The following is a 57,671-nucleotide window of genomic DNA, read 5'->3' on the forward strand; positions in this document are numbered from 1 at the left end:
AAGAACTTACCATAGAGAAGTTATTCCACTTAGTACCGTCAAAACTATAAATGGCGCCACCAGTCTTCAAAGGACCGCCGTCAAATACCAATGCACTAACCTTATCACCACATATCAAATGATAAACAAGGGTCAAATCTTTTTCGGCTGAAATAGTGACCGGAGCGTCAAAGGAAACAATAGTCATTTCCTGAACAGGAAGGGTAGCCAAATCTACCACCTTCTTTGCCAGTACTGTTTTCTTATTTTCCAATAAAAGTACTTCCAAAGACTTAACTTCAGCACCGATCATAATGTTAGCTCCCGTAATCTGGCGACCTACATAAGGTGCCAATTCTTCGGCTGCAAAATTTGTACCATAATAAATATCCACATCATCACCTGTATTATCCAGTCCCAATACAAATTGGGCTTCATCATAATGTTTCAATTCAACAGCATCCTGACTCCATGCAAAAGAAGCAACTCCATCCTTGAACGACTTTTCAAGAAGCATAGGTGCAACGTATTCATCAGGCAGACTAAATGTAGCAGTTGTTCCAACTCTCGGTGATTTTTTACCGTCTTTATAGTTAGCAACAACAGAATAAGTATAAGTACCCGGAGCCGGAGATTCATCCGTATAGGTTTTCTCTGTGATACCAGTTGCTATCTGTTCATCATTACGATATACATCATAGCTACTCAATTCAATCGTTTTAGCATCCGAATCAAGAGCCTTAATATCTGCACTCAACATCCAGTTGCTGGCAACCTTCGCAGTAGAAAGCAACGACCACGAAGGACTGCTTTCATTAAATGCAGACTTAGGAGTTGAAGTAGAGTAATAATTACCACGTTTATCTACTGCAGGTCCTTTATCCACACCTGCCGGATGACCTGACTTCACGTGAGTAATATAGTAGCCCATTCTATAATCGCTACCCAACTGAATCTTTATAGGAGTAGCCAAAGAGAATTTAACCCATTCTTTTAGTTTTACGGAAGCTACCGTTTCGGCAGGAACATCTTCCGAATAAATAATCGTACCATCTTGCATCACAAATAATTTCATGGTAATGACAGCCTCATTAAACATCACGTTTAAGGCCGTAATCTCATGATTACTATATGAAGCCAGTTCTTCAGCTGTAAAAGCATTCGCTACCCAAATCTTCGGGCTGGAAGTTGAAGTTCCACCAATACCAGTTCCGAGTTCGCCTGTAGACCAGGTCAAAGGATTCTGCAGAATGATAGGATCATTCCATGTCAACGTAGCTTTCATTCCCTCAACAGAAGAAGTCAAGTTAGTAATAGCCGGACGAACATCATTTGCGTCTTCATTGGTCAGAAGCAAAGGATAGGATTTTAGCTCTTCTGTTCCATAACATGCCGCCGCCGTATAAGTATATTCACCTCCCGGTTCATGTTGCAAAACACAAGACGTCTCAGTCAGCAACTCTGCATTTACCTTCACATCGTTACGATATATATTATATCCATCCGGTTTTGTAACTTTTTCTTTCTCAATATGTGCCGTAACCAGGAAATTTCCTCTTCCGTTATTTTTCCAATTCTTGCCGTCATAAGAGTACAAGTCACCTTTACCAGAAATTGCCGGTCCACGGTCCATAATGGCTACAAAATCGATATTTGTTCCATGCTCAATCTTTGCAACTACCATCAGGTCAACATCAGCATGAATCGTATAAGGTTTATCAAGCTTTACATGAGCCATGGTATTCAGTTTCTGAGTACTGATATCAACAGGCTGTTCATTAACCAATTTACCATTCTCATACAGCTGTACTGTTACAGCAAATACCGGACGATAGTGAAAATAAAAAATAGAATCAATAATCTGTTTATCGAATTCTTTCAGATCAGTAGCCGTGAATTTGTTCGCCATATAAATAACGGCCAGCCCCCCATCTGTACTAATTCCACTTTCACCATCATAGTCATCGTCACTGTGCCATTGTAATGTGGTTGCTTCAACGGGGCTTTTCCACTGCAAAGAGACCGTAGATAGCAAGCTCTCTCCTCTCAAAGTATGAGGAGCTCCTTTTTGGGCAGACACATAGCTACATGTCAGCAAGATGCCCAACAAAAAAAACAATTTAAGAGTAATATTTCTCATAAGCAATAAAATTGTTCTCAAGAAGTATATACTTCTATGAGATAGTTAAACTTCAAAAGCAAAACTATGAAAACCATCGCTTCCATCGGTAGAAAACAATATAGATAAATGATAGACAAAACCTTTTTTTTTCTATATTTGTCGCATGAAAAAGGCACTTACACTATACTTTTTATTATTTCTCTTTCAAATTCCGATACAAAGCAATGAGCTTTATAAATGGAAACCTATCCATAAGGAGTTTGACGAACTGGTTTTGCAATTAGAGAATCTGACAAAACAATATTACGATTGTATGGCTTATTATCCGATTGTGGAACGTATGTATCAGATTGCAGAGAAAGAAAAGAACTCGAACCTCATAGTCCGAGCTCAATATTGGGATGCCTCATTGTTGTTTGACACCAATATAGATAGGTCTGATTCGCTAGTAAAACAGGCGCTACGGAATGTCAATGCTACGCTTTACAAATATGATGAAAAGCGGCTTCTATATCTGACAGGACAAATCTTATCAAAGCGAAACCAGTATCCGCAAGCATACCGGATACTTAAAGAACAAGAGAAGTATTTTACTGAAATAGATGATAAACTTTATGCAGGTAATGCTATGACTTCAATAGGTTCTATCTTAAGAAGAATCGGCGAGTACAATGATGCACAAAAGTATTATCTTAAAGCAGATGAATGGTTTAAAAGGGGCCATTTAATTGAGAAAGAAATAAAAAACCGAAGTAATACGGGGATTACTAAATATCATTTAGGCTATCCACAAGAAGCTGTCCGAGACCTAAGTGCACTATTAGAGGACACAATTGCCCAAAGAGATACTGTTTTCTTGGTGAATGCCCTTACTTCCTTATATTTTGTGTCTGATTCTTTATATAAAAAGGAGAAATATGCTCACCGGGCCTATGAATTGTCAAAGCATATATCGAACAAAACAGCCCAGACTTACAGTCTCATTAATGTTGGTGCCTGCTATATATATAAAGGTAAGAACGACTCTGCACTAATCTATTACCACAAGGCGTTACAACTGGCCGAAAAGAATAAAGATACTTACTCCATTACTCATTCTTATTACGGATTATCTGCCATTTATGCGCGGTTACAAATGCCAGACAGCGCATATTATTATCTAAAAACTTACAATAAAGCTAAGGAAGAAGCTACAGGATACGATAAAACCAATGAGATCAACCGATATGAAATGAAAATAGCTATCAAACAATATGAAGATGAATTGCAAGAAGCATCGGAACGTATTGAAGCCCATAAAAGATTGATTATCACTATAATTTTGATTGGTATCATAATCTGTAGCGTAATTGGCTACATATTCTGGCTTTTACAAAAAAAAGAGAAGATTGCTAAATTACTGAAAGAGTCCGAAAACCGTGAACTAAACGAGCGGCTGCAACGGCAGCAACTCCAAAATGAAAAATATCAAATGGAAATAAACCTTAAGAACAGAGAATTGACTTCTAATTCAATGATTGCAATTGAGAAGAATCAGATGTTAAGGGGATTATTGAAACAAATAGAAGAACTGGAAGAAAAGAAAAAACTACCGGCAAAGGAAAGCAGGACATTGAAACAACATATAAAATCACATCTGGATACAGAGGACGAATGGATGTCCTTTAAACACCATTTTGAAGAAGTACACCCCAATTTCTTTAAAAAGTTATGCACTGCCCATCCTAATTTATCAGAGAACGAACTTCGCCTGTGTGCATATGTACGTATTGGCATGGAAGCCAAACAAATAGCCCAGATGCTTTCCGTCTTGCCCGAAACCATCAATACAAGCCGCTATAGGATACGTAAAAAGATGCAACTGGCACAAGACGTTGTTCTGGAAAACTACTTGCGGGATATCTAATTTTTATTTTATTTGTTTTCCACATTCTGCTTACCACCAATTTCTGAAGGCTGGTAGTAAGCAGATTAATAAAATATGTATCTATTCTTTTTCGCCATATGCCAAATCTCCTGCATCCCCCAGTCCCGGAACGATATACGAATGGTCATTAATCTCCGGATCGATGGCTGCACACCATATTGTAGTCTTGTCTGCGGGAAGTGTGCCAGCAATGTGTTCCACAGCCTGACGACTGGCAATGATGGAAGCGACATGTATTTCCGCCGGATGTCCTTTCGTCAACATAGCCTGATAACTCAGCTCCATACTACTGCCGGTTGCCAGCATAGGGTCTGTAATTATCAATGTTTTCCCGTCAATGCGGGGTGAAGCAATGTACTCGATATGAATATCAAACTTTAGCGTATCCTTATACTTTCGGTAAGCGGAAACGAAAGCATTCTCCGCACCATCAAAGTAACTTAGGAAGCCTTGATGAAAAGGCAATCCGGCACGCAAAATGGTGCTCAACACCAACTCGTTATCCGGGGTCTGCACAGGTGCTATCCCCAGCGGAGTCTGGATATTCTTCTGAGAATAGGCAAATTCCTTACTCATTTCATACGCCATAATCTCCCCGATACGTTCTATGTTTCGGCGGAAGCGAAGGCGGTCGCTCTGTACTTGCACATCCCGTATCTCGGCAACATACTGGTTCAGGATGGAATTTGTCTCGGCAAAATTGATTATCTTCATGATAGTTTATTGAATTATTATGCGCAAAGTAAACGATTTCTTGCGCAATTTGCAACATTCAGTTTGCAGATATTGTTATGGAGTTATAAAAGACTTCTCATTAAAGAAAAATTTCTCTAATCGGACGTTTGTTTCGAAAGAAAATACTACTTTTGTACGCGAAAAACAAGGGGCTGTTTGGAAGACAACCTGATTCACATTGATTTCCCCTTGAAAAGACTAAGGTAAAAAGAAATTAGCAAGAGATTAATAAACCAAATACCAAATTTTAAATCATTAAAAGAAATGGCAAATTTAGATTTAAGCAAGTACGGTATCAAAGACGTGAAGGAAATCATCCACAACCCGTCTTATGATGTACTTTTCGCAGAAGAAACCAAACCGAGTTTGGAAGGTTTTGAAAAAGGTCAGGTAACTGAACTGGGTGCTGTAAATGTTATGACAGGTATTTATACCGGTCGTTCTCCTAAAGATAAATTCTTCGTTAAGAATGAAGCCAGCGAAAACACTGTATGGTGGACTTCTGACGAATACAAAAACGACAACAAACCTTGCTCTGAAGAAGCATGGGCTGACTTGAAAGCTAAGGCAGTAAAAGAATTGAGCGGCAAACGTCTGTTCGTTGTTGATACTTTCTGCGGTGCTAACCCTGCTACTCGTTTGAAAGTACGTTTCATCATGGAAGTTGCATGGCAAGCTCACTTCGTAACTAACATGTTCATCCGCCCGACAGCTGAAGAACTTGCTAACTACGGTGAACCTGACTTCGTATCTTTCAACGCTTCTAAAGCTAAGGTTGACAACTACAAGGAACTGGGTCTGAACTCTGAAACAGCTACTGTATTCAACCTGAAGACTAACGAACAAGTTATCCTGAATACTTGGTATGGCGGTGAAATGAAAAAAGGTATGTTCTCTATCATGAACTATCTGAACCCGTTGCGTGGTATCGCTTCTATGCACTGTTCTGCCAACACTAACATGGAAGGTACTGACTCTGCTATCTTCTTCGGTCTGTCCGGTACAGGTAAGACTACTTTGTCTACCGACCCGAAACGTCTGTTGATCGGTGACGATGAACACGGATGGGACGACGAAGGTGTATTCAACTACGAAGGTGGTTGCTACGCTAAGGTTATCAACCTGGATAAAGACAGCGAGCCCGATATTTACAACGCTATCAAACGTGACGCTCTGTTAGAGAACGTAACTGTTGCTGCTGATGGTAAGATTGACTTCACTGATAAGAGCGTTACAGAAAACACTCGCGTTTCTTATCCTATCTATCACATCAACAATATCGTTAAGCCGGTTTCTAAAGGTCCTCACGCTCACCAGGTAATCTTCCTGTCAGCTGATGCCTTCGGTGTATTGCCTCCGGTATCTATCCTGAACCCGGAACAAGCTCAGTACTACTTCCTGTCTGGATTTACAGCTAAATTGGCTGGTACAGAACGTGGTATTACTGAAACGACTCCGACATTCTCTGCTTGCTTCGGTGCTGCTTTCTTGTCACTGCACCCGACTAAATATGCAGAAGAACTGGTTAAGAAGATGAATAAAGTTGGTGCTAAAGCATACTTGGTTAACACAGGTTGGAACGGTAGCGGCAAACGTATCTCTATCAAAGATACCCGTGGTATTATCGATGCTATCCTTGACGGTTCTATCGACAAGGCTCCGACTAAGGTTATTCCGTTCTTCGACTTCGTTGTTCCGACTGAATTGCCTAACGTAGATCCGAAGATCCTTGATCCTCGCGACACTTACGAATGTGCTTGTCAGTGGGAAGAAAAAGCAAAAGACCTGGCTGGTCGTTTCATCAAGAACTTCGCTAAGTTCACTGGTAACGAAGCTGGTAAAGCACTGGTTGCTGCTGGTCCGAAGCTCTAATCTGCATAACAACAGTTTAGATATATACGCGAAAGCGGCTCTTGACAATCAAGAGCCGCTTTTCTTTTTTTAAGAAACCTATATCATTGATAATCCGAAAGTTTTAGTAGCTTTGTCCAAACCAATAATCAAGCGAAGCAATATGAAAAGTATCAAATTGATGTTAGTAGGCGCCAGCCTGTTGTTGTTCTGTGGTTGCGGTGCGCAAGTGCAGAAAGAGAATGAAGCCACGAGTGCAAATGAAAGTAAAGAAAATGCGGTAATTGAAAACATGATGTCACGCCGCAGTATCCGTAAATACAAACCACAGCCTGTGAACCGGGACACCATGCAGATTATTCTGACCTGCGGTATTAATGCCCCCAATGGGCAAAACAAGCAGTCGTGGGAAATACGCGTAGTGGATAATCCGGAATTCATCAACGGGATAACCGAAGTTTATAAAAAACAGAATCCCAAAGCTGCGGAAGATCCTAATTTCAAGAACATGTTCCGCAATGCCCCTACGGTGGTATTCATTGCCAATGATAAGTCTTATGACATGTCACAAATAGACTGCGGCTTGCTGGGTGAAAACATGATTCTCTCAGCCTGGTCTATGGGCATAGGTTCTTGTTGTTTAGGAGGACCGACACGATTCATGACATCAACGCCGGAAGCAGCCGACTATCTAAAGAAGCTGGATATTCCCGAAGGATATCAATTGCTCTATTGCATCGCATTCGGTTATCCGGATGAAACACCGGCGGCTAAACCGAGAAATGCAGAGAAGATTAAATTCATAGATTAAAAGAGAATATAAAACTAAAAAAGGAGTGCCCTACCGATTACAGCAGAGTACTCCTTTTCTTTATATATCAGCTATTTTTAGCTCTTATTTGCACGTTTACGCTCTATCTCATCCAGGATAACCTTACGCATACGCATCGCCTTCGGGGTCACTTCCACATATTCATCCTCCTTGATATATTCCAGCGCCTCTTCCAAAGAGAACTGCACGGGTGGAATCAGACGAACTTTATCATCCGAACCGGAAGCACGCATATTCGTCAGTTTCTTGGATTTCGTTACATTAATCACCAAGTCATTGTCGTGAGAATGTTCACCCACTACCTGTCCGGCATAAACATCTTCTTGCGGGAAAATGAAGAATTTGCCACGATCCTGTAACTTATCAATGGCATAAGCAAAAGCCGTTCCTGCCTCCATAGCAATCATGGAGCCATTGGTACGACGTTCGATTTCACCCTTATGCGGCTGATATTCTTTAAAGCGGTGTGCCATGATAGCCTCACCGGCAGAAGCGGTCAGTACATTTGTACGCAAACCGATGATACCACGTGAAGGCATATTAAATTCCAGATTTACACGTTCGCCTGCACTTTCCATTTTCACCATTTCACCTTTACGGCGGGTTACCATATCAATAATCTTGCTGGCATATTCTTCAGGAACATTCACGGTCAATTCTTCAATCGGCTCACATTTCACACCGTCAATCTCCTTAAAGATAACCTGTGGCTGGCCAACCTGAAGTTCATAACCTTCGCGACGCATGGTCTCAATCAATACAGAAAGATGGAGTACACCACGACCGGAAACAATCCATTTCCCGTCCTCTTCACTCTTACGCACGCGCAAGGCAAGGTTCTTATCCAATTCCTTCGTCAAGCGGTCGTGGATATGGCGTGAAGTAACAAACTTACCGTCACGACCAAAGAAAGGAGAATCGTTGATGGCAAACAACATACTCATGGTCGGTTCATCTATAGCGATAGGCTCCAGTGCTTCCGGCTTTTCATAATCGCAGACCGTATCTCCGATTTCAAATCCTTCGATGCCTACCAACGCACAGATATCACCTGAAGAAACTTCAGACGTCTTTGCGCGTCCCAGACCTTCAAATGTATGCAGTTCTTTAATTTTCGACTTAACAATGCTACCGTCACGTTTTGCCAGAGATACATTCATACCCTCTTTAAGTGTACCACGATGCACACGGCCTACGGCAATACGTCCGGTATAAGAAGAATAATCCAAAGAAGTAATCAACATCTGCGGAGTACCTTCCAACTGCGTGGGAGCCGGAATATTATCGACGATGCAATCCAGTAGCGCGAAAATATTATCGGTAGGCGTCTTCCAATCCGTACTCATCCATCCGTTCTTTGCAGAACCATAAATAACGGGGAAGTCCAATTGATTTTCTGTAGCCTCCAGACTGAACATCAGGTCGAACACCATTTCATATACTTCTTCCGGACGGCAGTTTGGCTTATCCACCTTATTCACTACAACGATAGGTTTCAGACCAATCTGTAAAGCCTTTTGCAACACGAAACGTGTCTGGGGCATCGGACCTTCGAAAGCATCCACCAACAGGATACATCCATCCGCCATGTTCAATACACGTTCCACTTCACCTCCGAAGTCACTGTGTCCCGGAGTATCAATGATATTGATTTTAGTTCCTTTGTAATTGATAGAAACGTTTTTGGAGAGAATCGTTATTCCTCGTTCACGTTCCAAGTCGTTGTTATCCAGCATTAATTCACCTGTGCTCTGGTTGCTGCGGAACAGATTTCCCGCCAAGAGCATCTTATCGACAAGCGTCGTTTTCCCATGGTCAACATGGGCAATGATTGCAATGTTTCTAATATTTTGCATACAATACCTATATATTTGGCTGCAAAGGTACGAATTTTGCATTAGATATGAGTGTAGCAAGAGAAAAATTTCATTGAATATCATTGTAGTATAAAAGTTTATCCCTATCTTTGCACCCTCTTAAAAGAACATTTATATATCAATTTAATTAAAAGTTATGTATTTAGACGCTGCTAAAAAGCAAGAGATCTTTGGCAAGTACGGAAAGTCTAACACTGATACTGGCTCAGCTGAGGCCCAGATAGCTTTGTTTTCATACCGTATTTCCCACCTGACTGAGCACCTGAAGCTCAACAGAAAAGATTATAGTACTGAAAGAGCCTTGACAATGTTGGTAGGAAAACGCCGTGCGTTGCTGAACTACCTGAAGGATCGCGACATCGCAAGATATCGTGCCATCGTTAAAGAGCTCGGTCTGCGTAAGTAATCCGTTACTTGCAGCAAAAGCATTAAGAAGGGAAGCCATTAAAAAGCTTCCCTTTTTGTTTTTAGAAATACGACATACTTAATCAATACATAGAAAACAAAAACTATAGAAGTCACTTTCACCGCGAATTATGCCTTCTATAGAAGAGCATTCCGTAATGAAAGCAGTATATCTCAGATTCATACAATATGAGCGATTAATACAACACACGTCTTTTTATAAAAATGCATTCCAGGATATTTGATGAATAAATAAAGGATAGAAATACCCTATCCCCGCATATTCTTCCGCATTTCCGGGCAGTTTATGCAAAAAAGGGTTACTACTTACGGATGAAAAGGTTACTACTTACGGTCAAAAGAGTTACTACTTACTGGTAACACACTTATTTGTATCATGGCTTAGACTTATCGGTATACTTTTCAGGGTATATTTCAATCTAAAAAGAATGTAATCATTTCGATATTGCACTATCAATCTGCCCTTTGCCATTTTTTAGTTGCTTGCTTCTGCATTTATGGGTTGCCGGACGAATATAACACATTCTCAGCCAACAAAAAATACAATTTGTCAGAATGGTAAATTCAGCAATATCAATTCTGTGAAAGCTTATACCCAACTTTGGGAATAGTGATTAGATCCAGCGATTCATCTTCCGATAAATACTTGCGGAGTTTAGCAACGTAATTATTCAGGCTTTGCTCATTACCATAACCGCCTTCCCACAATTCCTGCTCTATCTGTTCGCGGGTTACGGCCCTATCCATGTTCAACATCAGAAGTTTCAATAGTTTACCCTCAAAAACACTAAGTTTCCTTACCACTTCTTCTCCTTTCATCAACAGATTATCTTCAGCGTTCAAAGTAAACCTCCCGACTTGCATAGGCTTTGTATGGAAAGTAGACGTATGCCTGCTTATATAAGCTATCAATTCTTCAATTTCAAAAGGCTTTTTCAGATAGGCCACTCCACCGGCATTCAATGCTCTGACAACCTCAGAGGCATCTATGTGAGAAGAAACAAACAGAATTGGGATTTCCGGTGCGATTATCTTTAATTCGGGAGTAATATCAATCCCGTTTTTATTCCCTATTTCCACATCGAGTACAATAATATCAGGAGTCAGTTCCTGAATAACAGGCTTAATAGCAGTCAAAGAGGTTTGATAATGTACCTCATATCCAGAATCCTCCAGAGCCATTGTGACTATATTTCCTAATGCCACATCATCATCTACAAACAACACCTTAATTTTATCCATAGTTACGTTATTTTATTTTGGTCAAAGGAATAGTAAACGTAAATATGCTGCCTTCCTTCTCAGCACTCTTTACCTTTATATTTCCTCCATGTTCGTTAATTATATATTTTGCCTGCGTTAGTCCTATACCATAACCTTTCTGAACGCACTCCTTGCTCCGGGGAACCTGATAGAACTGCTTGAACAAATCTTTCTGATAGCAGGGTGCAATACCCCAGCCATTATCCTCTACGGAAACCTGTAACACCCCTTCCTTAATTGACAATGATACCTCAACCGCCACTCCTTCATCAGAATATTTCAGAGAATTCTCTATCAGATTCCTGGTTACATTCTCTATGTACATTCCGTCAGCCGATATACGGAAACCTTCCGGCAGTTCATTAACAATCTCAATAGTGTGAGACTTTCCACGGTAAAGCATATCCAGTTCCTTCTTTACCCGTTCAACTAAGGCCAGAACGTCAATTTCCGTTTTATTCAATACAATTTTTTTCCGATCTCTTCTTGCCACCACCAGCATAGATTCGATATTATATACCAGATGTTTAATTCCCGACTGACTAACTTCTATATTTCCCTTTTTCTTTAAGTCTGTCTCATTCATCTTAAGCCAACTAAGCATAGCTACAACGCTATTCAAAGGAGCCTTCAAATCATGTATCGTACCGTTTATACTTTCCTCACGCTTACGCAGTAGTTCCTCCTTGCGACGTATCACTACCAATTGGTATATCAGAGAGAACAATGCCACCAGCATAAAACAAGCAGAGAAAGCAAGCGTCCAAATATGTAGTTTGACAAAAGAGGCCATCAAGATATCTGCCTTCACTTGCAAATATTGTAAACCTTTAGTTCCTATCGGATAAAGCCCCGAAGCATAATTAGATTTTCCATTATTCAAGCTTCCAATAGAATCGATTACGAGCTTATGCTTATCATATAAAAGGATTGTATGACAAGGAGAGTCTTCCAAAGCATTGACAAATATACTATCTAAAACTTGCAGTTCTAAAGGGAAACCTCTTTTTTGTGCTATATCTTGCCTTAATTGGGAAATTATTTCCCCCGTTGTTTTTCCAATCCCATTTTCCCTCGCAACATCAACATTTATAGTATCACCAGCTATCGATCGCCTTCTTAAGCTGTCAGTTTCTTCCGGCAACATATCCGAAACTGGTTTTGCATATAAATACTGATGAGCTTTGGGAGACTTCCCTTCTTCTTTTAGCGAACGCAAATGTAATTCCTTATCCAATGCTATATGTACAGCATCATTTACCTTAATTATATACTCATCAAAGTAACGGTTATATAAGTTTTTCAAGTAAACAGCTTGTAAACAAACAATTGCCAATGCAGCAACAATAGTTATATAATAATATTTTTTCATTATTCAATACAGAGTTCGATGCAAATATAATCAAAGCATACGAAAGTTATTATACAATGATTATTTTTTTGTTATAAACCCTCCGAGAAAAAGGCATTTACTTTGCAACATCAAAAAAAACAAATATGAAAACAATAGAATTAGAAAAGTTATCAGAAAATGAAATGTTACAAATAAAAGGTGGCGAACAGTCAACCGGAAAGTGGATTTATATTGATGGAGAGTGGATTTATATCAGTACTTTCGGTTTAGGAGAAGAAGATAACTAATAAACGGGTCTTATATCCACCCATATCAATGATTATTCTTTCGGACGAATCGCGATAGTCCGGCTAAATAGTACAGGCCTCAACTGTATAAAATATGAGGAGTGAATGTCGAAAAGCTTACGAGTAGACAAAAATCACTAATTTTTCATTATCATGGAACAATTTGTATCTGGTATCGAAATTCTTAAAGAAGACGAAATGTCATTGGTAAAAGGCGGAAAAGTCAGTACAACGACCACTACCACCACAACAACAGTAACCGACAGTAAGGGTAATACGTCTACAACGACTACCACTACTACAACGACTACTGTTACTAATGACTAAAATCTCCCAACAGATTTTAGACAAAGTGCAGGGAGAATTATAACTCCCTGCACACTTTAGTTTATAAAATATACAACAGTATGAAATTATACAATATTATTTCCCTTTTCTTATTCCTTTTATATAATGCTCAATCACTAAGTGCACAATCACTAAAAGGAAGAATTATAGACGAAAACCAAGAAGTTTTGTCATACATAAACATTGCAGTATATCAAATGGAAGATTCTGTCCTGATTGCCGGAACGATAAGTGATGAAAGCGGGCTGTTCAACTTCAGCGACATTAGACAAGGAAATTACAGGCTTAAAGTTTCTGCAGTTGGATATCAAACACATCAAATGAACCTGCAAGTACATGAGAAGGAGAGTATAAACTTAGAGGACATAATGCTGAAGCAAGATAATATTACATTGAATGAAATCATTATCAAAGCGAAGCAAAACCCACTATCGGTAAACAAGGGAAAATATATATTGAATGTAAATAAGTCAGAGCTAAAAAAGCAGGCAACAATATTCGATGTACTTTCATTTCTTCCGGGCGTAATATCATCAGAAAACGGTGTTTCTGTCATTGGGAAAGGTTCTCCATTGATTATACTGAATGGTCGTGAAGTACGCTCGCTCGCCGAACTGGAAGTCCTGCAGCCCGACCAGATTAAAGAAGTCAGCGTAGACAATCACCCCTCTGCAGAATACAGCTCACAATACAACAGCGTCATTCTTATCACCACAGTCGGTAAACTTAAAGACTATGTGTCTTCCCAACTTTTCCATACTTCAACATTTGCCCGCAAATATAATGACAGAGAAGGAGCTAATATCAACATTCTGCATGGGAGATGGTCACATTTCCTTTCTTACCAGATAAAGGATTACCGCTCCAAAGACAAAGCAAAAAACAGATATGAACTCTATGACTCCTCTACAAATAATTTGATTAGCAATAATAGTTCGGACAATCGTGCTACCGGACATTCTGATACCCACAATTTAATTATGAGTACCAGCTATAAATTTAATACTCAAAACAACCTTAACATCCAATATTCATTGGACTATGACAATAATCGCAATCATGCAAATACAGATGAAGAGACATCATTGAATAAAGAAACGATTCTCCATGCCACTGACCAAAATATAAAAAACAAGAGTCAGTTACACAATATCGAAGCGATGTTTGTCCACAAAGGGGCAGAAGGAGAATCCCTTTCACTGACTGGTGGATATATTTATTCCAAAGATGACCTTAGCAATTTGATAAATACGGATAAGACACAACTAAACCGGATTGACGGAAACAACGACTACAAGGTAGCAACCCTGAAAGCAGACTATAAAAGAAATATATTTGCCGATTATGAATTACAGGTAGGCGGGAAATTTGTCAATACCCACAATTCCGGTAGCTCCGAATCCTATAATCCAATCAATGAAAGCTACTTCTACAAGAACAAGACAATATTGAAAGATGGCATGCTTGCCGGTTATGTCACACTCAACCATCAGTTCAAAAGATTTTATGTATCAGCAGGAGTTCGTGCTGAATATATCAATTCCGACTATAGCCAAGACGGAGAAAAGTTATACAACAAAAAAGATTTCAATTTATATCCGACAATAGATTGTGAATACACAATCAATCCCAATGTTATTATAACAGGAGGGTATGAAAATAAAAGTAGCCGCCCGAGTTTCAGCCAACTATCTCCAATCATCCGCTACATCAATGCCATGCTATATGAGAAAGGAAACCCTGAGTTGAAGTTGATGAATTCACATAACGCATATTTAGCCCTTATTCTACACCGCAAATTCTCCATTGAAGCAAGTTATACCTACAAAAAGAATCTTTCAATGTATGTATTTCAGACCAATCCACAGGTAGAAGGCAGTCTTGTAAATAGTCCGGTAAATATAAACGCTTCCTATTATTTATTGACAACCAGCTATTCGGACAAATGGGGTATATATCGTTTTTCCTACAATGGTGCTATAATGTACGATGTGACTAAACTTCCATATCTGGGAAAGAAAGATAGCAACCTCCACCCCCGCTTCACTCTTTCCACAGTCAATCAGTTTGATGTATGTAAACAAACCATGCTCTTTTGCAATTTCAATGTATCTTCAAAGTATCAATCACTCGGTACTCAAATGAAGCCCGCTTACGACCTTACATTAGGAATATTGAAAACATTCTTCAAGGATAACAGACTTCAGGTAATCATTTCAGCCAATGATATTTTGCACAAGGCTCTGCCCAACTCAACCACTAACATCAATCACGTCTGGTCGCAAAAGATATTAGATCCGGACAGCCGGAACATTACAATCTCTATCAAATATAATCTGAATAGTTTCAGAAACATGTTCCAGAAGAATAAAGCTAATGCTGAAGAGCTCAATAGAATTGTAAACTGATAAAGCCCATAAAAAGTGTCTAAATTCCCTCTATCCATACAGCATGACTCCATGCAATGTGGCATTACCTGCCTGCAAATGGTATGCAAATACTATGGCAAAGAGTATACCTTCACGCAACTATCCGAACTATGCTTTGCCACCAACGAAGGAGTTTCCCTACTCGGTATCAGCCAAGCTGCATTGAAGTTGGGACTACAAGCCCTTTGCGGACGTGCTACGACGGAGCAATTACAAAAAGTACAACTCCCTTGCATCCTACACTGGAAACAAAACCATTTCGTCGTACTCTATAAAGTAAAAAGTCGGAGAAAAGGTTCCTTATACTATGTCGCCGATCCCGGAAAAGGAAAGATAGTCTATGCCGAGAAAGAATTCAAAGACAACTGGCTCAGCACCCAATCCAAAGGTGAAGAAAAAGGTGTAGCTATGTTCTTGAATCCTACACCGGCATTCAAAGAGTACAGCATGGCAGGAGAACAGCATGAAGGGAAACGCTCTTTCAGTTTCCTTTTCGGCTACATCCGGCAATACAAACGATACTTCGGACAAATTATCCTTGGCCTATTAGTAGGGTGTCTGCTACAGCTCATCCTACCTTTCCTCACACAAGCCATTGTCGATGTAGGTATCACCCACCAGAACCTCAAATTCATCTGGCTAATACTGCTGGGACAGTTGGTATTGACCATCAGCCGCACCACAGTCGATTTCATCCGCCGCTGGATATTGCTGCACATCAGCATGCGCATCAATATCTCGCTGGTGAGCGATTTCTTCATCAAACTGCTAAAGCTCCCCATGTCCTTTTTTGACACCAAACTGATAGGTGACCTCTTGCAGCGCATGGGCGACCACAAACGCGTGGAACAGTTTCTCACCACGCAGACGCTCTCCGTGATGTTCTCATTGCTGAGTTTTGTAATTTTCGGTATCGTACTGCTATGCTACAACACGATAATCTTTGCCGTCTTTTTATTAGGCAGCATCCTTTATGGAGTCTGGATTGCCACTTTCCTCCGCCGCCGCAAAGTGCTGGACTACGAATTATTTGAAAAACAAGCCATAAATAACAACAAAACCTACCAGTTCATCACCTCCATGCAGGAAATAAAACTGCAAGACTGCGAACAACGCCGCCGCTGGGAATGGGAGGATGTGCAGGCCGACCTCTTCGGCGTACAGATGAAAAGTCTGAAACTGCAACAAACACAAGAGGCGGGCAGCATCTTCATCAATGAAGTGAAGAACATTGTTATTACTGTTGTAGCCGCCACAGCCGTCATACATGGAAGCATGACACTGGGTATGATGCTTGCCGTGCAATACATCATCGGGCAACTCAACAGCCCCGTAGAACAGTTGATGAAGTTCCTCTATTCACTGCAAGATGTCAAGATAAGCCTGGAACGCATCAACGAAATCCACGAAATGAAGAATGAAGAAAACAACGGCAGGCAACTGACTGCGTTAGCGGATAAAACCGGAGACCTGAAATTTGAAAACGTTGACTTCAAATACGACCCCCATAATCTGCAGAAAACAATTGATAACATAAATCTGACAATCCCCCAAGGAAAAACAACAGCCATCGTCGGAGCATCAGGAAGCGGTAAAACAACACTCATCAAGTTGTTATTAGGCTACTATCCTGCTTTGAGCGGGGATATAAAAATAGGAGATACAAACATCAATGACACCAACCTCAAATGGTGGCGTCGCCAATGTGGCGTAGTGATGCAGGACGGAATCATCTTCTCCGAATCCATTGCCCGGAACATAGCGGTAGATGACGAAGAGATAGACGGAAACAGATTGTTGCGTGCCGTTGAACTTGCCAATATAAAAGGCTACATCATGGGCTTGCCCTTAAGATACAGTACGTTGATAGGGCAAGACGGCATAGGACTAAGCCAAGGACAGAAACAACGCATCCTGATAGCCAGGGCCATCTATAAAAATCCGGAATACATCTTCCTGGATGAAGCCACAAATGCACTCGATGCAGAGAATGAACGGGTCATCGTTGAAAACCTGTACGACTTCTACCAAGGAAGAACCGTAATAGTCGTGGCGCATCGCCTCAGCACAGTGAAGCATGCCGACCAGATTATTGTACTGGATAAAGGAAGAATCATAGAAACAGGAAATCATAATTCATTGATAGAAAAACGTGGAGCCTACTACAACTTAGTGAAGAACCAGCTTGAATTAGGCAATTAAAACAACAGGAGGATTTACCATGACAGATTATGAGAATATAGAACTGCGTAGCGAAAAAGTACGGAACATCATCGGAAAGGTTCCCCCTGAATTAGTAAGAGGAGGAACAGGCTTTATAGCCGCCATTCTTCTTTTATTAGTATTAGCCGCCTCTTTCATTCCGTATCCGGAGAGTATAAAAGCCAGTGTGAACGTAACATCCGTAGATGGCGACGATGTTATCGCAGAAGCGTTTATCCCCTACCACTACATCACAAAAATAAAAAAAGACATGCAGATGCAGATAGAAATGGATGGCTACAGAGCCAATACATTCGGCTACAGGGATGGAAAAATCACGCAAACCGTAGACAGCGTAATCATCCTGAACGGCAAACACTATTTCCGTGCTGCATTGAGGATAAGATCTCCTTTTCGTTATGCCATAAAAAAAGACATGGACGGATTTGCTTTCATTCTGATCTCCGATAAGAGCATCCTGCAATATATATTAAACAAATAAAAGCAATTTCCTAATTATCCGACAAACAGGACAATTACACCCGCTTCGTACCTTCTTCGCATCTCCTTCGTACCCTCCTCGTACCCCCTTCGCTCTTTTCGTCCCTCTATAGAAGCGAAGAAGACGCAAAGAAGGTACAGCCCAAAAGAGAAATGGAACAGAATACAAACAGGAGATATGTATAATCTCTTTTTATCCGGACGCTAAACTTTTCTCCGTGTATTGTTGCATCAAGTAAAAGTTTGTTTTATTTTTGCAGTTTAACAATACAATTTATAACCTAATAGGCGAAAAACATTATCAATTATGGATACAAGCAAGATTGTCGGAGAAAAAATCAAGTCGCTCCGTGAAAGCCAGTCAATCAGTATTGAGCAACTGGCCGAACGTTCCGGTTTAGCCGTAGAACAGATTGAACGCATTGAAAACAACATCGACCTGCCTTCATTGGCCCCGCTCATCAAAATAGCCCGCGTGCTGGGTGTACGCTTGGGAACTTTCCTTGACGACCAGGACGAAACAGGACCTGCTATCTGCCGTAAAACAGAATCCAAGGACACCATTAGCTTCTCTAACAATGCTATCCAGAGCCGCAAGCACATGGAATACCATTCCCTGTCCAAGTCGAAAGCAGACCGCCATATGGAACCTTTCATCATCGACGTAGCCGCTACGGAAGACAGCGACTTCGTACTTTCCTCACACGAAGGTGAAGAGTTTATTATGGTTATGGAAGGTATTATGGAAATCAGTTATGGCAAAAGCACATATTTGCTTGAAGAAGGAGACAGCATCTATTATGACTCCATCGTTCCGCACCACGTGCATGCTTACGAAGGCAAAGCAGCAAAAATTCTTGCAGTAATCTATACGCCCATTTAATAAATTGAAAATTGAAAATTAAAAATTGAGAAATAACTATGCTGTCATGCTGCATGGTATCTTTCATTTTTTAATTTTCAATTCTCAAGTTTCAATTTAATAACTATGTTATACGAAAGAACACTCGGCCAATGGCTGGAACACTGGGCAGAGACTACGCCCGATAAAGAATATATTGTTTATTCCGACCGTAACCTGCGCTTCACCTGGAGCCAATTCAACCGACGGGTAGACGACATGGCGAAAGGACTAATCTCTATTGGCGTAGGACGCGGAACCCATGTAGGCATATGGGCTGCCAATGTGCCCGACTGGCTTACACTGCTGTATGCCTGCGCTAAAATCGGCGCCGTCTATGTTACTGTAAATACCAACTATAAGCAAGCCGAACTGGAATATCTATGCGAAAACTCGGATATGCACACCCTTTGCATTGTGAATGGTGAAAAAGACAGCGACTTCGTACAGATGACTTACACCATGTTACCGGAACTGAAAACCTGCGAACGCGGACATCTGAAGAGCCAACGTTTCCCACACATGCGCAATGTTGTTTACGTAGGACAGGAGAAACATCGCGGTATGTACAATACGGCTGAAATCCTCCTACTGGGTAACAATGTGGAAGATGAATGTCTGAATAATCTGAAAAGTCAGGTAACCTGCCATGATGTGGTGAATATGCAATACACATCCGGCACCACCGGTTTCCCGAAAGGCGTTATGCTCACCCACTATAACATAACTAACAATGGTTATCTGACGGGAGAGCACATGAAGTTCACCAGCGACGATAAGTTATGCGTTTGTGTACCCCTCTTCCACTGCTTCGGTGTAGTACTTGCCACCATGAACTGTCTGACACATGGCTGTACGGAAGTAATGGTGGAACGCTTCAATCCGCTGGTAGTGCTTGCCTCCATTCATAAAGAACGCTGTACGGCTCTGTACGGTGTCCCCACAATGTTCATTGCCGAGTTGCATCATCCGATGTTCGACATGTTCGATATGTCCAGCCTGCGCACCGGCATCATGGCTGGCTCACTCTGCCCAGTGGAACTGATGAAGCAGGTGGAAGAAAAGATGTATATGAAAGTTACGAGTGTATATGGTCTGACAGAAACATCGCCGGGTATGACAGCCTCACGCATTGACGACCCGTTCGATGTCCGTTGCAATACCGTAGGACATGATTTTGAACATACCGAAGTCAGGGTTATCGATCCCGAAACCGGAGAAGAATGTCCGGTAGGTGTGCAAGGCGAAATGTGCAACCGGGGCTATAACAACATGAAGGGTTACTATAAGAATCCGCAAGCCACAGCCGAAGTAATCGACAAGAATGGCTTCCTTCACTCCGGTGACCTTGGTGTGAAAGACGAAGACGGCAATTACCGCATCACCGGACGCATCAAAGATATGATTATCCGTGGCGGCGAAAATATCTATCCGCGAGAAATTGAAGAGTTCCTCTACAAGCTGGAAGGTGTGAAGGATGTGCAAGTGGCAGGCATCCCATCGAAAAAATATGGCGAAGAAGTAGGTGCTTTCATCATACTGAAGGAAGGAGCGGATATACACGAATCGGATGTACGCGACTTCTGTACAGGCAAGATTTCACGTTACAAAATACCTAAATATGTATTCTTCATTGACGAATTCCCTATGACGGGCAGCGGCAAGATACAGAAATTCAAACTGAAAGATGTAGGATTGCAACTTTGCAAGGCACAAGGAATCGAAATAATATAAAGAATTAAATATAAAGAAACAGGCTGTACAATTAAGTTGCAGCCTGTTTCTATTTAACCACACATTATAATTCATCGGGCATGGGAACCTTTTGCCCGGTTGCCCTCACGGTAGGCATTGGGGCATCCCAACCACGAAGACGGGTACCAAGTTCTTTTGCCATTTCCCTCACTATTTCCAAATGTCGGGCAGCCAGATTGTTACGTTCACCAATATCTTCACGAAGATTATAGAGTTCCAGTTCGGCAGTATGCATACGATAGACCAATTTCCAATCGCCCTTACGGAGAGCACTCATGAAGTCGATATCATCCTGATCCTCAAAGCGAAGCTGATGAGGAAAATGAAAGATGATGCCACGCTCAGGGTCAATGCCCGAAATAGCTTCGGGAATTACAATAGCATTAGCCTCGCGTTGATTGGTAATCTTCCCACTTTTCTGAGCCTTAGCCACATACCGGGAACCTTTCTGAATCAGTTTCACTAAGCTCTGACCATCTCGTTCCTGAACGGTTTCGTATTTCTTCACCCCTGCCATTTCAAGGATTGTCGGGAACACATCTTCCGCCGAAACAGGCGTATTGATACGCGTTCCGGCACTAACCTTACCCGGCCAGCAAAAGAGCATAGGAACACGGATACCACCTTCATAAACCGATCCTTTCCCTTCACGTAACGGGAGATTCTGAGTATGAGGTTCCCCACCCTTCTCATTTCCTACACTATGTCCTCCGTTGTCGGAGTAAAAGATGATAATTGTATTGTCAGCCACACCTTTATTTTCCAGAAAATCAAGCACATCTCCTAAACTTTTATCCATGCCTTCCACCATGGAAGCATAGCGCGCCTGTCCTTCATCCATTCCGGCATCGAGGTAGGGCTGAATATAACGCTTATCCCGTTGAATGGGAGTATGATTAGAATAATGGGAAAAATAGAGATAGAAAGGTAACTTCTGCCTGATGGGATGTTCTAGCGTTTTGAGTGCTTCGCGGGTCATAGCTTCGGTCAGATGTACATCAGTACCATAATATTGTGACATATTTTGTACCGAACCATAATCACCCTTACCCGGTAAATTGCCAAAATTATCTTCGGGAAGATAGCTTTTGGGATGACCATTGCTCGAACCGGCAATGTTAACCACAAAGCCCATATTATAAGGATTTGAACCGGGCGTACCCGCAGGCCCCCAATGTGCCTTACCCACATGAATAGTATGATAGCCCGCATCACGAAGAATTTCAACCATAGGAGTTGCATAGAAGGTATGATTGAGCCCGTATGTTTCACGTTCCGGTTCGAGAGAAACGGGACAGAAAGCATTATAGTTCCACTCCGGATGAGCAAAAATATCATCGAGATTCTCATTGGTGGCACCAGGGTGACCGCCAATTGCATCCGGCACAATATCTTTATAGAGTGAAATAAACGACGTAATCTTCATGTGAGCAGGGTTCATGCCAGTCATTAGAGATGCACGTGTAGGTGTTGAAACCGGACAAGCATAAGCGTTTGTCATCATGACACCCATTTGAGAAAGACGCTCCATATTGGGCGTTTTAAAACGCTGGTTATTAGGGTATATTTCTTCACCGAAAGGCAGAGAAGATTCTGTCCACCCGAAATCATCTACTAAAAAGAAAACGATATTAGGGCGCTGTCCGGCATAGAGATTCTGTGAGAGAACTAAAGGAACGGCTAACGCCAAGCTGCATATTGATTTATTGATTTTCATATGTATTTATTTTTTAGACCATGAGTCACTGCGGAACGGAGTTGCCGGTAGCCCTTCCTTATTATAAAGATTCGCCCGAAAGAAATTCGCAAACGCATAACGTACCGCCACGGGCTCCTGCACCTGAGAGGAGGACACTTCAATGCGGTTACCGTTAATAATCGCTTTTGCAGGATAGAATTTCCGATCTGCACCGGCTATATAGAAACCTTCCACTGGTTCATCATTAGGCGTCATTAAACCATTATCTGCATAATCAAAACTCAGTATAAGTTTGCTCCCAGATAATTTCATAGACTTAAACAGAGGACCGGAACAGACAATATTCTTACCATATTGTTTAGCCAACGCCCATAAAGCTAATCTTTCTCCTGGAACACGTTTGTTGCGGGGATGGATATCAAGCGAATCGCCTACGTCAGTAGTAACCACCATGCCCAGATTCTTCAATCCACCCTGCCACGTTTGAAGCTGAGCTTCCCGGATACCGGCAGGCTGACCTTTGAAAGGAGCAATCTGAACGAAGTAAAAAGGCATGTCCGGTTGTTTCCACTCCTTACGCCAACTATTAATCATATTGGTAAATACCTGTTGATATTGCTCATAGCGCATAGCATTGGCTTCCCCCTGATACCAAATAGTGCCCTTGACGGTGTAACCCAGAATTGGTCTAATCATGCCGTTCCATAGTGTGGACGGAACTTTATAAAGTTTATTCTGTTTCACATTCTCTACTCCAAACTCATCGAACACATCTGCATAAAGTGGGTTATTTTCCATCACCTCCATTTTAGTCCATGACTCCACATGTGTATCACCTTTGGCTGAAAGAATGAGTCCGACAGGAATATGGAGTTCTTTGAAAAGACGTCGACCGAAAACAAAACCCACTGCTGAGAAATTATAAGCATGGTCCGCAGTACAAACAAGCCACTTCCCCTCACAATCATCACGTTCACCGTCAGGTGCCAGACAATAAGGCACGGTGAAGAGACGGATTTCAGGATAATTGGCGTCCTGTAGTTCTTTGTCGGCCCCTTCCATACCGGTTTGCCACTTCACATCTTTTTGTTTGCCAACCGGAAAAAGCATATTACTCTGTCCACCGCAAAGCCATACCTCACCAATCAAGATATTGCTGACTGTTACAGTGTTCTCTCCACTAACGGTAATCGACTGATTTTTCATCGTTGCACGAGGCGTTTTCAATTTCACAATCCATTTGCCATCTTCAGAAGCAACCGCAGTCATAGCCTTAGTAGCCCATGAAGGTTGAACAGTTATGACTTCACCCGGTTCTGCCTTCCCCCAGATATTAACTCTGGTATCTTGTTGCAAAACCATATTATCAGAAATGATAGCGGGAAGTGTTACTTTAGCCAACACAGGGCAACAAGTAACAACAGCCAACACCACCAATAATACCCATTGCTTTTTCATTACTCTATTCATTATAGTTAACCAATTCTTTTTTCTTTCCAATACAACAAACAAGGAAACTAATACTACCACCAACAACAACCCACCAAGGCCAAGCCAGCTTGAGAGTTGCACCGAATAAAGCTGTGCTCCACCAGCCCAAAATGCCGGGTTGAAGAAGCAGAACTACCAAACAGCCGGTAACCAATGCGGCTACCACACTATAAACATTGCCACGACGGGTCAAAACAGCACAAAGGAATATCCCCAACATACCGGCATAGGAGAAACTCATGATGCCAAGCGCAAAATCAACCAACGACTGATCGCCCGCTTCTTGCATCAAAGCAGCAATAATAGCAAAAGCCGTCAATACAATCCCCATAATGATTACAAGGAAACGTGATTCCTTCAACTCTGACTTAACTTTCACATTACCCTTATCGCGTTTTTGTCTCCAGGGAAGATAAAGATCGGAGAACAAGCTACTAGTCATTGAATTAATGGCCGAATTAAAGCTTGACAATGCAGCAGCAAGTAGCCCTACCACCATCAGACCGAGAACGCCCGTTGGCATGTGGTTGAACATATATTGCGGGAATACCTGACGGCTATCATTTAACATGTCACTCGGTGCGGTTGCACCAAGTAGCTCCGGACGTGAATAGAACACATACAACAACGAACCGATAATCATAAAGATCACAACAACGGGAAGAGAGATAACCTGAGAATATACAAGTGAACTTGCCGCCTTTTTCACAGACTTGCAGGTCAGCTGGCGTTGTACAAATTCCTGATCCGTACTATATTGTGCAAACTTAAAGATGGCGCAGGCAAAAAGAGCACCAATCAAATTATAGGGTTCGGTTAGTGACAACTTCGGATCAATCACCTGTAGCTTGTCACCGGACTCCGTATTTTCAAGCACATTGACAATCTCACCCAACGATAGCGGAATGGCACTAAATAACAAATAAATGGCAACCAGACCAGTACCGATTACGAGCAGAATTTGAATCGTATCAATATAAATCAATCCTTTTATGCCTCCAGCCATTGTATAAATTGTACTAACAATGCCAAGAATCACAATCGAAGCAATCAGGTTAGGAAACAATATATCATTATAAAGCATTACAGACACCGCAATGGCAGCAATGAAAAGGCGTGAGCCTGACGTAAGCAATTGCCCCAACAAGAACATGATACTGGTCGCCGTTTTAGCGCCATCACCAAAACGATTACCCAAATAACCATAAATGGTTATCGTATTGGCTTTATAAAGGGCAGGCAAAATAATATAAGCTGCCATTAAGCCACCAATTATCGCCCCAACACTAAGCATGATATAAGTAAAGTTACCGTCGAAAGCAATTTGAGGTGCGCCAACAAATGTACCGGCACTGATTGATGTTCCAACCGCAGCAAAAGCTACCAACCACGTCGGCATACTTCGCCCGCCAAGGAAATAATCTTCAACATTTTTATTTTTACGAGAGAAGAGGAAGCCTATCATTGTCAAGGCTCCCAAAAATAGAATTACTATAATCCAATCTAATAATTGCATGGTATCGGGTTTTAGTGTATTAATTACAGATATAAGGTCCATGAATGGAGGTCACAGCATAGTTGTCACTTGTATCATCGAGGGCATAGACATAAAATTCATTACCTCCGGGTTGTACGCGAATTACAATATGTCCCTGTTTGGCAGCCATCTGTTTGGTGTTAGGATAGGCAACAAGCGCTGTTGCAGGATGGAAGTTGGTTGAAAATACATCCTTCTTTCCTGGATAAGCCTTTGTCGCAGAAAGAATACGACGCAACACTTCAATATCCGGCTGCTGTGCCTTGCGATTATGAACGACAACGACCTGGGGCCGAAGAGCTTTGAGAAGTGTAACGCCCATCGCATCGTAATTCATGTGATGATTACTCTTACATGCTTCTACCGGACCCGTCACCGAGCCAACCGGCAATTCCAAATTCTGCCAGTCTAAAGTGGTTACGGCAGGCAGGTCTGCCCCGGTAAAGTAATCAAATTTGCCATAAGAAACACGAAAAACAATGGAACACTGGTTTTCATCCGGCCATTCACTTTTGGACAGTTGATCGGTGGGAATGAAATAATTACGCTCAATATCTTCAACCCCAGTCCACACACGTCCGTTGGCCGCTATATTACGAATTTCGAAAGTGGGATATTTAGCAGCATTATGAACAAGCACAAGCTGATCTTTTTTGCCAACTTTAAATTGTTCAATCTCCATACCATTTTTCTCCTTCTGCCATTTTATAAAATTCAAATAGTTCGGAAATGCTTTACTTATAGGCGCTATTGGATCGTTATAATCCGGCCAACCACGGTCAATAGCCTTCCTAAAGGGGATACAATCGCCCACACCAGATATACCGGTTAGCTGATAAGCCTTATTCTCCGCCCACTTGCATCCTTTATTAATTTCACCCATGTGGTCGATATGAAAGTGAGTCAGAAGCATATAGTCAATTGCCTTCTGTTTAGTTCCCTTCATGAAATGTGCAATATATTTTGCATAGGTTTCATAAGGAGCTATTTCTTCATTTGGTTTTTGTGGCACAATGTTGGGTGCTTTTTCTCGAATTTCACCGGCATCAACCAACATCGTAGTACCGTCGGGTAATATAAAGAAAGTACATTCCCCTTGTCCAGTGTTGATGGCATGAATATCAAGATAGCCTTCCTTCCACGCAGGTAATACCTTACCTATTTTTACTTCCTGAGCCCGGATAGTCATTGAAAAGAGAACTAATAATGCTATAACCGGTATTTTAAATGGGATATTCATAGTATCTTCTTGTTATTTTATTCAATAATAGCCTTTTGATTCAATATTTCTTTCCGAACCTCATTGCAAGAGAGATTACGGGGAGTACTTCCCGTTTGCGCCGCCAAGGCTGCCGCCACACCGGCTGCATGTCCTGTAGCTCCGCAAGTAGCCCCAACCCTGACAGTGCCGAGAGCCTCACGATCAACCGAGATACAACGACCACCAACCAGCAAATTATCAATCTTGGCAGGTAACAAACTGCGATAAGGTATTTGGAATGGAAGAGGTACATACATGTCATGCATACCGTTTTGATTTTTAGGAGGGTGCACATCAATGGGCCAAACACCCAATGCTATTGAATCTTCAAACTTGCGGTTGGATACAATGTCATTTTTGGTCATGGTATAGACCCCATCAAGCCTACGGGTTTCGCGAATGCCAATGGTGGCCGAAGTATTCATAATCCAACTGTTCTCAAAGCCTTTACAATGTTTTTTGTAATAGTTGACAATACGGTGAGCATCACTACGTGCCTCCATTTCAGCAGCAGTCAGCTCGTTTGCATTAACCGCCGATCCATAAACACGTGTCGTATTAACCCAAGGATAGTTTTTTCTTAAACCGCCAAACCAGGGACCACCAAAGCAAGGAAGTTCATCGGCCTCACAGGCATTACTGAGCATCTCACGGTCAATTCCGACATCTCTCCTTCGCGAGGTATATTCGGTTAACAATTCTTTCCCTAAGAAACCGGGATCGGGACCAAACGGTATTGTCAATTCATCTTCATAGCCTACACTTCCCTGTGGGTTAACTTCCGCAAGAAAAAAAGGCAATGTCATGGGCTGAAGTTCAGGTGATATATTAAATCCGGCTCCGGCACGCGCTATGACATCCCCATTTCCGGTACAATCCACTACGATCTTAGCCATAATTGCCTTACGCCCATCCACATTCTCTACAATGGCCCCCTTCACTTTATTCTCTTCAACAATGACATCGGCCATCCAGGTATGCAACAGACATCTTACCTGATATTTCAACAGTAGTTCATCAGCAGTCAGTTTCATAATCTCAGGGTCAGAACTCAGTACCCAACTACGGTTATTTTCAACTCCTCCCTTCTTTTCAGCCATCGCAATCCATTCACCCATAACACCATCTACACAACGGCGATAAGGACGCAACCAACTGTTGAACCCGGCCAATGTGATCACCAGCCCATTGGTCCACATGCCACCAAACGAGCCCATCGCCTCAACAAGCATGGTCGAAGCTCCGGCCTTGGCAGCACCGATAGCAGCACCGACACCGGCAGGCCCACCACCAACAACCAAGACATCAACGTCATTGATGACTTCTATTTGCCTTTCTTTTTCTGTATACGTTTTCATTAATTCCATGATGATATATGTTATAATAGTATTTTCAAAATTGTACGATTTTCAACATTAGTCTCTTAATTTCAGATTCATCAGAAAGCGACTTAACCTTAAATGCCGGAGAAGCATTATATATAAGAACCTGATGTTTAGCAATATCTTCGGTTTTCACATTAAAAACCTGATTTCCCAACTCAATTTCAACGTTTCCTTTCAGTTCAATCTCTAAATAGATTCCACCAAAGGTTACACAAGGTAACGGCTCGTTGAGTACTACCGTTTGTTCCTTTTTTAGTAATATACTCCCAACCTTAGTTATGACCGGGCAAATAAAATCCTTAATTTCGTGTTTATCAACCAAAAGGGTACCCTGACCGTTCAGGTCGGGAGCCAACAAATCCGTGGAAATGAAATTAATATCATTACGATTAATTTTATTGAAATGCACGAATTTGTCAGCATGTGATTCTCTCATAAGACCATGCGACTTGGCTAATGCAGCGTATCGGTCATACTCATTCTCATCAAAGCGGGAAGCACTAATAGCCATAATACAATCTCCTTGGTTCTGTATCTTTTCAAAGACAGTCTGATATAAAATTCCCATTAAGCGGACATCGTAAACTCCAAGATCTCGAATAATCTCATTAGCACGATTATTGGAAGTAATAACGTAATTTCCCTTTCCAAGCACTTCATCTGCAAGAGTGATTATATCTTTATAATGCCGACCAGTTTCATCAAGCAATTTAGGTTCAATAAATGTATAAAGTCCGTTCCGTTTACATTCGGTTAGAAATTCCCTTAATGTAGGTATCCGACTTCTCATTTCCGATTTATCAGCCTTTAAGATAAAATCCTGTTTCAGTTCTATAAGAGTCTTTGTTTGAACTGGAACTTGAACGGAAAGTATTGTTCCGTCAGCATTCAGGCAAGTACGATTTAGTGTACTATCATGCATCACTACCAAGTATCCATCAGCTGACAGACGTACATCGGTTTCAATAGCCTGAAAACCGGCGCGTTTGGCTAATGAGATAGCTTCCAAAGAATTCTCTCCGGCAATTGTGCCATACATATTGACACCTCGATGAGCTATAAAGACGCGCTGAGCATGTAATCCTGTTGTCCAACTACAGATTATAAAACAGAAAAAGATGAATTTCTTCATTGCTAATATACATTATTCACTGAAAATAAGTAGCAGAACTCCAGATATTTTTCCATACTACCATTAGCTCTGCCACTTATATCATTCTTTAGATAAAACAATTCATGAACTAATATCCTGGATTCTGAGTCATATTAGGATTAATCACCAGCTCTTTTGCCGGGATAGGCCATAAATATTGTCTTTCAGAAAAAGCTCCCTTAGAACAAACCTGTACATAGCCATCGCTTACCATTTTTGAAAAATCGGCAATACCATCTTCATCTATTTCTGGAGCATAAGGCCAGAACCAATGTCCCGGTTTTACCACTTTATCTATCAATTCATTTCCGGGATAGAGTACTCCACAGTTTGGTTTATTCAGCGCTTTTTGAGCTAATCCCCAACGAATCAAATCGTAATAGCGAAGCCCCTCAAAGGCCAACTCAACACGCCGTTCACGACGAAGAACCGTTCGGAGTTCTTTCTGATTAGTTGTTGTAATAGCAGGATAATTAGAAACATCACTCAATTCCACGCCATAGGCACGTGCACGCACCTGATTAATAGCATCCAAAACGCTTTGGTCAATCTGGTTCAACTCAATCTTAGCCTCAGCATAGATCAAAAGCACATCGGCATACCGGATAATTATCAGGTCATTCTCGGGGGTAAAGTTGGTATCGGGTCCCCACGTTCTGTCAACTGACTTTCTCCACACCAAACCGGTAAAGGAAGCAAACTGAGCCCTGGCACGAGTATCACCGTTATTCACCAGCTTCCCTGTTGAATAGTCCATTACTTTAGTAACCTCCGGATGAGGGTTATATTCATAGCCAACGAACTCACTTCCAAATTCCACGATCGAAGCTGTGCAGCGAGGATCTCGATTCTGAAAAGGATTGTGAGAATCAAATAGAGGCGACTCATCAATCAACTTACCATCGGTACACTCGTAAGCTGCAAGTAGTGCCCACGAAGGAACCTTGCTCGAAAAACCGCCCGCTGTACGTGGGTAGTAGCTTTTTGCATCGCCGATATTACCAATCAGGAGAGCAGTTGAACGAGGCAATAAAAAGATTGACTCTTCAGCATTCTTCGTATAGAATAAATCTCCATAATCTTTATGAAGCTTATAAACACCCAGATCCATACACGCTTTTGCTGCTGTAGCAGCGATCTCATAATCACCGAAATACAACGCATAGCGTGCTTTCAATGCCAAAGCGGCACCTTTGGTTGCTACCTGTTTTCCGGTGTAAGAAGCCGGAAGATGTTCAGCAGCATAATCAAAATCATCATAAATGATTTTAATCACATCGGCTTTAGGTGACCGTGCCATTTTAGATGCGGCTTCAATAGTTAACAGATCCTCCACATAGACTACATCACCAAAAGCAAAGACCAGCATAGCATAATGTGCAGCACGTGAAAAACGTGCCTGGGCTTCATAGGACAACAGAGTAGCCTCATTGATTCCATTTTCACGACCACGATCCAAATTAGCGATGATAGCATTGGAACGGGCAATGGCTTTGTATTGGTTGGTATAGAATGTTGCCAGCTCAACACTACCGGACGTATTTGTTTCACTGTTTAACGTTCCATCGACAATGTCAGGACCGGCAACGTCACGATAAAGGTAGTCATCAGACCAAGCTTCTTTGGCAACAGGCCAAAATGCAGTGCGATACAAATCATTCACCGCCATTTCATACTCGGTTTCGTTACTGTACCAGGTTTCACTTGAACCTTGGTCTAGTGGATACAAGTCTAAGCTGTTGCACGATACCAATGAAAGTGCAAATACTGTCAGTATAATATATATATTTTTCATTGCTCTAATCCATTAAAAATTAATATTCAGACCAAACAACACCGAAGTGGTCATAGCATAAGAGGTAGTTCCGCGTTCAGGATCCCAACCGTCAGGATAATGACTCAGACAGAACAGGTCATTGGCCGATACATAGAAACGAACCCGCTCAATTTTAGCCTTTTGCGTAAGGCTTGCCGGAAGGGTGTATCCTAAGGTAATGTTTTTCAAGCGAAAGTAACTACCATTGAACATCCAGAAGGTTGACATAGCGTTATTACTATCATTGTTCTGATAAGTGAGACGTGGATAACGTGCCGCCAGATTCTCTATTTCAGAATTGAAGGAACTCCAATAATTTCCATCTATAATGGCAGGAATGCTTCCCCACTGGTTGTGATAAGGTTGAACCATCTTAGAGTTCATACGTACCTTTTGCTTACCAATGCCCTGGAAAGCAGTACTAAAGTCAAAACCTTTATAAGCAGCCGACAATGTTCCACCATACATGAAACGAGGTTGTGAATTCCCAAGAAGTACACGGTCATATTCGGGAGAGATAATGCCATCAGGCACACCATCCGGACCAGAGATATCTTTATATTTCACATCACCAACCTGTGTATTGCTATTTAGTGTAGCAGATTTGTCCAGTTCTTCCTGGGTTTGAAACAAGCCCTCAGAGATATAACCATACCATTCATCAAATAAACTACCGGTCATCTTCACCTGATTGCCCATGAACTGCGTACCACTCAGATCATCCATTTTAGAAATATAGTCAGAAAGATTAGCAGAGATACCATAGGTAAATTCACCAATACGGTCATTCCATGAGAGTTCAAGGTCATAGCCTCTGGTATGCATTTTACCCGCATTCTGTGACGGATTAGAATATCCCATATATTTGGGTATTTCAAGATCAAGCAACATGTCTTTTGTACGCTTGTAATAATAGTCGCCCACAAAAGATAAACGTCCGTCAAAGAATCGCGCATCAACACCAATATCGTATGTTTCAGTCGTTTCCCATGTTAGATTGCGTATAGGATATTGGATTTGAGCGGCCCCTTTGTAGTAGGTAGATTCACTTGCATCAGCCTTGTTGTAGAACAACGAATTAGTAAACTCCATCAATGAGACATAGGGGTAGTTACCGATACGTTCGTTACCCAGAGTACCGATAGAAGCTCTCAGCTTTAGGAATGAAAGCGTTTTGCCATTAATTTTTTCCATGAAAGGTTCTTCACTGATAATCCAACCAGCTGACACGGAAGGGAATGTACCCCAACGAGAATCTTTATGGAAACGTGATGAACCGTCACGACGAACATTAACCTGAAGCAAATAACGATGATTGAAGCTATACATAACTCGACCAAAGAATGAACGATAAGCATTCTCATATGCGGAACCGGAATTTGCTAAATAGTCCTTAGGACCTGCATCCAGATAAGGATAACTGTCCAAATCGTAATGGTCACTTGAAGCACCCATTGTTTCATGATGGTAATAATAGTTTTCGTAACCAAGCATAATATTAAAGTCATGCTTACCAAACTTTTTCATATAGTTTGCAATAAACTGTGTAGTTAGCGAACGGGAGTCGGCACGTTTCTCTGTCAACTTAGTAGAGCCGCAACCGGCAAACGTACCAATGATGGTAGTAGGATCATCCTGTGATGTAAATCCAGCCTTTTTCTGAAACTTCTTACCTTTAGAAATCGAGAAATCCGGAGCAAGTACAGCTGATATTTTCAAATCTTTGAATGGAGTGAAGTCAATAGAAACACGCCCACCAATCTTTGTAGAATAAGTTTCATTGTAGCCACCCTCAACCAGACGGCCATAGAGATTATTACCACCCTTCACATCAGCCAGACCACCATGCTCCCACTGCCATGCATAAGCAGGTGAGGCTACCAAAATACTGTTCCAAACATCCGAAAACATTGGTTCGTGATTCTTGGCATACTTTACATTTAAATCTAACGAAGCGGCAAGATACTTACTGAATGTCAAGTCGTTATTTAACCTTGCCATATATCTTTCGTAGTAGTTTTCGGCATCTTTATAAAGCCCATCTACTTTTTCGTAACTAAGAGATGCTCTCGTCTTGACATTTTTACTACCGCCAACAAGGTTCAACGTGTGGGTTTGGCGTGGTGCCGAGCCCTTAATCAAGAGATCATACCAATCAGTTATCGGATAGTTATCGGGATCGGTTTTATTGTTTTTTACCCAATTATTAACCTGATCCTCAGTATAGACCGTGTAAAGGCCCCCAGCAGGATTATCATTGTATTTCAACTCGTTAACCATTTCAAGATAGCGTTGAAAATCAACCTGTTTCGGTTGGGCAGTGGGGATTTCAATACCATACTCGAAGTTATAACTGATGCGCAAGTCTTTCTCAGTCGCACGTTTGGTCGTCACCAAAATTACACCTGCCGCAGCACGAGACCCATAAATGGAAGCAGAAGCTGCATCTTTCAATACCGTGATACTTTCCACATCATTGGCATTAACATCGTTAATATTACCTACAGGAATACCATCGACTACAATCAAAGGTGATGAATCACCAATTGTAGTTACACCACGCACCAGAATATTGCTTGCACCTGCTCCAGGCTCACCACTTGAACGAGTCACTAATACCCCTGATACAGCACCTTGAAGAGCCGTAGCCAATTGTGTAGTACGACGTTCAGCAACCTTATCACCTTTAATATTTGCAGCAGCACCTGTCAAATCTTTTTTCTTAGCGGTACCATAACCAATAACAACCACTTCATCTATAAGCTCTGAGTCTTCCTGAAGAATTATATCAATAGTATTATGATTACCCACTTTCACCTCCTCAGTTCTGTATCCAACGAAAGAAATAACTAAAGTTGATTCATTTGTAACTTTAACAGTATAACGGCCGCTCACATCAGTAATGGTACCGACAGTTGTTCCCTTTACCCTGATGCTCGCTCCAATGACCGGTTCGCCCTGAGCATCCTGGACGTAACCCGTTATTTCCCGCTCTGTTCCAGAAGAATCTTTTATACCATTTGCACTGGCTATAAATATGCTGAAAAATGAGCACACCAGTATTAATGTAGCACGACCTAGTTGGGAAGGCTTCATTCTGAAAGTCCCTAATAAACTATGTATCATATCCATAAAAAAAGGTTAAACATTTAATTCTATTTATAATTTACAATTCTATCTCATATGTACTCTTAAGTCGACTTAAGAACATTAAGTTACCCAAAAAACAATCTTAAACCCTAATGATAAATGTTAATTTTCCACCCCATATCCACCTATCTCTGCGATCTTTCTAGGTATTTCGGCATTATCAGTACGACTTTGAAAATCCTCTGCACCAACCCCGAGAACAAACACAGGCACGAAACTAGCCGAATGACCTTTGCTAATCCAGTCCACAAGAGCGATTTCATTGATGATTTTTTTTGCTTCAGCTGCAATCGCTTCATCTTTTTGATATTCACTTTCAACCAGACCGGCACTGTTGATAAACGAGCTTTCATAGGCCATTTTCAATCGCTCCTCTTGTTGCGGGGCCAACTGAATCTTTTTCCAGAAACCAAAGTTCTCACTGAGAGATTTCTTAACTATATCCCACGAAACATTACCGTTGTTTTTCTTTCTTAAGTGATTAAGTACCTTTGAAAACTCACGCTCACTGATTTTTTGATTACCAAGAACACCAAGATTTAATTCGTACGACCCGGTACCCAACCCAAGACCACCGGTTTCATGGTCGGCTGTCACCACAATCAATGTTTCATCAGGGTGTTGTTGATAGAACTCATAAGCAACCCCTATAGCTTTATCCAAATCCTGAACTTCATGAATCACTGTCGCTGCATCATTACTATGACATGCCCAATCAATACTCCCACCCTCAATCATGAAGAAGAATCCTTTTTCAGGGTCTTTCGTTAAGATATTAATACCTGCACGTGTAATTTCCGACAATGTCAGATCTGTTTTTTGGCGATCAATGGCATAGGGAATTGTGCGGCTATCAATTTTCGACACTGCACTCCTTTGAAACAGAATCATTTTATCCGATGTACGGGCTTTCTTCTGAAATTCTTTGTAACCACGAGTTATCGTATAACCATTATTATAGGCAAGGTCATAAAGTCCTATTGAATCCTGAGGAGTGACACTCCAAAAATCAGCACCTCCATAAAAATCAAATCCGGCAGCTACAAGGTCATGGCCAATTGCATTGTAGTTTTTTCGATTTTCATTGTGGGCATAGAATGCAGCCGGTGTTGCATGATTGATAGCCACACTTGATGCCACACCTACCTTACAACCAGCTTCCCGAGCTCTCACTGCGATGCTCTTCAAAGGGGTAATCTTATCTTTCATCACCCCAATACAGCCATTACGGGTTTTCACACCTGTAGCCAGTGCGGTACCTGAAGCTGCCGAATCGGTGACACCATTCGTTGCAGAATAGGTGGTTGCAATAGTTGCTATTGGGAATTGAGTAAATAATAAGGGAGTTACCCCAATATTACCCTGAAGTTCAGCACTGTATAGTTCAGTCATCTGTATCTGGTTTATTCCCATTCCATCTCCTATAAAGAAGAATATATATTTGGCTTGCTGGGCATAGAGAAAACAAGTACACAACAAGAATAAGACAAATAGCTGTAATCTGATGTTTTTCATTATATCAACTGTTGAAAGTATTACTTAAGATAGTTCGGCAAAGCTGGCATTGCACCTGCCTGGGTACAAACATAAGCTGAAACATCAACTGCTCTTCGGTGGGCTTCGCCAATTGATTCACCTTTCAAGAGTAACGCACAAAAGGCAGCTGTAAACGAGTCACCAGCTCCAACAGTATCAACAACTTTCACTTTGGGAGTTTCCAAAAACGATACCTCATCAGGGGTAACGACATAGCTTCCCATCTCGCCACAAGTCAGGATCAGCATTTTCCAACCATACGTTGCAAGAAGTGTCCGGCACTGTTGGATTGGAGTCCCCGCAATGCTAAACATACTGCAAACCTTACCAAGCTCATCATCATTTATTTTTAGGATATTACACAAGAAGAACGATTTTTCAATCTGCTCTTTCATATAAAAATGCTGTCTCAAATTAATATCAAAGACCTTAAAAGAACAGGCAGGCATATCGTTAAGAAACTGTTCAATAGTATTTCGCGATACTGAATTGCGTTGAGCCAACGAACCGAAACAAATGCAATCAGTACGGTTTGCCAGTGCTTTTAATGTTTCGTTATACAGGATATTATCCCATGCTACACCTTCTTCGATTGTATATTGAGGAATACCACGCTCATTGACACTAACCTGAACTGTTCCAGTAGGACACGACGAGCTTTCAAGCATGTGTGGTAATGCCTTGTCCTCAAAACAGGCTACAACCTCATCGCCTAATTCATCATTACCAATGGCACTAACCACGATAGCATCAAGCCCCAGTTGAGCTGCATGATAGGCGAAATTAGCAGGCGCTCCGCCTAACTTCTTTCCTTCAGGGAAAACATCCCAAAGGACCTCCCCTAAACCAACAACTGTTTTCGTCTTCATAGTTTACCAGATTTTAATTACTGATTTTACAATATTCGATTTATCACTAATACTCATATCCATTGCATTTTGGATATCATCAAAGTCAAAGATATTAGTCACGATACTTTTCAAATCGATTTTCCCGGAAGCCACAGCCTCAATAGCCATTGGATAGATATGACGATAACGAAACACCGACTTGAATGTGAGTTCCTTATCTATTGCCAGACTAATAGGCAATACCATCTCTCCTGTTTTTGAATACCCTACCAAGACGATATTCGAACCTTTCTGAGCAACACTAATGGCCTGCCGAGTAGTAATTTCCATACCGGCAGTTTCAATGACAAGATTAACACCCTCACCAGCAGTCAGCCTATTGATTTCCTCAATAGGATTGACCTTACTTGAATTTATCACAGCAGTTGCACCTATTTCCAACGCTTTTTCCAAACGCTTCTCCATGATATCTACAACATAGACTGTGTTGACACCTTCGGCTTTAAGTGCCATTAACGAAACCAAACCAATACATCCTGCACCAAAGACTACCGCTGTTTGACCTGCATGTGCCTCACCTTGGTTGGCTGCATGAAAGCCTACAGCCAACGGCTCAATAAGTGCCCCCTCAAGCGTATCAACATTCTCAGGAAGTTTAAAACAGAGATCTGCTTCATGTGCCACATACTCCGCAAATACACCATCCACCGGAGGGGTAGCAAAGAATACCACATCAGAACAAAGGTTGTATTTCCCTTCACGGCAAAAACGACAATGACCACATGTCTTACCTGGTTCGAGTGCCACTTTATCACCAATTTTCAAATGTTTCACGTTTTGCCCTACCTTAACTACAGTACCACCAGACTCATGACCTAACATAAAAGGAGGTTGGACAATATAGTTCCCAATTCTTCCTGTTTCATAGTAATGAATATCTGACCCACAAACGCCCACATAGTCCAACTTAACCAATATTTCATTGGGCTTAACTTTTGGAATGGGACGTTCTTCAAATCCCATCCGACCGATTCCCAGCATCACTGCAACCTTCATTGTATCCTTCATCTTATTATAGCATTTAGTTAATTAGTCTCAAGCAAATTGTTTCATTCGCTCTCTTTACACCACAAAACTAAACTCCATTTAGCTGTGCCACAAGGTTTTTCTTCGGAAAATAATCCGCAACCGTTCCCGCAACCGTTCCCATTTTCCGCAACCGTTCCCAACGTTAAATCATACATTTTAGAAGATATTGGCATTTATTTTTAGCATATGAATAGATAAAAGTCCTAATTTTGCAGAAAACACACCATAACCATGAGATACGTTACAATTAAAGATATAGCAGCTGCATTGGGACTATCAAAATCTACTGTGTCAAGAGCATTAAGTGGAGACAGCAAAAATGTCAGCAAGGAAACGTTAGAAAAAATCGTTGAAACGGCTAATAAGATGGGCTATCGCCGCAATGAGCTGGCCGTTAACCTGCGTTTGAAAAGTACACGTATCATCGGAATTATGGTTCCTGAGATGACAACCACATTCTCCATGAGTTTTATTACCGCTGCTCAAAGTCTATTAAATCAGCAAGGCTATCGTGTTATTTTGGCATTGTCTGATGAAGACCCTGAAACAGAACGCGTAAACCTGACAATGTTTGATAATGCGCGCGTAGAAGGCATCCTGATTAGTGCCTGTCACAATACTGCCAATCTTGATGTTTACCGGAGTTTCCTGGACCGGCATATCCCAATAGTCCTTTTCGACCGCACGATTTCCGACATCTCCGTTCCGGCAGTAAAAAGTAACGACTATATCCAGTCATTCTTCATGGTTGAACATCTTATACGTTCAGGAAAGAAACAAATTATCCATCTAACTGGTCCTCGGCATATCCAAAACACGATTGACCGCAAGAAAGGTTACCGCGATGCACTAGCAAAATTCCATATTCCCTACGATTCACGATATGCTATCGAATCGGGCGTCAGTGTTAATGATGGTGCCAATGCCATTGAGAAAGTCTTAAGCCTTGAAATTCCTTTCGACGCGGTTTTTTGTTTTACAGAGACTCAAGCGTTAGGTGCAAAACAAACACTGCAAGAACACAACATCGCTATTCCAAGTAAAGTTGCAATCTGCTGTATGTCGGGAACCGCTTTATCAACCTTGGTACACCCACCACTGACTGCTGTTGAGCAACAAGTTGATGAAATGGTCACAATTGCCGTCCGCCTTATTCTTGAAAAAATCAATGATTTCTCAACTCCCAATCAGACCATCACATTGGAATCGAATATCATTATCAGAAAATCAACAGTTGAGTAATTTGTATCGACAAAAAGCCGTAAAGAGTTGGGCAGCATTACCCACTGTATAGCAACTCCTTTTTTCTATTTATTCGCTCATCGGCAACGTAAAGAAAAACGTCGTCCCTATTCCCATGCCCGACCGCACCCAGATTCTTCCGCCCATTCGTTCTACCAGCATACGGGAAACAGTTAACCCCAGCCCGGTGCCCTGCGCAAAATTATTAATCTTACCGAAACGCTCAAAAATCTTCGCAACGCGATTGGCAGGTATACCGAGACCTGTGTCTTTTACATAAGCCTGCACAACATTGCCTCGTTGTTCATATCCCAAATGGATTTCTCCGGCAGGAGTAAACTTTACAGCATTGCTCAATAAGTTCATCAACACCTGCATGACGCGCGATCTATCTCCCGCAGCATACAAATTCTTATCACTATCATCCAATATCAACCTGACTCCTTCGTTCACCTTGGTCCGGTGCCTGGTGTACTCTTCAAGGCAGGCAGCATACATATTCACTTTATCCTTCCTGAATTCCAAAGCTCCTGCCTCCATTGACGACAAGTCCAGAATATCATTAAACAGACATAACAGTACTTCAGAGTTCTTCTCGATGATATTGCAATAATCTTCCTTATCTCCCTCATATCCCGGATCAATCACCAGCCTCGAAAATCCGACAATCGCATTTAGCGGTGTACGTATCTCATGGCTCATATTGGCAAGAAATGCTGATTTCAACCGGTCAGCCTCTTCCGCCTTTATACGGGCGGCAGCCAGTTCACGCTGGGCATTCACCCGGCTCGTAACGTCCCGGCACATGCACAGCAGATACTGGTCTCCCAATGGACACACCAGATTTTCATAATGATGCATCTTTCCTTCAAACAGCAATGAATGTTCTCCGATACTGGGTTGACGGGTGCGTATCACTTTTTCCATATTGGCACGGATCTTACGGTATTCTGATTCCGGCACTATATCCTTAAGGTTAGGACGTGACGTATCATCACCGGACAAGCCTTCCACATGATTAGTTTCAGGAGAGGAAAGTAACTCGATATAGTCCAGATTGAAATCAAATATAGTCAGCATATCCGGAATAGCATCCAGTATTTCTTTACCATATTTCTTACTAAAAGCCCCCGGATTTTCATCTGGGCATAGGGTTTTCCAAGGAGGACGACTTGTTAGTTGCTCTTCCAATCCCCGGATTATATCCAGTAGTTCTTCCTTTGTTTTATCGTTATAATCCCTCATTTCAAGGTATATATATTGCTTAATATTATTTTAGGGAAGCAAATATACATATCTTTTCAATTATATCAACATATATTCCAAGCTTTTATTTAAAAAAAACGAATAGCTTTTGTCCTACTAATCAGAATGTTCTATCTTTGCAGCACTTTTTATTTTAAATCATTGATAAATATGTCTAAAGAATTATTCTCTACTCTGCCCTACAAGGTGGCAGACATTACGCTTGCCGACTTCGGTCGCAAGGAAATCGATCTGGCAGAACAAGAAATGCCCGGCCTCATGGCTCTTCGCGAAAAGTATGGAGAAACAAAACCGTTGAAAGGTGCTCGTATCATGGGTTCCCTGCACATGACCATCCAAACGGCGGTACTGATTGAAACCCTCGTAGCACTGGGTGCCGAAGTGCGCTGGTGCTCTTGCAACATATATTCGACCCAAGACCATGCCGCAGCAGCTATCGCCGCAAGTGGTGTACCCGTATTCGCCTGGAAAGGTGAAACGCTGGCTGACTACTGGTGGTGTACGCTCCAAGCTCTCAACTTCCCCGGCGGCAAAGGTCCTACGGTGATTGTGGATGATGGTGGTGACGCCACCATGATGATACACGTGGGCTATGAAGCTGAAAACAGCGCTTCTGTTCTGGATAAAGAAGTTCATGCGGAAGACGAGATTGAACTGAACGCCATTCTGAAATGCGTATTGGCAGAAGACCCTACCCGCTGGCATCGTGTGGCTGCTGAGATGCGTGGTGTATCCGAAGAAACAACCACAGGCGTACACCGCTTATATCAGATGCAGGAAGAAGGCAAATTGCTGTTCCCGGCATTCAATGTGAACGACTCCGTAACGAAGTCTAAATTCGATAATTTATACGGTTGCCGTGAATCACTTGCCGATGGCATCAAGCGTGCCACGGACGTGATGATTGCAGGCAAGGTAGTGGTAGTTTGCGGTTATGGCGACGTAGGTAAAGGATGCTCACACTCCATGCGTACTTATGGTGCCCGCGTACTGGTAACGGAAGTAGACCCGATTTGTGCCCTGCAAGCTGCCATGGAAGGTTTTGAGGTAATCACGATGGAAGAAGCCTGCACCCAAGGTAACATCTTTGTCACCACCACCGGTAATATCGATATCATCCGCATCGACCATATGGAGAAGATGAAAGACCAGGCTATTGTTTGTAACATCGGTCACTTCGACAATGAAATCCAAGTGGATGCGCTCAAACATTATCCCGGCATCAAGTGCGTCAACATCAAACCGCAGGTAGACCGCTACTACTTCCCCGACGGACACAGCATTATCCTGTTGGCAGACGGACGTCTGGTTAATCTGGGTTGCGCTACCGGTCACCCGTCATTCGTCATGAGTAACTCATTCACCAACCAGACTTTGGCACAGATCGAGTTGTTCAACAAGAAATATGAAACGGGTGTTTACCGTCTTCCCAAGCATCTTGATGAGGAAGTAGCACGCCTGCACCTCGAAAAAATAGGTGTGAAGCTAACCAAACTAACTCCCGAGCAAGCCGCTTATATTGGTGTAAAAGTAGACGGACCGTATAAGGCTGAACATTATCGTTATTAATAACGAAATGAAGAATGAAGAATGAAGAATGAAGAATTGGCTGCGCTATGAATCCGCATGGTAATTCTTCATTCTTCATTCTTCATTCTTCATTTCATAAAAATTCCGTTTTTATGAAGAAGCTCCTCCCCGACCTCCTGGTCATTCTTATGTTTGCTGTTCTTTCGTTCGCCTATTTCTTTCCGGCGGATATAGAAAACCGCATTCTCTTCCAACACGACACTGCTGCCGGTGCCGGTGCCGGACAAGAAGCAACAAAGTATCGCGAAGAAACCGGCGAATATACACGCTGGACAAACTCGCTGTTCGGTGGCATGCCGACTTACCAGATAGCTCCCAGCTATGAGTCTACAAAACCACTGACATGGGTACAGAAAGCATATCAACTGTTCTTGCCCACATATGTAAACCTGACTTTCATTCTGATGCTGGGCTTTTTCATCCTGTTGCGTGCATTCGGCATACCAGTATGGCTGGCAGGATTGGGAGGATTGATGTGGGCATTCTCATCTTACTTCTTCATTCTGATTTCCGCCGGGCACATATGGAAATTTATCACCCTGGCTTACATACCACCCACGATAGCGGGTATCGTACTGGCTTATCGGGGAAAATATCTGGTAGGAGGTATCATAACAGCATTGTTTATAGCCCTGCAAATTCTGTCTAATCACGTACAGATGAGTTACTACTTCCTATTTGTCATCCTGTTCATTGCAGGAGCTTATTTTGAAGATGCCTGGCGCAACAAAACCTTGCCGCAGTTCTTTAAAGCAAGCGGTGTGCTTGTAGTAGCTGCACTCATCGGTATATGTGTCAACTTGTCGAACCTGTATCACACTTACGAGTACAGCAAGGAAACCATGCGTGGCAAAAGCGAACTCGTGGAAACCGGCGATGCAGCCAAGCAGACCAGCAGTGGATTGGATCGTGACTACATCACCCAATGGAGCTATGGAATCGGAGAAACCTGGACGTTGCTGGTACCCAACTTTAAAGGCGGCGCTTCCGTACCCCTCATTTCGAATGAGACAGCTATGGAAAAAGCCAATCCTACGTATGCCGGATTATACCAGCAACTACCCCAGTACTTTGGTGATCAGCCCATGACATCAGGTCCCGTCTATGTAGGTGCTTTTGTTTTGTTCCTTTTCATCTTGGGTTGCTTCATAGTCAAAGGTCCATTGAAGTGGGCACTGGTCGGAGCCACATTCTTCTCTATCGTTCTTTCATGGGGAAAAAATTTCATGCCACTGACCGACTTCTTCATCGACTATATACCTATGTATAGCAAGTTCCGTGCCGTATCGTCCATTCTCGTCATTGCAGAGTTCACCATTCCGTTGCTGGCCATCTTTGCTTTGAAAAAGGTGCTGGAAGACCCGGAAATATTGAAAAAGAAACTGAAGTTTGTTGGTATCAGTTTTGCATTAACGGCAGGTGTAGCTTTGCTACTGACCATCATACCTGGAGCTTTCAGTTCTACATTTGTGCCTGCGCAGGAAGCTCAGATGTTGCAGAATGCAGTTAATCAGAATATGATTCCCCGGGAGGAATTGTCCGGCATACTTTCCAATCTGAGAGAGATGCGGACCGCAATGGTCAGTTCCGATGCGTTGCGTAGCTTCATTATCGTTGTGATTGGTTGCGCATTGTTATGGTTCTATTATAGCGGCAAATTAAAGAATACAATTGTGATTGCCGGTATTACTATTCTTTGCGTAGTAGATATGTGGGGAGTCAACAAGCGCTATCTGCACGATGACCAATTTGTCCCCCGTTCTGCCCAGGTAGATACTTTCAAGAAGACGAAAGCTGACGAAATAATATTGCAGGACACTGATCCGAACTATCGTGTACTCAGCCTCTCGGGAAGTGCATTCAGCGAAAATAACACTTCATATTGGCACAAGAGTGTCGGCGGATATCATGCCGCCAAGTTGCGCCGTTATCAGGAAGTGATAGAACGCCATATCACTCCCGAGATGCAGGCCGCCTATCAGGCTATTGCCACTGCAGGTGGTGAAATGGATAGCGTGGATGCTTCCCGGTTCCGCGTTCTGAATATGCTGAACACTAAGTATTTCATACTTCCTGCCGGACAAGGGCAGACAATCCCTGTCATGAATCCTTATGCTTACGGCAATGCATGGTTTGTAGATAAGGTGGAGTATGTGGATAATGCCAATCAGGAAATTGACGCTTTACACACAATAGTACCCACAGAAACAGCCGTAGTAGATGCCCGTTTCAAAGAGGCCTTGAAAGGTACAACAACCTCCTATAAGGATAGCCTTTCCAGCGTCCGCCTGACGAGCTATGAGCCTAATCGCCTGGTTTACGAAACCAACAATTCGAAAGATGGTGTAGTCGTATTCTCCGAAATCTACTACCCGGACGGCTGGATAGCCACCATTGACGGGGAGCCTGCCGACATTGCGCGTGCCGACTACATCCTGCGTTCCATGTACGTCCCTGCCGGGAAGCATACCATTGAAATGCGCTTCGACCCGAAGAGCTTGCACGTAACGGAAGGTATTGCTTATGCAGCGCTGGCATTGATGGTGATTGGTATTATGGTATTGATCATAGTGTATAGGAAAAAGTTAAGCGCTTAGTTATAAAGACGCTTAAACCTATATATAAAACTATCCGCCCCTACAAGTTGTGATGACTTGTAGGGGCGAATTATTTTAGCCAACATACATTATAAGAAAACCGTTCCCTCTCCTCACGGAGGTGGAACGGTACAGTCAATAATACATGAAAAAACGCTATTTAGAGAGAGTCTCTACATATTTGATTTTTGAGTCTATTTCTTTTTATTCTGATGCAAATGTAAGGGAGGGAAAGGAAAACAGAAAATAAAATCTACGAAAGGGGAGGTTTTGTCGACGAGGTAGCCAGGGGGGACAAGAATATCAGAAATAACAAAGGGGATTAATCCAATAGCATCATAAGTCCTACGCCTCTTATCGTCTTTATCACTACGCGAGGTTCTTCTTCCAGATACTTTCGTATTTTAGACATGAACACATCCAGACTACGCGATGCGAAATAATCATCCTCTGTTTCCCAGAAGCGACTCAGGATGGCACTCTTCTTCACTGCATTATTCCTATTTTCGTAAAGAAGCTGTATTATTTGCGCTTCCCTGATAGTTAACACTCTTACATAACCGGTTTCATCATTCCGCAAAGTGGCATGTTTGGCATCCAGCAGATAACGACCTATCCTGCAATGATCACTTTCATTCTGTGTTTTTACGCCTTCTTTCATTTTGAGCAATGCATGGATATGAGCATCCAGTTCTTCGGGAACAAAGGGCTTCTTTACGTAGTTGTTCACCCCTATCTTATATCCTTTCGTCACATCTTTCGGCGAGCTCATGGCCGAGGCAAACAAAATAGGTGTATCGCCATCTGTTTCACGGATACGCTCCACCATCTCATAACCATCCATCACCGGCATATCCACATCCGAGATAATGATATCCGGATGATGCTCTTCCCAAGCTTTCAATCCTTCAGCTCCATTAGTTGCCGTAAAAACTTCATAGCCCCCAATCACTTCCTGTAATCCGCTTTGCACAATATAAAGCAAAGTCGGGTCGTCTTCTACTACTAATAATTTAATCATAGTTTTCCGTCTTTATTGGTATATACAAAATAAATTCACTAAATTCTTTTTCAACACTATTCACTGTTACGCTACCCTCATGGGCATCCATCACTTGATATACATAATTCAGTCCCAGCCCAAAACCGGCAACTTTGCCAAGTCTGGAGCGCTTGAAAGCCGAGGCACGTTCAAACTTCTCAAAAATATGTTTCCGGTCTTTCTCCGAAATGCCGATACCGTTATCATGCACTTTGATAAGGACATGAGTAGCATTGCTGAGCGAACTTATATTTATCTCAACCGATTCTTTAGAGTACTTGATAGCATTATCTATCAGATTACTGATAGCCTCTTTCAGATATTCCTCATCAGCGCAAATTTCTTTCGCCTGCAAGTGAGTAGTGAAATGTACCGGTTTGGCTGTTTTTGCAGTAAACTTTTCTATTAAGTCTGCCACCATAGGCTCCAACGGGAATACAGTTCTTGACATTTCCAGCTTATGATTCTCCAATTTAGAAAGCGTAAGTACCTTATTTGCCAAGTTCAGCAAATGTCCGCCCTCATCTTCTACAATGCAAAAATATTTCTCCTTCAGCTCAGGCAAATTGTCCATCTTGCCACTATGCAAAAGACTCGTACAAGCCAGAATAGAGCTAAGAGGAGTTTTCATATCATGTATCATGGCGTAAGAGAAGTCTTCACGAACTTTGGCTATCTTGTCCTGACGAATGATAATCTTAATCTGATAAATGATACAGGTGATTACCATTATCATCATGATGGCGGTCGCTATCATTAAGAGGCTCATACGCTCAAAGATAGTCCAATAAGGATTTGTTAAAATTAACTGTATTCCAAGTGACAAATCAGTTCGTACAGGAATTATTTCAGACTTAATAGCTCCCCAAACAGCTATAGTTTGTAGTTTACTCTTTTGGTAAATCTCTCCATTTTGGGGATTAACCCAACATGAAAAAAAATCACTTTCCACCCCAGCCCTATTTAACAAGTCATTAGTAAGAGAGTCAATATCACTCAAAGAAATCTCAATTCCTAACTTCCACAAACCTTCATAAAAATAAGTGTTTGCCGGTATTGAATCATTTATAGGTCCAGACGAGATTGCCGTCCCCTCAGGAACGCCTAACTTACTGAAATCTGCAATAGCTTCAGTTAATGCTTCATCTAAAACTTTATTAGTTTCTTCATATATATTATTTCTAACCAGTACAAAAGTATTATATAGCCATATCGTTTGTAATGATAATATAGCTATTAATCCTAAGACTGTAAATAATATAATATGTTTTCTATTCATGCATTTTTTTTGCAAAGATAATAACATTCTGATAATAATGGATAACATTTAGATAACATTTTATTTAAAAAAACAGCTATATCTTTGCGACATCAAACTAAAAACAAAGAAATAACTAAAAATTATAAATTATGAAACAGCTTACAAAAGAATTAACGCAAGAAGAAAAAATGACAATTTATGGTGGTGCGTATAAATGGGTACTTGTTAATGGAGAATGGATTATAGTTAGGACATTAGATTCTTCAGCAAGTATTAACCTTCCGATAACAGAGTAATAACATAAGTAGAGAGAAAAGCCGCTTAACTTTGCAACATCAATCAAAAACAAGAGTAACATTTAAAAAAGAACAGTTATGAAAAGTAAGAAGTATCTAAATGATTTGAATGTTTGGGAAACCAAACAAATCTTAGGAGGTTCTAAAGTATGTACCTTATATAATATACCAAATGAATTCTTCAAAACACAGCAAGAAAATATTAACATAGCGATAACAAAGTGATAACATAAGTAGAGAAACAAACCACTTATCTTTGCAACATCAACAAGAAACAAAAGCAATAAATTAAAAAGAAGAGATTTATGAAGAGCAAGAGATTTTTAAACTTTAATACCCGTTCGAGAGATTGCCCGAATCTTCAAGTATATAATAGAATATACTAAATGATTTCACAACAACAGAACAAGAGATTATTAACATAGCAATAACAGAACAATAACATAAACAGTGAAACAAAGCGCTTAACTTTGCAACATCAATCAAAAACAAAAGTAACAAACTAAAAAGAAAAAAGTTATGAAAAACAGACAGTTTCAAAAGGGCTTAAAAGTTCGGAAAACCGGACTGGAATCAGGAGAAATAAGATGTGTGGCATGCATCATATAATGTTATAAACAACACCTCCCGAAATGCCGGAAAACATTAACATAGCGATAACAGAACGATAACATAAACAGTGAAACAAAGTACTTAACTTTGCAACATCAACAAGAAACAAAAGAAATATTTTACAAATATATTAACAACTAAAAAAGAAACAATTATGAAGACAAAGAAAATGAAAGCGCTTAGCGCAAACGAGCTGAGAAATGTAAATGGCGGCTGTGCCAATTGTATTCAAGCAGATGCATTGAAAAGAATCTTCGGAGAAAACAACCCTTTCTTTCCTATCGATGATACCTGTCACACAGATATGGGCAAGAATTTTCCCAGACTCATGTAGCCATTAACCTAATAGTGGCAGGGCAATAACACAATCGCAGATATAGAAACACCTGATTCTGTAATAGTAAAACAAAAAACATTTTGCAAATAAATTAATAACTAAAAAAACAACAATTATGAAAACAAAGAAAATGAAAGCGCTTAGCGTAAATGAACTGAGAAATGTAAATGGCGGTCATAACATTCCGATGCACATCCATTGCACCAAGCCTGCACCTGGCACCTGCGAATGTGTCCCCCTAAAAAATGGAGAAATCAGAGAATACTTCAAGATGCTTGATTTCTAAACCTACAGGAGCAAACACTTTACAGAAACGATACACAAGAAAACCGATGAAAGCATTAACTTTAGAAGAATGTATCAATACGTATGGTGGCTGTTACAATTACAGCGAAGAAACTAGTATAATCAGTGTTTTTGTAATACCCCATACTTTCCAAAAGTATTATCAATAGAAGACATACACTAAAGCATTCAAAGAAGAAAATTGAAACTTTTTTATCAAAAGCCATCCTAATAGGAGATTTTATTAACAACATGTATTACTAAAAAATTATTAATTATGAAACATTTAAAGAGACTAGGAAATGCACTTGGCATTCAAGAAATGAACACAAGTGAAATGAGAATGACAAACGGAGGAAACTGGTTTGTAGTAGCTGCAGTAACAGCCATAACTGGTTTCATTTATGAAACACTGACCAATCCCAAAGATACTGCAGGTGCACTTAAATCTGGAGCCGATAAAGCAGCAGCTATTAATTTCTAAAGTACTATTTGTATGAAAGCTAAAATGTATAACACAGAAGAATTGTCTCAAGAGGAACTCTTCGAGATAAAAGGCGGTTCATTGTCAGAGGTTGCATATGCAATATGGGAATTTATCGGATTTGCCGGTACTCTGAACACCAGACTAATGGACAAAAATGACCGGGTACATGAGAATTTATATAATCATTAACTAGAAATTTAATTATAAATAACAAGTATTCTGTCATTTATAAACGACCAAGAACAAGAGGCTGTCTCAAAACAGACTTTTGAATTCAGCCTCCTTTTCTGATTCTTGTTTCTTTTCTCCAGAAGCAGTACCAACCTCTCTGCCAATTTATGTACAGACGAGTCCTAAACAGAAATTAATTATTTATCAGAGATATATTATAATGAAACATACTAAAAAACATATTATTGCAATAATATTGGGATTTATAATAATGTTAACAGGTGCTTTCTTGTCAAATACATATCGACCATATATTTATAGAAATCATTTATCTGATTTTCATATTGCAGACACGATCAGCAGTTGGATACTTGTTCCAAGTACTACTTTGATAGCCTGGGGAATAATCAGAGGAAGAAACAGTATAAAAAAAACACTTATATGTTGTGTCGTTGTCCTTCTCATTAGCGAGTTTGCATTTTCCACCACTTTCGATATTTTCGATCTTATCGCTACAGTTATTAGTGGCAGTGTCACATATAGCATTTATGCTTTGTATATGGCTCCAAGGAATAAACGCCCAGAGAAATAAGTTCTAATGCCACAACTCTCCCCAGTGGAATCATTGAAAATACCGCAGAGTGCTACCTAATGATTACAAAGCAATAACACAAACAGTGAAACAAAGCTCTTAACTTTGCAACATCAAGAAAAAGATATCAACACATATATGGGGCTGTTAGAAATACAACGAAAGCACTAGCTTAACCAATATAATTGTAACGCCCTCTATTTTCCTTAAATAATTTTAGTATTAATATAAAAATCAAACACAGTTATGAAAAAGAATGAAAAGTACATGGTAAAACCATTGAATGAGAAAGAACAGAGAAATGTATCGGGAGGATTTGTAGATACCCGTAGTCCGCTTGATATTCTTAATGAAAGGAAGCTGAATCCTTTTAAGAAGCCCGACCGTGGAGAGGACTTCACTAAATTCTGGTAAAACTCTGTTCTGTTGATAACAAACACTATTTTAGTAACAATTAAAAAATGAAGAATTATGAAAGATTCAAAGAGAAATGAATTGATACAAGAAATGGGTATCAGTGAAATGAAAGGTGTAAATGGTGGTATAGGATTCTTGCCTCTCCCGATTATACCCTTAGAAGTTCTACAAAAAGCATTTGACGCTATTATGAATAACAAGAAAGCAGCATCCTAACGCAAGGAGCTATATTTTAAAGAAAACACAGTAAAATTTATATTATTAACAATTTAAAAGAAAAGAAAATTATGAAAAATTTCAAAGAAAATGCAATGATGCAAGAAATGAACTTGCAAGAAATGAAAGAAGTAAATGGTGGATTTGACGTTGGTTTGGCTCTAGCCATAATTTCCGCAGGAATCTACATCTATAATGAAGGAGGTGATTTTATTGAAGGATTTAAAGAAACTTTCAACAAATAAAAAAGGAGGCAATTATGAATTATATGGAAAATTTAAGCAAAGAAGATTTAATCACCATTTGTGGCGGTGATGATTTTACAAGAGATTTTGGGATGCTATGTGGAAGCATTGCAAGAGCAATAGTGGACGGCGCAAAAGTAATTGCATATAATATCGCATCACAGCAAGGTGCCCCAGAAGCTTGGCGATAAATGAACTAAATAAGAGAAGTAGAAAACAGGAATACTATCACAATATAGTTTCAATGAATTCGCTCCCAAAGTTCAATTAGTGTTACTAATAACAGATAGTAGGAGATGTTATAGTATGTCTCCTACTATTTTCCTAATTAAACAAACTTCCCTGTTTTTTTATTAGAATATAGCCCAATACTACTTGAAATAAAAGCTTTATATTATGAGTATTTGTGATTTCCACTCAAAGGAAGCGACCAATAAGAAAAAGTCGAATAATCATATTTTTAATAATTATAGAAAAATGGACAACAAAGAGAAAAAGTTGGAAAAAGAAATCCAACGTTTAAAAAGAGAACGATTATTTTTACTTATTTATGTAGGAATAAGTGGTATTATCATGCTATATAACGCAATAATGTAATAAACGGATCACCCGCAATTTCCGATACATAGATTCACCTTAAAAATTACTTATAGGTAGTACGCCAACTACTACTAAGTAAACGATCAACTACCTATAGGTTATAGAATGATTACTTATAGGTAATTGAGACTTCACTTCGCTACCACATATGTATCGTTTGCGCACCTGCCGCTACTTTATTGTTTCATGGATTTAGTGATAAATATTCTATCGGAAAGTTTACTTTTATAATCACATTAACGTATATATTCTATGAACTGCTGGGTCTTCTGAATATACACGGTACTTTTGATTTATATGACATCATACCATAAATAATTATCAGACAAGATTCAAGGAATCTCATTAAGCCAACGACTGATGTTGCGTTCTTCGGCGCTGAACTCCACACCTAGCTTTATCACTTCGCGTCCGTCTACCTGATAAGGTATCAGGTAACCTTTTTCGTCAATCTGCTTCAAGGCTTCCTCCGCAGTGCCGTTCAACTTAAACTCAAAGACATAGATAAACTTCGGAGTTTTTACAACAGCATCCGCACGACCTCGGGCACTCTTTACTTCGGCCTCGGTAAACTGACCCATAAGTTTGAAGACAAGATAGAAAATTACCTGATAATGGCGCTCGGTCTTGGCATTCAATTCGTAAGAAAAATGAGCAAAGAAAGCTTGCAGACGAGTGAGAAAAGAGTCGTAATCCCCGCTTTCAAGTTCATTGATAAATTTGCCTATATAAAAACCCTGATCGTTATTCTTCACTCCGGTATAGAAAGGTACAAGAAAATCTACGAAACCATAGCGCACTTCATCGTTAGGAAACTCCAACAGGTAGTTGCGGAAACGCTCATCAAAGCCCTTTATCGTCAGATAACCGCTCTGATAAATTAGTGGAATAGGATTATTGGAATCTACCCGATATTCGGAGAATACGGAAGCGGGTGCTTCAATGCCATCAAGTAAGGTACGCAAATCATACTCTGTCTTCTGCAACATTTCAACAAGAAAAGTCGGGGTACCGGTCTGAAACCAATAACTTCCCAGCTCCATATTGCTGAATGCATTCAGAACACTGAACGGATTGAACAGGCCTTCTCCTCTCGGGTGGAAATGATAGCCGTCATAGTTTCTGGTCAGTGCATCCACTGTTTCGTCAAACGTCAGGTTGTTTATCTCTCCAAAATGCTCTATTTCAGGAATGAAGTTCTTGCATAGTTCCTCTTTCGTAATACCGCATACGGTAGAATAGTAATAATTCATGCTGATATCCTGCATACTTTTCTGCATTCAAATCCAAATGCAGCACAGGATGCTTTTTCCATTCCGTCTCCATTTGTTCGATGGCAAGCCCTTCAAAAAGTTCTTTTCTCCCCCCGAAGTAAGCCTCAAAAGTAGAGAGTAACAGGCTCTTGCCGAAGCGACGGGGCGGTTCAGGAAGTAAGGCTTGCCGGTATTGGCTATCTTCCATACAAGAGCGGTCTTATCCACATACAGATAATTGCCAGTCCGTATATCTTCAAATGTCTGTATCCCGATAGGGAGTTTACGAAGCATATCATTCATCACCATAGTTTTTCCTTTTTAGTGGTTCAAAGTTAATCACTATTTTCGTATTATTCTACTCAGCATCTATTTAACATAGCGATAACATACCTATAACCTATCTTCCGCCATCAACCCCGTACTTTTGCTTCACGAAAAAGAGAAAAGTATTAATCATTAAAAACAGAAAGATATGTTATTACCGAACGAATGGATAGAAAACAGTCTTGAGACGTACATCTATCAGCACACCACAAAGTCACAGATTATTTATTGGGTAGTTTTATTTGCCATCACGGTTACTATGGTAGCACTCCCCTTTATTTATGTGGATATTTCCGTGCAAGGCAGCGGAGTAGTCCGCCCCATTACGGAAAAGACTGAAATCAAATCGGCCATCACGGAACTCGTTGACTCGATTTATGTTCGCGAAGGCGAACAAGTGAAAAAAGGTGATGTCCTTCTCCGCTTCCGCACAAACAGTTCCGACTATAAAATAAACTATCAGACCAATCGCCTGAACGATTACGAAGCGCATCTTTCCGATTTAGCCTACCTGTCAAAAGGCGAGCATCCGTCCGCATTCCGTTCTCCGGTCCGCCGACAGGAATACACGTATTTCACCAAAAAGAAGAAAGAACTTGAAACCTCTTTGGCACAAGCCGAGAAAGAATATATGCGCAACAAGACCTTATTTGAGAAGAAAGTAATTTCGGAAGAAGAATACGATAAATACTACTTCCAATATCAAAGTCAACAAAACGAACTGGCTTCACTGGTGCAAAGCCAACTAAGCACCTGGCAAGCCGACCTGAACAGCTATCGCAACTCCCGCAACGAAATGAGCACCAGCCTCAAGCAGGAAGTGAAAGACCAGGATATGTACATTGTCCGCAGCCCGGTAGACGGCACGCTCGACCAGTTCTCGGGCATATACCGGGGAAGCAGCATTCAAGCCGGACAATCACTGGCGGTAATCAGCCCCGACTCTACGCTTTGCCTCGAAGTATACGTCACTCCCCGCAACATAGGCTTTATGAGCATAGGCATGCCGGTCAACGTGCAAGTGGAATCCTTTAATTACAACGAGTGGGGCACGCTTCCGGGGAAAGTGAAAGAGATTTCTTCCGACTTCCTGACGGACAATCAAGGCAATTCCTTCTACAAAGTGAAGTGCGAAATGGAACAGGATTACCTGACATTGGAAAACGGACAAATAGGAAAATTGAAGAAAGGTATGACCGTCAGCGCCCACTTCATGGTGACGCGCCGTTCCTTGTTCGATCTGCTTTATCAGAAGATTGACGATTGGGCGAACCCAAGGCAATATGCGGCTAATGAGATGATAGCAAGAAACAGCAAATAGACATTAAGTAGCAAATAATAAAAAACAGAGATAAAATGAAAAAAGGAACTAAGATCAAGCAACATGACATCACCGATTGCGGAGCAGCCTGTCTGGCTTCCGTATGTGCCCACTATGGCCTACGCTTCCCCGTTTCGCGCATCCGCCAGTATGCATTCACCGACCAGAAAGGTACAAATGTATTGGGACTGATAGAAGCCGCCAACAAACTGGGGCTGTCTGCCAAAGGTGTCCGCGCACAGTTCGACGCATTGTACACGATTCCTAAACCCACCATTGCGCATGTGCTGGTGAACCACAAGCAACTTCAACACTTTGTCGTAATCTACAAAGTGACGAAAACGCATATCACTTACATGGACCCGGGAGACGGACGAATGCATAAAGTGCTGAACGAAGACTTCCGGCACGACTGGACGGGCATACTGGTATTGATGGAACCGGAAGAAACCTTCAAAAAAGGAAACCAGAAGACCAGCATGACCAAAAAGTTTCTTTCATTGTTGGCACCCCATAAGTCCGTAATGCTACAAGCCGTTTTCGGTGCACTCATTTTCAGTATTCTGGGATTGTCCACTTCCATTTATGTAGGGAAAATCACCGACTACGTATTAGTAGACAAAAACACCAACCTACTCAACCTGATGGGTGTGATAATGCTTGTCATCCTATTGCTGCGCACCTTTATCGGAGCCATGAAAAGCATTCTGGCCCTAAAAACCGGACAAAGGATTGATGCCGCATTGATTCTGGGATATTATAAGCATCTGCTGACCCTGCCGCAACAGTTCTTCGACACCATGCGCGTTGGTGAAATCATTTCACGCGTCAACGATGCCGTGAAAATCCGTAACTTCATCAACAATGTGTCGCTCGACCTGGTAGTAAACATCATGATATTGGTGTTTTCCCTCTGCCTGATGTTCATCTACTCCTGGAAACTGGCAGTCGTCACCCTGATAGCCGCGCCACTGTTCCTGCTCATCTACCTGAGCTTCAATAAACTGAACCGGAAATACCAGCGCAGCATCATGGAAAGCAGTGCCGACCTGGAATCGCAGTTAGTGGAGTCCATCAACTCTATCTCCACCATCAAGCGCTTCGGCATCGAAGAATATGCCAACCTGAAGACGGAAAGCCGTTTCGTACACTTGTTGAAGAGCACCTACCGCAGCATTTACGGCTCTATCATGGCACAGGGAGGTATTCAGTTTGTATCTACAGGCATCACAATCGCTATTTTGTGGCTGGGCAGTATTTTGGTCATCGATCAGGAACTGACGCCCGGCACGCTGATGGTGTTCTACTCCCTGGTTGGCTACGTCGTTTCGCCCATCGGCTCACTGATATCTTCCAACCAGACCATCCAGGACGCACTGATAGCCGCCGACCGCCTTTTCCAGATTATGGACCTGGAAAGAGAGCAGGAGAATGAACAGAAAATCATCCTCAAACCGGATATGATGGGAGATATCACCTTCGAAGACGTTTCTTTCAGATACGGCTCACGAAAAGAAGTGTTCAACTCCCTGAACCTAACCATCGAGAAAGGCAAAACCACCGCCGTCATCGGAGAGAGCGGCTCGGGAAAAACGACTTTGGTTTCTCTGTTGCAGCACATCTACCCCATTCAGTCCGGACGCATCCGCATCGGAGAATATGACATTGCACAGATTGACAATCGCAGCCTCCGGCGCCGGGTGGGCACAGTGCCCCAGCAGATTGAGTTGTTTGCCGGAACCATCGTCGACAATATAGCACTCGGCGATATGCAGCCGGACATGAAGCGCATTGCCGACCTGATAACCCAGTTGGGACTGAACAGTTTTATCAACAGGTTGCCCGACGGATACATGACCCAGATAGGCGAACACGGCGCATCCCTCTCCGGCGGCGAACGGCAGAGACTTGCCATTGCCCGTGCTTTATATAAGGAACCGGAAATCCTGATTTTTGATGAAGCCACGTCTTCACTGGATTCCATAGCCGAACGCTACGTGAAGGAAACTCTGGATGCGCTGGCAGGGAAAGGAAAGACAGTCATTATCATTGCCCACCGCCTCACCACAGTGAGATGTGCCGACAACATTGTGGTGCTCGACAAGGGCAAAGTAGCGGAAACCGGTACGCACAGCCAGCTCTACATGTCGGGCGGACCGTACAACAGGCTCTGGAACGAGCAGTTCGCCATGTTCGAATAATCTTAACATAGCGATAACATTTACATAACATTGTTTGGTTCTACATTGTCCTATTTTTGTACCAACAAAAGAAATAGAATAATTAGTAATCAAACAATGTTATTTTTATGAACAAGCTGATTGTAAAATATCTGATAATTGCCGGCTTACTCATCACCGGCAACGCACAAGCGCAGACCGAACGATGGACTCTCCAACAGTGTATCGACTATGCCATCCGGCACAACATTGAGGTGAAACAAAGCCAAAACCGGATTGAGAAACTGAAAGTGGAGAAAAGTACGCTAAAGAGCAGTTTCCTGCCGGAACTGAATGCCGGAACCTCGCAGAAGTTCGACTTCGGGCGGTCGCTCAACCGCAGCAACACGTATGAGGACAGCAACACACGGAGCACTTCTTTTTCGGTAAGTGCCGAAGTGCCCCTTTTCACGGGATTCCGCAGAAGCGCGTCCATATCCCGCAACAAGTTCGACTTGATGGCTGCCCGGGCCGACAAAGAATTAATAGAAAACAACCTGTCACTGAACGTCACGAGTTGCTACTTCCAGATTCTGCTGAATAAGGAAATCCATAAGATAGCCCTGGAGCAAATCCGGTTGACCAGGGAACAGGAGGACAGAACATTGCTTCTGATTGAAAACGGCAAAGCCCCGCAATCTCAGTTATACGACGTCAAAGCACAATTGGCAGATGACGAACTGACGGCAACGGAGGCAAAGAACTCGCTCCGCCTTTCACTTCTTGACCTTCTGCAATTAATGGAATTGCAGGCTCACGAGGATTTCGATGTCGATTCTCTCGATGAAAACAGTTTCCGGATAGATACCATTATGCCTCAGGCCATCTATGCTGACGCACTGAACTGTATGCCCCAGATAAAACAGGCTTACTACTCACTGCAAAGTAGTTCGAAAGCCATCAAGGTAGCCAAATCGGGATACTATCCTACGCTTTCATTAGGTGCCGGTGCCAGTACCGGATACTACCATTCGGGAAACAGCATAAACCCGTCATTCAATCAGCAACTTCAGAATAATATGCAAAAAAGCGTCTACCTCACACTGAGTATCCCTATCTTCGACCGCTTTTCAACACGAAATGAAGTACGCTCCGCACGGATAGAGGAGAGTAATGCCCGCCTGTCTCTGGAAAATGAGAAAAAGAGCCTGTATAAAGACATTGAAAAGGCTTATACAGATGCCGTGAACGCACTGGAAAAATATGAATCGACCGCCAAAGCCGTAGCAGCCAATGAAGAAGCTCACCGCTATGCGTTGGAAAAGTATGCTGCCGGGAAATCGGCCGTATATGAGTATAATGAGATAAAAATGAAGTTGGCAGATGCGCTTTCGAAGCAATCACAAGCGAAGTATGCATATCTATTGAAAGAAAGGGTATTGTCATTCTATGCATGCAAGTCCATTGGCGAATCCGGTTTCCAAGAGCAGAAACGACAGTTCCCACAGTAGGAAACGAGCGTTCCCATAAGGAGAAACTGCAGTTCCCATTAAAGGAAACGAGCATTCATATTATATTTCTGTACTGTACTGGATTTA

At 41.6% G+C, this 57,671-nt stretch carries 47 protein-coding genes and 2 pseudogenes (1 of these 49 only partly in view); 29 read left to right on the plus strand and 20 right to left on the minus strand.

All coding sequences use genetic code 11. From position 1 onward, the window contains the following. Positions 1-2,119, minus strand: the 5' portion of a protein-coding gene (locus QZ135_RS01330) for a hypothetical protein (RefSeq protein WP_294605194.1). The gene continues 1,394 nt to the left of window position 1, outside the view; the window shows 2,119 of its 3,513 coding nt (coding positions 1-2,119); the start codon lies at positions 2,117-2,119; the stop codon falls past the left edge of the window. A 322-nt stretch (positions 2,120-2,441) separates the two neighbouring features. On the opposite strand from QZ135_RS01330, the gene QZ135_RS01335 reads away from it, so the two are divergent. After that, a complete protein-coding gene (locus QZ135_RS01335; protein ID WP_294605197.1) occupies positions 2,442-4,007 on the plus strand; it encodes a LuxR C-terminal-related transcriptional regulator in 1,566 nt (521 codons plus the stop codon). Positions 4,008-4,088: 81 nt separating this feature from the next. Here QZ135_RS01335 and upp read toward each other — a convergent pair whose 3' ends face one another. Further along, positions 4,089-4,742, minus strand: a complete 654-nt coding sequence (upp, locus tag QZ135_RS01340) for a uracil phosphoribosyltransferase (RefSeq protein WP_294605199.1) — start codon at positions 4,740-4,742, stop codon at positions 4,089-4,091. Between the two features lie 285 nt (positions 4,743-5,027). Here upp and pckA point away from each other — a divergent pair, with 285 nt between their 5' ends. Further along, positions 5,028-6,635: a phosphoenolpyruvate carboxykinase (ATP) gene (pckA, locus tag QZ135_RS01345; protein WP_294605201.1), complete on the plus strand. Its 1,608-nt coding sequence runs from the start codon at positions 5,028-5,030 to the stop codon at positions 6,633-6,635. 142 nt (positions 6,636-6,777) lie between these two features. Next, a complete protein-coding gene (locus QZ135_RS01350; RefSeq protein WP_294605205.1) occupies positions 6,778-7,425 on the plus strand; it encodes a nitroreductase in 648 nt (215 codons plus the stop codon). Positions 7,426-7,502: 77 nt separating this feature from the next. On the opposite strand, the gene typA is transcribed toward QZ135_RS01350, so the two are convergent. Continuing rightward, positions 7,503-9,302, minus strand: coding sequence for a translational GTPase TypA (typA, locus tag QZ135_RS01355; RefSeq protein WP_294605208.1), 1,800 nt, complete (start codon positions 9,300-9,302; stop codon positions 7,503-7,505). Positions 9,303-9,459: 157 nt separating this feature from the next. Between typA and rpsO the strand changes: the two genes are divergently transcribed. Continuing rightward, positions 9,460-9,729, plus strand: a complete 270-nt coding sequence (gene rpsO / locus QZ135_RS01360) for a 30S ribosomal protein S15 (RefSeq protein WP_007661900.1) — start codon at positions 9,460-9,462, stop codon at positions 9,727-9,729. A 593-nt stretch (positions 9,730-10,322) separates the two neighbouring features. On the opposite strand, the gene QZ135_RS01365 is transcribed toward rpsO, so the two are convergent. Then, a complete protein-coding gene (locus QZ135_RS01365) occupies positions 10,323-10,991 on the minus strand; it encodes a response regulator transcription factor (RefSeq protein ID WP_294605213.1) in 669 nt (222 codons plus the stop codon). Positions 10,992-10,998: 7 nt separating this feature from the next. Further along, a complete protein-coding gene (locus QZ135_RS01370; RefSeq protein ID WP_294605215.1) occupies positions 10,999-12,384 on the minus strand; it encodes a HAMP domain-containing sensor histidine kinase in 1,386 nt (461 codons plus the stop codon). A gap of 125 nt (positions 12,385-12,509) precedes the next feature. Here QZ135_RS01370 and QZ135_RS01375 point away from each other — a divergent pair, with 125 nt between their 5' ends. The 7 genes from QZ135_RS01375 to QZ135_RS01405 all read left to right on the plus strand — a co-directional run bounded on the left by QZ135_RS01375 (position 12,510) and on the right by QZ135_RS01405 (position 20,768). Next, positions 12,510-12,653, plus strand: a complete 144-nt coding sequence (locus QZ135_RS01375; RefSeq protein WP_294605217.1) for a hypothetical protein — start codon at positions 12,510-12,512, stop codon at positions 12,651-12,653. Positions 12,654-12,806: 153 nt separating this feature from the next. Continuing rightward, a complete protein-coding gene (locus QZ135_RS01380; protein WP_294605221.1) occupies positions 12,807-12,980 on the plus strand; it encodes a hypothetical protein in 174 nt (57 codons plus the stop codon). Between the two features lie 80 nt (positions 12,981-13,060). Beyond that, entirely contained in the window at positions 13,061-15,409 is a 2,349-nt protein-coding gene (locus tag QZ135_RS01385; protein ID WP_294605224.1) for an outer membrane beta-barrel protein, read from the plus strand. Positions 15,410-15,424: 15 nt separating this feature from the next. Then, positions 15,425-17,632: a peptidase domain-containing ABC transporter gene (locus QZ135_RS01390; protein WP_294605228.1), complete on the plus strand. Its 2,208-nt coding sequence runs from the start codon at positions 15,425-15,427 to the stop codon at positions 17,630-17,632. Between the two features lie 19 nt (positions 17,633-17,651). Next, positions 17,652-18,134 carry an HlyD family secretion protein gene (locus QZ135_RS01395; protein WP_294605230.1) on the plus strand — a complete coding sequence of 161 codons (483 nt, stop codon included), beginning with the start codon at positions 17,652-17,654 and terminating at the stop codon, positions 18,132-18,134. Between the two features lie 306 nt (positions 18,135-18,440). Then, positions 18,441-19,016, plus strand: coding sequence for an XRE family transcriptional regulator (locus tag QZ135_RS01400; protein WP_294605233.1), 576 nt, complete (start codon positions 18,441-18,443; stop codon positions 19,014-19,016). Positions 19,017-19,121: 105 nt separating this feature from the next. Further along, a complete protein-coding gene (locus QZ135_RS01405) occupies positions 19,122-20,768 on the plus strand; it encodes an AMP-binding protein (protein ID WP_294605236.1) in 1,647 nt (548 codons plus the stop codon). A 64-nt stretch (positions 20,769-20,832) separates the two neighbouring features. Here the strand turns inward: QZ135_RS01405 and QZ135_RS01410 are convergent, their stop codons facing one another. The 11 genes and pseudogenes from QZ135_RS01410 to QZ135_RS01460 all read right to left on the minus strand — a co-directional run bounded on the left by QZ135_RS01410 (position 20,833) and on the right by QZ135_RS01460 (position 37,736). Beyond that, a complete protein-coding gene (locus QZ135_RS01410) occupies positions 20,833-22,506 on the minus strand; it encodes a sulfatase (RefSeq protein ID WP_294605238.1) in 1,674 nt (557 codons plus the stop codon). A gap of 15 nt (positions 22,507-22,521) precedes the next feature. Further along, positions 22,522-23,946, minus strand: a pseudogene (locus QZ135_RS01415) (sialate O-acetylesterase); the annotation flags it as partial. Positions 23,947-23,950: 4 nt separating this feature from the next. Then, on the minus strand, positions 23,951-25,495 hold the full coding sequence (locus QZ135_RS01420; RefSeq protein WP_294605241.1) for a sodium:solute symporter: 1,545 nt from the start codon (positions 25,493-25,495) through the stop codon (positions 23,951-23,953). A 19-nt stretch (positions 25,496-25,514) separates the two neighbouring features. Continuing rightward, on the minus strand, positions 25,515-26,756 hold the full coding sequence (locus tag QZ135_RS01425) for an MBL fold metallo-hydrolase (RefSeq protein ID WP_294605243.1): 1,242 nt from the start codon (positions 26,754-26,756) through the stop codon (positions 25,515-25,517). A 17-nt stretch (positions 26,757-26,773) separates the two neighbouring features. After that, positions 26,774-28,144 (minus strand): FAD-dependent oxidoreductase, encoded by a 1,371-nt coding sequence (locus QZ135_RS01430; RefSeq protein ID WP_294605248.1) that lies wholly within the window; start codon positions 28,142-28,144, stop codon positions 26,774-26,776. Between the two features lie 25 nt (positions 28,145-28,169). Beyond that, the gene (locus QZ135_RS01435) at positions 28,170-29,294 is read right to left on the minus strand and encodes a glycerophosphodiester phosphodiesterase family protein (protein ID WP_294605251.1); all 1,125 of its coding nucleotides are present in this window, start codon (positions 29,292-29,294) and stop codon (positions 28,170-28,172) included. A gap of 109 nt (positions 29,295-29,403) precedes the next feature. Further along, the gene (locus QZ135_RS01440; protein WP_294605254.1) at positions 29,404-31,110 is read right to left on the minus strand and encodes a RagB/SusD family nutrient uptake outer membrane protein; all 1,707 of its coding nucleotides are present in this window, start codon (positions 31,108-31,110) and stop codon (positions 29,404-29,406) included. 12 nt (positions 31,111-31,122) lie between these two features. Further along, positions 31,123-34,257: a TonB-dependent receptor gene (locus QZ135_RS01445; RefSeq protein ID WP_294605256.1), complete on the minus strand. Its 3,135-nt coding sequence runs from the start codon at positions 34,255-34,257 to the stop codon at positions 31,123-31,125. Between the two features lie 126 nt (positions 34,258-34,383). After that, complete coding sequence (locus QZ135_RS01450) at positions 34,384-35,796, minus strand: alkaline phosphatase (protein ID WP_294605258.1); 1,413 nt, start codon at positions 35,794-35,796, stop codon at positions 34,384-34,386. Positions 35,797-35,816: 20 nt separating this feature from the next. Further along, positions 35,817-36,686, minus strand: coding sequence for a carbohydrate kinase (locus tag QZ135_RS01455; RefSeq protein WP_294605260.1), 870 nt, complete (start codon positions 36,684-36,686; stop codon positions 35,817-35,819). 3 nt (positions 36,687-36,689) lie between these two features. Next, positions 36,690-37,736: an NAD(P)-dependent alcohol dehydrogenase gene (locus QZ135_RS01460; RefSeq protein ID WP_294605263.1), complete on the minus strand. Its 1,047-nt coding sequence runs from the start codon at positions 37,734-37,736 to the stop codon at positions 36,690-36,692. A 252-nt stretch (positions 37,737-37,988) separates the two neighbouring features. On the opposite strand from QZ135_RS01460, the gene QZ135_RS01465 reads away from it, so the two are divergent. Then, positions 37,989-38,999, plus strand: coding sequence for a LacI family DNA-binding transcriptional regulator (locus QZ135_RS01465; RefSeq protein ID WP_294605266.1), 1,011 nt, complete (start codon positions 37,989-37,991; stop codon positions 38,997-38,999). A gap of 69 nt (positions 39,000-39,068) precedes the next feature. On the opposite strand, the gene QZ135_RS01470 is transcribed toward QZ135_RS01465, so the two are convergent. Continuing rightward, positions 39,069-40,244 carry a PAS domain-containing sensor histidine kinase gene (locus QZ135_RS01470; RefSeq protein ID WP_294605269.1) on the minus strand — a complete coding sequence of 392 codons (1,176 nt, stop codon included), beginning with the start codon at positions 40,242-40,244 and terminating at the stop codon, positions 39,069-39,071. Positions 40,245-40,415: 171 nt separating this feature from the next. Between QZ135_RS01470 and ahcY the strand changes: the two genes are divergently transcribed. Both ahcY and QZ135_RS01480 read left to right on the plus strand, forming a co-directional pair. Next, positions 40,416-41,834 (plus strand): adenosylhomocysteinase, encoded by a 1,419-nt coding sequence (gene ahcY, locus QZ135_RS01475; RefSeq protein ID WP_294605272.1) that lies wholly within the window; start codon positions 40,416-40,418, stop codon positions 41,832-41,834. A 113-nt stretch (positions 41,835-41,947) separates the two neighbouring features. Continuing rightward, positions 41,948-44,452: a YfhO family protein gene (locus tag QZ135_RS01480; RefSeq protein WP_294605275.1), complete on the plus strand. Its 2,505-nt coding sequence runs from the start codon at positions 41,948-41,950 to the stop codon at positions 44,450-44,452. A 322-nt stretch (positions 44,453-44,774) separates the two neighbouring features. Here the strand turns inward: QZ135_RS01480 and QZ135_RS01485 are convergent, their stop codons facing one another. Both QZ135_RS01485 and QZ135_RS01490 read right to left on the minus strand, forming a co-directional pair. Next, positions 44,775-45,473 carry a response regulator transcription factor gene (locus QZ135_RS01485; protein ID WP_294605277.1) on the minus strand — a complete coding sequence of 233 codons (699 nt, stop codon included), beginning with the start codon at positions 45,471-45,473 and terminating at the stop codon, positions 44,775-44,777. Beyond that, complete coding sequence (locus QZ135_RS01490; RefSeq protein ID WP_294605278.1) at positions 45,466-46,773, minus strand: HAMP domain-containing sensor histidine kinase; 1,308 nt, start codon at positions 46,771-46,773, stop codon at positions 45,466-45,468. Before QZ135_RS01490 ends, QZ135_RS01485 begins: the two co-directional genes overlap by 8 nt. Positions 46,774-46,904: 131 nt before the next feature. Between QZ135_RS01490 and QZ135_RS01495 the strand changes: the two genes are divergently transcribed. The 12 genes from QZ135_RS01495 (at position 46,905) to QZ135_RS01550 (ending at position 51,010) form a co-directional block, all read left to right on the plus strand. Continuing rightward, on the plus strand, positions 46,905-47,051 hold the full coding sequence (locus QZ135_RS01495) for a hypothetical protein (RefSeq protein ID WP_294605280.1): 147 nt from the start codon (positions 46,905-46,907) through the stop codon (positions 47,049-47,051). 78 nt (positions 47,052-47,129) lie between these two features. Continuing rightward, positions 47,130-47,276 carry a hypothetical protein gene (locus tag QZ135_RS01500; RefSeq protein WP_294605282.1) on the plus strand — a complete coding sequence of 49 codons (147 nt, stop codon included), beginning with the start codon at positions 47,130-47,132 and terminating at the stop codon, positions 47,274-47,276. Positions 47,277-47,817: 541 nt separating this feature from the next. Then, on the plus strand, positions 47,818-47,997 hold the full coding sequence (locus QZ135_RS01505; protein ID WP_294605285.1) for a hypothetical protein: 180 nt from the start codon (positions 47,818-47,820) through the stop codon (positions 47,995-47,997). A 118-nt stretch (positions 47,998-48,115) separates the two neighbouring features. Beyond that, positions 48,116-48,286, plus strand: a complete 171-nt coding sequence (locus QZ135_RS01510) for a hypothetical protein (RefSeq protein WP_294605288.1) — start codon at positions 48,116-48,118, stop codon at positions 48,284-48,286. 276 nt (positions 48,287-48,562) lie between these two features. After that, the gene (locus tag QZ135_RS01515; protein ID WP_294605292.1) at positions 48,563-48,769 is read left to right on the plus strand and encodes a hypothetical protein; all 207 of its coding nucleotides are present in this window, start codon (positions 48,563-48,565) and stop codon (positions 48,767-48,769) included. A 12-nt stretch (positions 48,770-48,781) separates the two neighbouring features. After that, positions 48,782-48,961, plus strand: a complete 180-nt coding sequence (locus tag QZ135_RS01520) for a hypothetical protein (RefSeq protein WP_294605295.1) — start codon at positions 48,782-48,784, stop codon at positions 48,959-48,961. Between the two features lie 202 nt (positions 48,962-49,163). Next, positions 49,164-49,535, plus strand: coding sequence for a hypothetical protein (locus QZ135_RS01525; protein ID WP_294605298.1), 372 nt, complete (start codon positions 49,164-49,166; stop codon positions 49,533-49,535). Between the two features lie 246 nt (positions 49,536-49,781). After that, positions 49,782-49,949, plus strand: a complete 168-nt coding sequence (locus QZ135_RS01530; RefSeq protein WP_294605300.1) for a hypothetical protein — start codon at positions 49,782-49,784, stop codon at positions 49,947-49,949. Positions 49,950-50,006: 57 nt separating this feature from the next. Next, positions 50,007-50,168, plus strand: a complete 162-nt coding sequence (locus QZ135_RS01535) for a hypothetical protein (RefSeq protein WP_294605303.1) — start codon at positions 50,007-50,009, stop codon at positions 50,166-50,168. 71 nt (positions 50,169-50,239) lie between these two features. Then, entirely contained in the window at positions 50,240-50,413 is a 174-nt protein-coding gene (locus tag QZ135_RS01540; protein ID WP_294605305.1) for a lactobin A/cerein 7B family class IIb bacteriocin, read from the plus strand. Between the two features lie 14 nt (positions 50,414-50,427). After that, on the plus strand, positions 50,428-50,604 hold the full coding sequence (locus QZ135_RS01545) for a hypothetical protein (protein WP_294605307.1): 177 nt from the start codon (positions 50,428-50,430) through the stop codon (positions 50,602-50,604). Between the two features lie 205 nt (positions 50,605-50,809). Then, positions 50,810-51,010, plus strand: coding sequence for a hypothetical protein (locus tag QZ135_RS01550; RefSeq protein WP_294605309.1), 201 nt, complete (start codon positions 50,810-50,812; stop codon positions 51,008-51,010). A 335-nt stretch (positions 51,011-51,345) separates the two neighbouring features. On the opposite strand, the pseudogene QZ135_RS01555 reads toward QZ135_RS01550, so the two are convergent. Beyond that, positions 51,346-52,569, minus strand: a pseudogene (locus QZ135_RS01555) (AAA family ATPase). 172 nt (positions 52,570-52,741) lie between these two features. Here QZ135_RS01555 and QZ135_RS01560 point away from each other — a divergent pair. The 3 genes from QZ135_RS01560 (at position 52,742) to QZ135_RS01570 (ending at position 57,584) form a co-directional block, all read left to right on the plus strand. Further along, the gene (locus QZ135_RS01560; protein WP_294605311.1) at positions 52,742-53,914 is read left to right on the plus strand and encodes an HlyD family efflux transporter periplasmic adaptor subunit; all 1,173 of its coding nucleotides are present in this window, start codon (positions 52,742-52,744) and stop codon (positions 53,912-53,914) included. A 35-nt stretch (positions 53,915-53,949) separates the two neighbouring features. After that, entirely contained in the window at positions 53,950-56,115 is a 2,166-nt protein-coding gene (locus QZ135_RS01565) for a peptidase domain-containing ABC transporter (protein ID WP_294605313.1), read from the plus strand. 107 nt (positions 56,116-56,222) lie between these two features. Further along, positions 56,223-57,584 (plus strand): TolC family protein, encoded by a 1,362-nt coding sequence (locus QZ135_RS01570; protein WP_294605315.1) that lies wholly within the window; start codon positions 56,223-56,225, stop codon positions 57,582-57,584. Positions 57,585-57,671: the final 87 nt, after the last annotated feature.

Origin of the sequence: uncultured Bacteroides sp., from assembly GCF_905207245.1 — a bacterium.
GTDB lineage: Bacteria > Bacteroidota > Bacteroidia > Bacteroidales > Bacteroidaceae > Bacteroides.

Excerpts from the sequence above, each read along its gene's own strand:
- QZ135_RS01490 (WP_294605278.1), bottom strand. The coding sequence starts at position 46,773 with ATGAATAGAAAACATATTATATTATTTACAGTCTTAGGATTAATAGCT.
- QZ135_RS01515 (WP_294605292.1), top strand. The coding sequence starts at position 48,563 with ATGAAACATTTAAAGAGACTAGGAAATGCACTTGGCATTCAAGAAATG.
- QZ135_RS01565 (WP_294605313.1), top strand. The coding sequence starts at position 53,950 with ATGAAAAAAGGAACTAAGATCAAGCAACATGACATCACCGATTGCGGA.
- QZ135_RS01505 (WP_294605285.1), top strand. The coding sequence starts at position 47,818 with ATGAAGACAAAGAAAATGAAAGCGCTTAGCGCAAACGAGCTGAGAAAT.
- QZ135_RS01465 (WP_294605266.1), top strand. The coding sequence starts at position 37,989 with ATGAGATACGTTACAATTAAAGATATAGCAGCTGCATTGGGACTATCA.
- QZ135_RS01425 (WP_294605243.1), bottom strand. The coding sequence starts at position 26,756 with ATGAATATCCCATTTAAAATACCGGTTATAGCATTATTAGTTCTCTTT.
- QZ135_RS01535 (WP_294605303.1), top strand. The coding sequence starts at position 50,007 with ATGAAAGATTCAAAGAGAAATGAATTGATACAAGAAATGGGTATCAGT.
- QZ135_RS01510 (WP_294605288.1), top strand. The coding sequence starts at position 48,116 with ATGAAAACAAAGAAAATGAAAGCGCTTAGCGTAAATGAACTGAGAAAT.
- QZ135_RS01380 (WP_294605221.1), top strand. The coding sequence starts at position 12,807 with ATGGAACAATTTGTATCTGGTATCGAAATTCTTAAAGAAGACGAAATG.
- QZ135_RS01385 (WP_294605224.1), top strand. The coding sequence starts at position 13,061 with ATGAAATTATACAATATTATTTCCCTTTTCTTATTCCTTTTATATAAT.
- QZ135_RS01395 (WP_294605230.1), top strand. The coding sequence starts at position 17,652 with ATGACAGATTATGAGAATATAGAACTGCGTAGCGAAAAAGTACGGAAC.
- QZ135_RS01400 (WP_294605233.1), top strand. The coding sequence starts at position 18,441 with ATGGATACAAGCAAGATTGTCGGAGAAAAAATCAAGTCGCTCCGTGAA.
- QZ135_RS01455 (WP_294605260.1), bottom strand. The coding sequence starts at position 36,686 with ATGAAGACGAAAACAGTTGTTGGTTTAGGGGAGGTCCTTTGGGATGTT.
- upp (WP_294605199.1), bottom strand. The coding sequence starts at position 4,742 with ATGAAGATAATCAATTTTGCCGAGACAAATTCCATCCTGAACCAGTAT.
- rpsO (WP_007661900.1), top strand. The coding sequence starts at position 9,460 with ATGTATTTAGACGCTGCTAAAAAGCAAGAGATCTTTGGCAAGTACGGA.
- typA (WP_294605208.1), bottom strand. The coding sequence starts at position 9,302 with ATGCAAAATATTAGAAACATTGCAATCATTGCCCATGTTGACCATGGG.
- QZ135_RS01530 (WP_294605300.1), top strand. The coding sequence starts at position 49,782 with ATGAAAAAGAATGAAAAGTACATGGTAAAACCATTGAATGAGAAAGAA.
- QZ135_RS01500 (WP_294605282.1), top strand. The coding sequence starts at position 47,130 with ATGAAAAGTAAGAAGTATCTAAATGATTTGAATGTTTGGGAAACCAAA.
- QZ135_RS01410 (WP_294605238.1), bottom strand. The coding sequence starts at position 22,506 with ATGAAAATCAATAAATCAATATGCAGCTTGGCGTTAGCCGTTCCTTTA.
- QZ135_RS01550 (WP_294605309.1), top strand. The coding sequence starts at position 50,810 with ATGAGTATTTGTGATTTCCACTCAAAGGAAGCGACCAATAAGAAAAAG.
- QZ135_RS01560 (WP_294605311.1), top strand. The coding sequence starts at position 52,742 with ATGTTATTACCGAACGAATGGATAGAAAACAGTCTTGAGACGTACATC.
- QZ135_RS01485 (WP_294605277.1), bottom strand. The coding sequence starts at position 45,473 with ATGATTAAATTATTAGTAGTAGAAGACGACCCGACTTTGCTTTATATT.
- pckA (WP_294605201.1), top strand. The coding sequence starts at position 5,028 with ATGGCAAATTTAGATTTAAGCAAGTACGGTATCAAAGACGTGAAGGAA.
- ahcY (WP_294605272.1), top strand. The coding sequence starts at position 40,416 with ATGTCTAAAGAATTATTCTCTACTCTGCCCTACAAGGTGGCAGACATT.
- QZ135_RS01450 (WP_294605258.1), bottom strand. The coding sequence starts at position 35,796 with ATGAAAAACATCAGATTACAGCTATTTGTCTTATTCTTGTTGTGTACT.
- QZ135_RS01525 (WP_294605298.1), top strand. The coding sequence starts at position 49,164 with ATGAAACATACTAAAAAACATATTATTGCAATAATATTGGGATTTATA.
- QZ135_RS01540 (WP_294605305.1), top strand. The coding sequence starts at position 50,240 with ATGAAAAATTTCAAAGAAAATGCAATGATGCAAGAAATGAACTTGCAA.
- QZ135_RS01335 (WP_294605197.1), top strand. The coding sequence starts at position 2,442 with ATGTATCAGATTGCAGAGAAAGAAAAGAACTCGAACCTCATAGTCCGA.
- QZ135_RS01420 (WP_294605241.1), bottom strand. The coding sequence starts at position 25,495 with ATGCAATTATTAGATTGGATTATAGTAATTCTATTTTTGGGAGCCTTG.
- QZ135_RS01375 (WP_294605217.1), top strand. The coding sequence starts at position 12,510 with ATGAAAACAATAGAATTAGAAAAGTTATCAGAAAATGAAATGTTACAA.
- QZ135_RS01435 (WP_294605251.1), bottom strand. The coding sequence starts at position 29,294 with ATGAAGAAATTCATCTTTTTCTGTTTTATAATCTGTAGTTGGACAACA.
- QZ135_RS01440 (WP_294605254.1), bottom strand. The coding sequence starts at position 31,110 with ATGAAAAATATATATATTATACTGACAGTATTTGCACTTTCATTGGTA.
- QZ135_RS01570 (WP_294605315.1), top strand. The coding sequence starts at position 56,223 with ATGAACAAGCTGATTGTAAAATATCTGATAATTGCCGGCTTACTCATC.
- QZ135_RS01445 (WP_294605256.1), bottom strand. The coding sequence starts at position 34,257 with ATGATACATAGTTTATTAGGGACTTTCAGAATGAAGCCTTCCCAACTA.
- QZ135_RS01480 (WP_294605275.1), top strand. The coding sequence starts at position 41,948 with ATGAAGAAGCTCCTCCCCGACCTCCTGGTCATTCTTATGTTTGCTGTT.
- QZ135_RS01350 (WP_294605205.1), top strand. The coding sequence starts at position 6,778 with ATGAAAAGTATCAAATTGATGTTAGTAGGCGCCAGCCTGTTGTTGTTC.
- QZ135_RS01460 (WP_294605263.1), bottom strand. The coding sequence starts at position 37,736 with ATGAAGGATACAATGAAGGTTGCAGTGATGCTGGGAATCGGTCGGATG.
- QZ135_RS01370 (WP_294605215.1), bottom strand. The coding sequence starts at position 12,384 with ATGAAAAAATATTATTATATAACTATTGTTGCTGCATTGGCAATTGTT.
- QZ135_RS01545 (WP_294605307.1), top strand. The coding sequence starts at position 50,428 with ATGAATTATATGGAAAATTTAAGCAAAGAAGATTTAATCACCATTTGT.
- QZ135_RS01430 (WP_294605248.1), bottom strand. The coding sequence starts at position 28,144 with ATGGAATTAATGAAAACGTATACAGAAAAAGAAAGGCAAATAGAAGTC.
- QZ135_RS01520 (WP_294605295.1), top strand. The coding sequence starts at position 48,782 with ATGAAAGCTAAAATGTATAACACAGAAGAATTGTCTCAAGAGGAACTC.
- QZ135_RS01495 (WP_294605280.1), top strand. The coding sequence starts at position 46,905 with ATGAAACAGCTTACAAAAGAATTAACGCAAGAAGAAAAAATGACAATT.
- QZ135_RS01365 (WP_294605213.1), bottom strand. The coding sequence starts at position 10,991 with ATGGATAAAATTAAGGTGTTGTTTGTAGATGATGATGTGGCATTAGGA.
- QZ135_RS01405 (WP_294605236.1), top strand. The coding sequence starts at position 19,122 with ATGTTATACGAAAGAACACTCGGCCAATGGCTGGAACACTGGGCAGAG.
- QZ135_RS01470 (WP_294605269.1), bottom strand. The coding sequence starts at position 40,244 with ATGAGGGATTATAACGATAAAACAAAGGAAGAACTACTGGATATAATC.